This window comes from Brachybacterium sp. Z12, assembly GCF_014400405.1.
In the GTDB taxonomy this organism is placed as follows: Bacteria; Actinomycetota; Actinomycetes; order Actinomycetales; family Dermabacteraceae; genus Brachybacterium.
In genome coordinates this window covers 3,349,537-3,405,122 of sequence record NZ_CP060496.1, presented here as the reverse complement: position 1 = coordinate 3,405,122, position 55,586 = coordinate 3,349,537, and the positions used below count along the sequence as shown (strand labels likewise).

Sequence of the window (55,586 nt, the reverse complement as noted above, 5' to 3'; positions counted from 1 at the left end):
CCGCGGAGAACTCCGCCGCCCACCTGCTGCCCCATCTGCACCGCGGGATGCGCCTGCTGGACGTGGGCAGCGGGGCGGGGACGATCACCGCGGACCTGGCCCGGATCGTGGGCGCCGAGCAGGTGATCGCGCTCGAGGTGGGGGAGGACTCCGCAGCGATCACGCGCGCGGAGCTCGAACGTCAGGGCCTCGGGGACGTCGAGGTGAGGGTCGGTGATGCGCAGGCGCTGCCCTTCGAGGACGGTTCCTTCGATGTGGTCCACGCCCACCAGGTCCTCCAGCATCTCCCCGATCCGGTGCGCGCTCTGAGCCAGTTCCGCTGCGTCACCCGCCCGGGAGGGATCGTCGCGGTGCGCGACAGCGACGACGAGGGCTTCCGCTGGTGGCCGGAGCAGCCCTCCGTCGACCGCTGGCTCGCCCTCTACCTGCGGGCGGCCCGCGCCAACGGCGGCACCCCGGATGCCGGGCGGCGCCTGCTGGCCTGGGCCCACGAGGCCGGCTTCGACGACGTCGCTCCGAGCGCCTCCACGTGGCTGCACGCCACCTCCGATACCCGTCGGGCCTGGGCCGCGACCTGTGCGGAACGCCTGGTCGTCGGGCCCTTCGCCGAGCAGCTCGAGCACGAGGGATGGGCCGACGCCGCCGAGCGCGAGGCGCTTGCCGAGGGCTACCGCGACTGGGCCGAGGACCGCGACGCCTGGTTCGCGCTGCTGCACGGCGAGATCATCGCGCGCGCCTGAGCCGCAGCTCCCGGCGCCGCGGGCGCGCTCACAGCGCGATCAGCACGATCCCGGACAGCACGATCCCCGCGCCCAGCAGCCGGCGCCACAGATCCGGCTCCTTGAACAGCCACCAGGCCAGCAGCGAGCCCACCACGATGCTCGACTCCCGGGCCGGGGCCACGAGCGAGACGGGCGCGGTGCGCATCGCGGTCAGGACCAGCACATAGGCCAGCGGCGACAGCACTGCGACCAGGGCGATCTCGCGCCAATGCCGCCGGAGCACCGGCCGCACGCCGTGGCGATGGCGGCGCAGCAGCCGGGGCGTCAGCAGCACCACCTGCCACAGGCAGCTGATCACGAAGTACGGGACCGGCGGCGCTTCGAGCACGGTGACGGAGTAGCTGTCCCACAGCGTGTACGCCGCGATCGCGAGTCCGGTCGCCGCTCCCCAGGCCACCCCGGCGCGCGCCCCGTGACGGCCGGACACCGAGCGGCCGGTGGCGACGACCACGATCCCGCCCACCACCACGAGCGCTCCCGCGGCGGCGAGCCAGCCGGGCCGTTCGCCGAGCACGAGGATCGCGACGATCATGCTCAGCACCGGGCCCACCCCGCGGGCGACGGGATAGACGACTCCCAGATCGGCCCGGGCGTAGCCGGTCTGGAGGGTCAGCTGGTAGGCGATGTGGAGCACCCCGGAGACGGCGGTGGCCAGCAGCAGCGTCGGGGACAGCCCGATCCCGGAGGCCACCAGCACACCGACGGCGAGCGGCGCCCACAGCGCCACCGAGGCGAGGTCGTAGAGCCACACGAAGGCGTAGCCTCCCTCGCCCACCCGCTTCGCCGCGAGGTTCCAGATCGCGTGGCAGAGCGCGGCCAGCAGCACCATGGCCAGGGCGATCGTGCTCATCGCGGTCCGGCGGGGGAGGAGGTCATCGTCCCAGTCTCGTGCCTGCGCGCAGGCGGGGGTCGACAGTGCCGCCCCACGGACGTATGGTTGAAAATGAAACAGAGTTCTCCTGGATGGATCCCTATGTCCCTCAGCACCGCCGTCCTGCGCGCCGTCCCCGGCGCCTTCATCCTCAACTCCGGCATCGGCAAGCTCGGCATGGACGAGCAGACCGCCGCGCATCTCCAGGCGATGGCCGTCAACGGCATCCCCGCGGTCGAGACGCTCTCCCCGAAGCAGTTCGGGCGGCTCGTCGCGTTCGGCGAGATCGCCGTGGGCTCCTCCCTGCTGCTGCCCTTCGTGCCCACCAAGGTCGCGGGCCTCGCGCTCGCCGGGTTCTCCGGCTCGATGCTCTCGATGTACTTCCGCACCCCGGAGATGACCGAGGCCGATGGCGTGCGTCCCTCGCAGTCCGGGACCCCGCTGGCCAAGGATTCCTGGATGGCGGCGATCGCCCTCGCCCTGATCATCGGCGCCGGCAGCGGCTCCCGCGAGGCGAAGAGGGCCGCCAAGCAGGCCGAGAAGCGCGCCGTGAAGCTCGAGCGCGCCCTCGAGAAGCAGGCCGACTGACCCCGGCCCCGGCCGGGCCCCCGCCCCGCGCCGGCCGGGCCCCCGCCCCGCACCCGCCGGTTGTGCCCGCTGTGCTTCCGTTCCTGGAAGCACAGCGGGCACAACGTTGAGATGGCGAGGGCGCGGGAGAGCGTGAGGTGAGGTGAGGTGAGGTGAGGGGAGGTGGAGGGGGATGCTCTGCGGTCGACCCGACGCGGAGGTCCTCCGGAACCCGGAGTGCAAGATCTTGCATCGCGGTGGCGTCAGATGTCCGCCGTCGCCGGATTCTTGTCCACGCTTCTGACCTGCATGAACAATCGGAAATCGGGCAGGTTTGACGGAACCCCTCGACGGCACGAGCTGAACTCGCTACGCTCCTTCGCAAGCGTACGCGTTCCTTCGCAAGTTTTTGCATCCCCGATCCGGCTATGACGCCGGGGGTCGGCCCCAGTGGTCGGCCCATCCCCAGGAGAGAACCCATGCAGCACTCCCCCAGCGGCACAGCGGCCCCGCGCCCGCTGATCCGCCTCGCCGTAGCCCTCGCCCTTGCGCTCCTCCTCACCGTCGCCGGCTCCCCGGCCACCTCCCCACCCGCACAGGGCTCGCCCCCGTGCCCAGCGGCGGTGCCACCTCGGAGAACGGTCGTGGCGACGCCATCCTCAACCTCTTCCAGTGGACCTGGGACTCCGTGGCCGCGGAGTGCACGAGCACCATCGGCCCCGCGGGCTTCGGCTACGTCCAGGTCTCCCCGCCGCAGGAGACGATCCAGGGCACGGCCTGGTGGACCTCCTACCAGCCCGTGAGCTACAAGATCGAGGGCAAGCTCGGCACCCGCGCCGAGTTCGCCGCCATGGTCGAGACCTGCGACGCCGCCGGCGTCGAGGTCATCGTCGACGCCGTCATCAACCACACCACCGGGGCCGACGGCGGCTCCGGCACCGGCACCGCCGGAACCCCTACGGCATCGACGACTTCCCCGGCATCTACGGCGCCGCCGACTTCAACGACTGCCGCACGGACATCAGCAGCTACCAGGATCGGTACCAGGTGCAGAACTGCCGCCTGGTGTCCCTGCAGGACCTCCGCACCGGCTCCGAGTACGTGCAGAACACCCTCGCCGGATATATGAACGACCTGCTCTCGCTCGGCGTCGCCGGCTTCCGCATCGACGCCGCGAAGCACATCCCCGCGAGCGACCTGGCGGCGATCAAGGCGAAGCTCAGCGACCCGAACGCCTACTGGGTGCAGGAGGTCATCGGCGCGGCCGGCGAGCCGATCCAGGCGTCCGAGTACACGGGCACCGGTGACGTGCACGAGTTCGACTACGCCCGCCAGCTGAAGTCCGACTTCGACGGCTCGATCGCGAACCTGCAGCACATCTCGAACGGCAAGCTCCCCTCCGCCCAGGCCGGGGTGTTCGTCGACAACCACGACACCGAGCGCAACGGCGAGACCATGAACGAGACCTGGGGTGCGAAGTACGCCCTGGCCAACACGTTCATGCTCGCCTACCCCTACGGGTCCCCCTCGGTGTACTCCGGCTACACCTTCACCGACTTTGATGAGGGCGCCCCGGCGCCACCGCGACCTCCGTGCCCGACGCGAACTGCGACTCCGACGCGTGGACCTGCACCCAGCGCTGGACCGAGATCCAGGGCATGGTCGGCTTCTACAACACCGTCGCCGGCACCGCGCTGACGAACTGGTGGGACGACGGCGGCAACCAGATCGCCTTCGGCCGCGGCGACAAGGGATTCGTGGCCATCAACAACACCGACTCCGCGACCACCCGCACCTACAGCAGCTCGCTGCCTGCGGGCACGTACTGCGACGTGGTCGCCGCGAGCGACTGCTCCGAGACGATCACCGTCGCGGCCGACGGCACCTTCTCGGCGACCCTCCCCGCCTACGGGGCGCTCGCCCTGCACGTGGAGAAGACCTCCGGCGGCACCACGCCGGATCCCGACCCGGGCACCGATCCCGTCGCCGGGAAGGTCTCCGCGAGCGTGCACGCGAGCACGGTCTGGGGCCAGGAGGTGCGGATCGTCGGCTCGGTGCCTGAGCTGGGCGGCTGGCAGCCCGCCTCCGGCGTCGCCCTGGACGCCTCGAGCTACCCGAGCTGGACGGGCGGCGTGGACCTGCCGGCCGGCACGAGCTTCGAGTACAAGTACGTGAAGGTCGACGACTCGGGCGCCGCCGTCTGGGAGTCGGGCGCGAACCGCACGGCGACCGTCGGCGCCGACGGGACGCTCGCTCTCACGGACTCCTGGAGGTAGGCCGCCGCCGCCGAGCCGCCGGGGCCGACGGGATCGCCCGTCGGCCCCGGTCGGCGCCCGCGCCGCTCAGTAGACGCGGAGGCTCGCGATCATCGCATCCAGATCCGCGACCTGCTGCTCGTGGCCGAGCGCGGCGCCGCCCTCGAAGACCGCGGGGCCGTCCGGTGTGTCGACGACGATGACCACGTTCCGCCAGGCGTCCGTGGTGCGCATCAGTGCGAGCTCGGAGACCTGCAGGTCGCCCGAGACGATCCAGCCGGGATGGCCGTCGACCTCGATCGCCTCGTCGCGGTAGGCGGCGGCCTGCGCCGGCTCGCCGTACAGCTCCTTCGCCTCGTCGCGGGTGTTCGAGCACTGGAAGATCGCGCGGGCCGTCGCCTCCGCGCCGGGGTAGCCGCCCTCCTCCTCGGGCCACTCGACGGCGCCGACGGAGGCGACGGAGTACCAGCCCGCCTCGACCGGCTGATCGGCCGAGTGGACGTCGGTCATGTACATCGCGCTGCGGCCCCAGTTGGAGCCGGTGTTCCAGCCGGCCAGCACCGCGAACTCGAGGCCGCCGCCGCGCACGGACCCGTCGACCTGCTCGGTGGTCTGCCGGTTGCCGGGAGAGGTGCACTCCACGGTGGGCGCCTCGATGGTGGTCAGCGACGGGTCCTCGCTCGGCTCGGACTCCGTGGTGGGGACGACCTCCGACGGGGTCGCGTCCTCCGACGGGTCCGGCTCGGTGCTCGCGGGCTCGGAGGTCACCGTCGGGTCCTCGCGGTCGGGGGAGAGGACGGTCTGCGAGAGGATCAGCGCGCCGATCGCGAGGACGGCCACGAGGACCATGCCGCCACCGACGAGCAGCGCGATCAGCGGCCCCTTCCCGCGCCCGGAGCCGGGCTCGCGGGGGCCGGTCAGGCCGGGGTCGCCGCCGAACGGATCGCCGGGGCCGCCGGAGGATCCGCCGCTCCCGCCGGAGGATCCACCACTCGCGGACACGCCGCCGGAGAAGTCGGGCAGGCGCGGGGCGCCGCCCCCGCCGCTCCCGCCGCCGGAGAAATCGGGCAGCTGCGGTCCGTTGCCGTCGGTCATGGGTCCCCCTCGGATCCGTGCGCGCACCCGCCCCTGCTCCCCGGGTGCCGGGACCACCCTAGCGGCGCGCCGGGCCCGCCGTCCGATGGGGTATGAGACGAGGGTCACTGTCCAGTCCGTGGAATAAAGCAAGTCTGAAGTGGCGAAATAGCGGGAGGTGAGGCTAGCCTTAACTCGTCCCCGCCGGCGGGGAGCCCATCCCTTCCCTCACGACGACAGAGGTCCCTATGACTCCGCTGCCCTCGCTCAGCCGACGCACGCTCGGCGCCGCCTCCCTGGCCGGCGCCTTCGGCCTGTTCCTCACCGCCTGCGGCGGCTCCACCCAGGCCGCCGACGGCTCCGCCGCGAGCGACGCGGGCGGCGCGCCGGCCGGGACGGTCGAGGTCGAGGACAACAACGGCCCGCAGCGCGTCGAGATCCCGCCGGCCTCCGTGGTCGCCACGGACAACCGCACCTTCGAGACCCTCGCGGACTGGGGCGTCACCCTCACCGCCGCCGCCCGCACGCTGATGCCGTCGACCAACCCCCTCAAGGACGACGAGTCGATCATCGACCTGGGCAGCCACCGCGAGCCCGACCTCGAGGCCGTCGTCGCCGCCGAGCCCACCCTGATCATCAACGGCCAGCGCTTCGCCGAGTACCACGACGACTTCGTGAAGTACGCGCCCGACGCGACCATCCTCGAGCTGGATCCACGCGATGACCAGCCCTTCGCCGACGAGCTCAAGCGCCAGGTCTCCGTGCTCGGCCAGATCTTCGGCAAGGAGACCGAGGCCGAGACCCTCGGTGCGGACCTCGATGCCGCCATGGAGCGCGTCTCCGCCGCCTACAACGGCACCGACACCGTCATGGCCGTCAACACCTCCGGCGGCGAGATCGGGTACATCGCCCCGGGCCTGGGTCGCGCGCTCGGCTGGACCTTCGACGCCTTCGAGCTCGCCCCCGCGCTCGAGGTCGAGGGGTCGAGCGACGATCACCAGGGCGATGACATCTCCGTCGAGGCGATCGCCGACTCGAACCCGGACTGGATCCTGGTGATGGACCGCGACGCGGCCGTCTCCGCCGACGACCCGGAGTACACCCCGGCCAACGAGGTTCTCGACTCCTCCGAGGCGCTCGCCGGGGTGACCGCCGTGGCCGAGGGCAACATCGTCTACATGCCCGCGGACACCTACACCAACGAGTCCATCCAGACCTACACCGAGTTCTTCAACTCGCTCGCCGACGCGCTCGAGGCGAAGGCCTGAGCCACGTCCCGCGCTGAGCTCCGCACGGCGGGCAGGATCCCGGAGGTCCCGCCCGCCGTGCAGTGCGTCCGCGTATCGTCACCGGAGGCGCCGGGACCGCGACGCGATCGGCCCGCCCTCTTCCCCCTCCAGGAGAACCGATGTCCTCTCCCACGCTGACCGCCGCGCCGCCCCTGGCGCGGCGCGGTCGGGAAAAGCTGATCGACGGCAAGCTCGTGATCGGCATCGTGGCGGTCGCGCTGCTGCTGGTCGCTTCCCTGTTCACCGGTGTCTACGACATCTTCGGCGCCGAGGACGGCGCCGAGATGTTCGCCATCACCCGCATCCCCCGCACCATCGCCCTGGTGCTCGCCGGCGCCGCGATGGCGATGTCCGGGCTGATCATGCAGCTGATGACGCAGAACCGCTTCGTGGAGCCCTCGACCACCGGCACCACCGAATGGGCGGGGCTGGGCCTGATCCTGGTGATGATCTTCGTGCCGGGGGCGGCCCTGCTGACCCGGATGACCGTCGCGATCATCTTCTCCTTCGTGGGGACGATGGTGTTCTTCCTGTTCCTGCGCAAGGTCACCCTGCGCAGCTCCCTGATCGTGCCGATCATCGGCATCATGCTCGGCGCCGTCGTCGGCTCCGTCTCCACCTTCGTCGCGCTCCAGTTCGACGCCCTGCAGAACCTCGGGGTGTGGTTCGCCGGCTCCTTCACCTCCGTGCTGCGCGGCAGCTACGAAGTGCTGTGGATCGTGCTGCTGGTGGGTGTGGCCGTGTTCATCGTGGCCGACCGCCTCACCGTCGCCGGGCTCGGCGAGGACATCGCCACCAACGTCGGCGTGAACTACCAGCGGGTGCTGCTGCTGGGCACCGGCCTGGTCGCGATCGCCACCGGAGTGGTCACCGTGGTGGTCGGGAACCTGCCGTTCCTGGGACTGATCGTGCCCAACGTGGTCTCCCTGATCCGAGGCGACGACCTGCGCTCGAACCTGCCGTGGGTATGCCTGCTCGGCATCGCGATCGTCACCGTCTGCGACCTCATCGGCCGCACCATCATCATGCCTTCGAGGTGCCGGTCTCCCTGATCCTCGGGATCGTGGGCGCGGTCGTCTTCATCGCCCTGCTGATGAGGCAGCGCCGTCATGGTTGAGCGCACCCCCATCAGCCACCGCCCGGCAGCACTGCACGGCGAGCGCCGCCTCGGCGCCGGCGGCACCGAGACCACGGGCTTGGAGATCAGCACCTCCCCTGCGGACCTCGTGGGTGACCTCGAGGTGATCGGCGCGCCGCGCAGCACCCGCAGCAGCTCCGGTTCCTTCCCTGACGCGAAGTCCCGCCGACGCTACTGGATCGTCCTCACCGGCCTCGCCCTGCTCGCGGCCGGCTTCGCGCTGGGCCTGCTCGCGATCGGCAATCCCATGCCCGTCGGCTCCCGCGGCTTCTGGCTGATCGCCGAGATGCGCGGAACCTCCCTGATCGTGATGGCGGTGGTCGCGTTCTGCCAGGCGATCGCCACGATCACCTTCCAGACCGTCACCAACAACCGCATCATCACCCCCTCGATCATGGGGTTCGAATCCCTCTACACCGTGATCCAGACCGCCGCCGTGTACACCCTCGGCGTGGCCGGGGTGGTCGCCCTCCAGGGCACCGGGCAGTTCCTGGTCCAGGTCGCGCTGATGGTGGGGCTGTCGGTGCTGCTGTACGGCTGGCTGCTGCGCGGCAAGTACGCGAACATCCAGGTGATGCTGCTGGTGGGCATCATCATCGGCGGTGGCATGGGCGCGGTCTCCACCTTCATGCAGCGCCTGCTGAGCCCGAGCGAGTTCGACGTCCTCACCGCGCGACTGTTCGGCTCGGTGACCAACGCCAGCGTCGAGTACCTGCCCTTCGCGATCCCCATGATCGTGGTGGCAGGCCTGCTGATCTGGCTGAACGCCCGCAAGCTCAACGTCATCTCGCTGGGGCGCGATGTGTGCATCAACGTGGGCGTCGACCACGGCCGCCAGACGATCTACATGCTGGTGCTGGTCTCGGTCCTGATGGCGGTCTCCACCGCCCTGGTGGGGCCGATGACCTTCTTCGGCTTCCTGGTCGCCACCCTCACCTACCAGCTGGCGGGCACCCACGACCACCGCCTGCTGTTCCCGATCGGGGCGCTGACCGCCTTCGTGGTCCTCGCCGGCGCGTACTTCGTGATGAACCACGTGTTCTACGCGCAGGGCGTCGTGTCCATCATCATCGAGCTCGTCGGAGGAACCGTGTTCCTCATCGTCATCATGCGGAAGGGGCGCCTGTGATCACCATCGACGCAGTGCAGAAGCGCTACACCTCGAACACCGAGACCGTCACCATCGGCCCGGTCACCACCCAGATCCCCTCCGGCGGGGTCACCGCCCTGGTGGGCCCCAACGGTGCGGGCAAGTCGACCCTGCTGACCATGGTGGGGCGCCTCCTGGGCATCGACGAGGGCGCGATCGAGGTGGCCGGCTACGACATCGCCGCGACCGCCTCGAAGGACCTCGCCAAGATCCTCTCGGTGCTGCGCCAGGAGAACCACTTCATCACCCGCCTCACCGTGCGCCAGCTCGTGGGCTTCGGCCGCTTCCCCTACTCCAAGGGCCGGCTGACGAAGCTGGACGAGCACAAGATCTCCGAGGCGATCGACTTCCTCAACCTCGACGAGCTCGAGGATCGCTACCTCGACCAGCTCTCCGGCGGGCAGCGCCAGCGCGCCTACGTCGCGATGGTGCTGGCGCAGGACACCGAGTACGTGCTGCTGGACGAGCCCCTGAACAACCTCGACATGCGCCACAGCGTGCAGATGATGGGACGGCTGCGGGACGCTGCCCGCGAGCTGGACCGCACCATCGTGGTGGTGCTGCACGACATCAACTTCGCCGCCCACTACGCGGACCACATCATCGCCATGAAGAACGGCGGCGTGGTCGAGGCGGGACCGGTGGACGAGATCATGAGCGGCGACGTCCTCACCCGCGTGTTCGACACCCCGGTGCAGGTCATCGACGGGCCGACGGGGCCGCTCGCCGTCTACTACTGAGCGCGGCGCTGCGGCCGACGGCCCGCAGCGCCGCAGCCGACAGCCCGCTGACGAACCACATTTGCGGCAGATCCGGTTCGCCAGCGGGCTGTTGACTTCGGGCGACGAAGGCGGGCGCCCGAGGCGGACGGGGCGCGGCTCAGACCGGCACGGCGCTGCTCGGCCCACCGGGCGCTGCGCAGCACGTTTCCGCCCGCGAACAGCCCACTGACGACCCACTTTTGCGGCAGATCCGGTTCGCCAGCGGGCTGTTGACGTCGACGGGCCGGGCCGAGGGGCCGGGCGGGCGCAGCCGCCCCGGGCTCAGCTCACTTGACGGCCGGGTCGGTGCCTCCGCGGCCGTCCTCGCGGTCGAGCGCGTCGATCGCGGCGACCTCGTCGGCGCTGAGCTCCACCTGCGCGGCGGCGAGGTTCTCCACGATGCGGGAGGGCGTGACGGACTTCGGGATGGTCACGAAGCCGTGGGCGAGGTGCCAGGCCAGCACCGCCTGCGCGGGCGTGATGCCGTGGGCCGCGGCGATCGAGGTTATCGTCTCGTTCTCGAGCAGATCGGACTTGCCCTGGCCGAGCGGCCCCCAGCCCTGGGTGAGGATGCCGTGCTCGGCGTGCAGCGCGCGCAGGTCCCGCTGCTGGAAGTAGGGGTGCAGCTCGATCTGGTGGATCGCGGGGACCACGCCGGTCGCCTCGATGATCTCCTCGAGCTGCGGGCGGGGATGGTTGGAGACGCCGATCGAGCGCACCAGCCCGCGCTCCTGCAGCGTGATCAGCGCCTTCCACGCCTCGACGTACTGCCCCTGCGCGGGCACGGCCCAGTGCACCAGGTACAGGTCGAGGTAGTCGAGGCCGAGCCGCTCGAGCGAGGCCTCGCAGGCCGCGATCGCGTCGTCGTAGGCGTGGGAGTCGTTCCACAGCTTGGTGGTGATGAACAGGTCCTCGCGGGCGATCCCGGACTCGGCGACGGCGCGGCCCACGCCCTCCTCGTTGTCGTACGCCCGGGCGGTGTCGATGTGGCGGTACCCGGCGGTCAGGGCCTGCGCGGTGACGTCGGCCGCGATGTCCGGATCGACCTTGAACACGCCGTAGCCGAGCTGGGGGATGGAGCGGCCGTCGTGGAACGGCAGCGAGGCGATGGACATGGGTTCCTCCTGGGAAGTCGCGGACCGCTCAACCTTACGATGGGCCCATGAGCTCGTGGAGCACGGGGACCGCCCCGTGGACGCCGACGCGGACCGGTGCGCCCCGATGACCCCGGCGCGCGCCTCACGCCTGATCCCGCTGGACCGTCCGGTCCCGCGGGAGCGCCCCGTCTACGACCATCCGCGCGGGCACACCCCGGCCGGTCCCCGGTTCGAGCTGTACGCGCTGCTGGACAACCTGTTCATCGCCGCGGGCGTGGTGGTGTCCCTCTGGCTGGCGCTGCTGTACCTGGTCGAGGGCGTCTCCCTGACCCCGGTGCGGCTGCTGTACCTGCTGGGGTTCTGGGTGCTGCTGACCTACATCACGCTGCCGCGCCTGCATCAGCTGATGACCTGGATCTACCTGCCGGACTATTTCTTCGGCCGCACCCGCACCACCGAGGGGGTGCTCTCGGATCCGATCAATCTGGCCTTCGACGGCTCCGAGCGGGACCTGCACGTGGCGATGCGCCGGGCAGGCTGGGTGCTCGCCGAGGAGCGGACCCTCTCCTCGGCCTGGTCGATGGTGCGCTCGACGCTGCTGCGCCGCTCCTATCCGGCCGCGCCCGTCTCGGACCTGTACCTGATGGGCCGGCGCCACGACTTCACGTATCAGCAGGAGGTGGGCGGCACCACCACGAAGCGCCATCACGTGCGCTTCTGGCGGATGCCGAAGGACTTCGTGCTGCCGGGCGGATACCGCGCGGACTGGCTCGCCGCGGGCACCTATGACCGCGCCGTCGGCTTCTCCTTCTTCACCCTGCAGATCACCCACCGCATCGACGAGAACATCGACGTCGAGCGCGACTACGTCATCGACACGGTGCGCTACGCGGACCCGCAGATCGAGGTGGAGGTGATCGAGGAGTTCTCCGCCGCCTACCACCACCGCAACGGCCAGGGGGACCGGATCCGCACCGACGGCGACCTGCCGGTGCTCGACGTGGAGGGCGCGGCAGCGCGCTCCGACGGGGCGAGCGCCATGATGCTGGCCCGCCACCGCCCCACCGGCACCTCGGTGATGAAGTCCCGTGCCCGCGCCGCGACCCAGTCGGCTCTGACCGCGGCCCGCCTGGGGGCACCGGCGGGCAGGCGCACCGACGTCGCCGACGAGCTGACCGCCCAGTGGCAGGAGACGGTCGATGACTTCCACGAGGTGATCGCCCGCGCCTCCGATCACCATCTGCCGCCGCCCACCGTGGTCTTCACCGGTCTGCTGGTGCTGCTGCAGGCGGTGCTGGTGGGGGTGCAGTGGGTGTCGATGCTCACCGGCACGGATCTGCCGGCCCTGTTCCCGGACCTGGCGCTGGTGCTGCCGGCCCCGGAGGAGATCGCCCTCGCCACCGCCTTCGCAGCCGGCCTGCTGGTGCTCCAGATCGGGGTGCTGCGCCGCAGCCGCTGGGCACGCATCGCGCTGATGGCCCTGTTCACCGCCGATGCCTTCGCGCGTCTGGCCGTGGCCACGTCGATGAGCGGCGAGGTCTCCCACGCGCTGCTGGTGGGGGCGGGAGCCTCCGCCCTGGGCGTGATGGCGATCAGCTCCGACGCCTCGCGCCAGTGGGTGCAGACCCTGCGCCTGGACTCCCACAGCTCCGAGGCCGATGAGGCCGACGAGGAGACCGACGAGAGGACGTCGGAGACGCTGGTCGGCGCCGGCGACCCTCCGGCTGTGAGCACGGTCACCGAGGAGTAGAGTGCCTGCACCGTTGTGCGGGGTTCCCCGTCCGGGCCATCCGTCGGCCCCGGGCGTCCCCGCCGCCGGCTCCGCACTCTCCCCTGGAGGACCCCATGAGCGAGTCGACCCCGACCGCCCCCGAGCCGGCCGCCGACGCCGGCGGCCCGAGCATCGACCAGCCGGAGCTGAAGAAGGCGATCACGCCCAAGCTGCTGCTGCTGTTCATCGTCGGCGACATCCTCGGCACCGGCGTGTACGCACTGACCGGCAAGGTCGCGGGCGAGGTCGGCGGCGCCGGCTGGCTGCCGATCATCATCGCCTTCGCCGTCGCGATGGTCTCGGCGCTGTCCTACGTCGAGATGGTCACCAAGTACCCGCAGGCGGCCGGGGCGGCGCTGTACGTGCACAAGGCCTTCGGCATCCACTTCGTCACCTTCATGGTGACCTTCGCGGTGCTCTCCTCGGGCATCACCTCGGCGTCGACCAGCTCCATCTTCCTGGCAGAGAACGTGCTGAAGGCCTTCCAGCTGGAGGAGAGCCTGGGCGATGCCTCCTTCGGGACGGCCACGATCATCGCGCTGGTGTTCCTGGCCCTGGTCGCCTGCATCAACATGTACGGCGTCTCGGAGTCGGTGAAGGCCAACGTGGTGCTCACCCTCATCGAGCTGACCGGTCTGATGCTCGTGGTGCTGGTGGGATTCTTCGCGATCGGCCAGGGCAAGGCGGACTTCTCCCGCGTGATCCTGTTCGAGACGGCGGGGGACAAGAGCCTGTTCATGGCGATCATCGGCGCGACGGCGCTCGCGTTCTTCTCGATGGTGGGCTTCGAGGACTCGGTGAACATGGCTGAGGAGACCGTCGATCCGGTGAAGAACTTCCCGAAGGCCCTGATCGGCGGCCTCTCCATCACCGGGCTGGTCTACGTGCTGATCTCCGTGATCGCCGTGGCCGTGGTCCCGATCGGTCAGCTCACCGAGGCGAGCACCCCGCTGCTGACGGTGGTCGAGGTGGGTGCCCCCGGCATACCGATCGACACGATCTTCGCGTTCATCTCGATCTTCGCGGTCGCCAACACCGTGCTGATCAACATGATGATGGCCTCGCGCCTGCTGTACGGCATGTCCAAGCAGGGCGTGCTGCCCGGCTTCCTGCGCGGGGTGCTGCGCGAGCGCCGCACCCCGTGGGCGGGCGTCGTGTTCTCCACGGTGCTGGCCTTCGCGCTCGTGCTCAGCGTCCGCTTCGTCCTCGCTGAGCAGACCATCGGCGCGCTCGGTGGCACCACCGCGCTGCTGCTGCTGGCAGTGTTCGGTCTGGTGAACATCTCGGTGCTGATGCTGCGCCGCGACAAGGTCGATGTACGGCACTTCCGCACCCCGACGGTGCTGCCGGTGATCGGCGCGATCACCTCCTTCGCGCTGGTCACCCCGCTCGCTCAGCCCATGGAGAACTACGCGATCGCAGGTGGTCTGCTCGCGATCGGCCTGCTGCTGTACGTGATCACCTGGTTCTACAACAGCGCCATCAAGGCCCGTCGCACCCGGTTCCGCCACCCCGACGACCTCGGCCGGCCCTGAGCTCGGCCGCTCCTCATCCGATCCCGCTCCATCGAGGGAGACCCCATGACCACCATCCTGCTGGCCTACGTCCCCAGCGCCACCAGCGAGGCGGCGTTCGACTTCGCGGTCGCCGAGGCGCGGCGCCGCGGCTCCTCGCTGCTGGTGCTCGCGTCCGAGCGCGCCCCCGATCCCCGAAAGGCGCGCGGAGTGACCGATCTTCGTCCGCTCGACGAGCGCCTCGCGGAGACGGGGCTGGCCCATGAGCTGCGCACCGTCCCCAAGCGCGATGATCCGGCCGACGACATCCTCGACGCGGTCGAGCACGACGACGTCTGCCTCGTGGTGCTCGGCATACGCAAGCGCACCCCGCTGGGGAAGATCCTGCTGGGCTCCACCTCCCAGCGCGTCGCGATCGAGGCGCCGGTGCCGGTGGTGCTGGTCAAGCCCGAGGGCTTCGTCGCGCCGACGCGCTTTTGAGGAGGCCCTGCGTCCGGACGCGCGTCCGGGCATCCCGGGGAATCCTGCTAGTCTGCACCGACGGCGGTCCGGCTCCCGGATCTGTCGACGGTGCGCCGGGAAGTCTGGTCGGCAGAGGCTAGAACTCTGCCCACCCGACCAGCCGACAACGGAGTGACGCGATGACCGGACCGACACCTCTGGCCCCACGAAGGCACACCGACGCGATGAGGGCGGGCCTCCCTGCACGAGCGGAGTGTGCATGAGCCTCGTGCTGGCCGTCGCCTCCGCCTGGATCCTGGTGCCGCTCGCTCCGGTCCTCGTGCGACTCTTCGGCCGCTACGCCGGGTGGCCGCTCGCCCTGGGCATGCTGTTCCCGCTGGGCATCCTGGTGGGACTGCGCCTCGATGCCGGCGACGTGAGCCAGACGGTCCCGTGGATCCCCGTTCTGGACGTGGCGCTGAGGCTGAGGATGGATGGACTCGCCTTCCTGTTCGTCCTGCTGATCCTCGTCATCGGCGCGGTCGTGCTGATCTACTCGAGCTCGTACCTCAGAGCGCCCCGCTCGCCGGGCTTCTACCTGCTGATGACGGCCTTCGCCGCCGCCATGCTCACCCTGGTGCTCGCTGACGACCTCCTGCTGCTCTACGTGGCCTGGGAGCTCACCACGCTGTGCTCCTACCTGCTGATCCTGCGCTCCGGTCCGCATGCGGGTCCGGCGGCCACCCGTACATTGCTGGTCACCGTCGCGGGCGGACTGTGCCTGCTCGGCGCCGTGTGCTTGATCATCGTGCGCACCGGGACGGTGCAGCTCAGCGCCGCGCTCGCCGACCCCGCCTGGTCCTCGGATGCCGGGTTCGCCACGGCCGTCGCCGCGCTGGTCGCGGTGGCGGCGATGACCAAGTCGGCGCAGTTCCCGTTCCACAGCTGGCTGCCTGACGCGATGGTCGCCCCGGCCCCGGTCAGCGCCTATCTCCACGCCGCAGCGATGGTGAAGGCCGGCATCTACCTGCTGATGCTGTTCTCGCCCGCCGCCTCGCATGCGGCGATATGGCCCGCGTTGCTGGTCTCGATCGGTCTGCTGACCGCCGCCCTGGGCGCCGTGCTGGCCGTGACCCGGCGTGACCTGAAGTCCCTGCTCGCCTACTCGACCGTGAGCCAGCTGGGGCTGCTGGTCGCGGCGATCGGCGTAGGCACCGAGGTGGCGATGCTCGCGGCCTCGGTCCATGTCATCGCACATGCGCTGTTCAAGTCCTCCCTGTTCATGGGCGTGGGCCTGATCGAGAAGCGCACCGGCACCCGTGACCTCCACGAGCTGAGCGGGCTGTGGCGCGTGCTGCGCTGGGATGCGGTCATGCTGGTGCTGGCCGCCGCGAGCATGGCCGGGATCGTCCCCCTGGTCGGGTTCGTGAGCAAGGAGCTGATCTTCGAGTCGCTGCTGCATTCGCCGTGGGGGAGCGGATGGCTGCTGGCGCTGCTCGCCGCCGCCGCGACGGTGTTCACCGTCGCGTACAGCGCTCGCCTCGTCCTGCCCACCCTGCCCGGCCCGGCGATGGACGGGGTCAAGCCCTGGCGCTATGCCGCCGCGATGTCCGTGGCCGTCAGCGCCACGGCCCTCACCGGTCTGGTGCTCGGTCCGATCGTGGGGATCCTCGACCCCGTCGCGGTTCCCGCAGCGGCTGTCGCGGCGGGCGTCGCGCCGACGGAGGTCGGTCACCTGGCCCTGTGGCACGGCGTGAACATCCCGCTCGTGCTCTCGATCCTCGCGATCGCCGCCGGTCTGGCGATCGCCGTGCTGATGGGTCGTCGCGACAGAGCCCGCTCAGCGTCCGGAGCCCAGGCGCCGGCCGAGTGGGTCGCCCCGGTGACCGGCGTCGGCGTGGTCCAGGGGATCCACGACAGGATCATCTCGTTCGGCCACCGGGTCGGAGACCTGACCCGGTTCGACTCCACCGCGGGACAGCTCGCGATCCCCTTCGTGATCATCGGCGCCGCCGCCCTGACCACGCCGCTGCTGTGGCAGGGCGTGGGAGAGTACAGCTCCTCGACCTTCCTCGACGGGATCCTGCTGGTGCTCGTCGTGGCGGGCGTGGTCGCCATCGTCCGCTCCCGCACCCGGCTGGGCGGTGTGATCGCCAGCGGCATCGTCGGGTTCACCGTGGTGCTCACGTTCTTCACTCTCGGCGCCTCCGACGTCGCGCTGACCCAGCTGCTGGTCGAGGTGCTCACCGTCGTGGTGATGGTGCTGGTGCTGCGCCGGATGTCCTGGAGGTTCCCGAAGGAGGACGCCCGACGGCGCCTCGCTGCGGTGGTCGCGGCGGTGTTCACCGGGGCCGCTGCGACGGCGGCGACCCTCGTGTTCACCGGTCACCGGGGGCTGTCGGACGTCGGCGAGTACATGATGGGCAGTGCCGAGGAGCTCACCGGCGGCACGAACATCGTCAACGTGATCCTGGTCGACTTCCGTGCCCTGGACACGCTCGGCGAGCTGGTGGTGCTCGCGATCGGCTCGGTGGCCGTCGCGGCACTGCTGGACGCCCGCCCGCTCGTCGAGCGGAAGCGGCCGGCGCCCGCCTCGCCCGCACTCGCCAACCCCTTCGGCAATGCCGACTATCTGCGGCTGCTCGGTCGCGTGCTGGTGCCGGTGATGATCGTCGCCTCCCTGTTCATGCTGCTGCGGGGGCACACCGCCCCCGGCGGCGGCTTCATCGCGGCGCTGCTCGGCGCCGGCGCGGTGGTGCTCTCCTACCTGTCCGCGCCGACCGATGACGTCCCGCGCGTCCAGCGTCCCTACCTGGCGATCGCGGGGCTGGGCATGGTCGTCGCCGCGGGTACGGGCCTGATCGGTCTGTTCGACGGCTCGTTCCTGCGTGCTCTGCACGTCGACATCCTCGGATACCACTTCACCACGGCGCTGGTCTTCGACCTCGGCGTGTACTTCGCGGTGCTCGGGGTCATCCTCGCCGCGATCAACCGCCTGGGCGTCTCCACCCCGGACGACGGGACGGGCCGCAGACCGCGGCCCGAGGACGATCCTCCGCCGGCGGGGAGCACGGCGCCGGAGGACAGCGTCACCGCCGCAGAGAACGTTCAGGAAGCATCGATCGCGACAGAAGGAGGTGGAACGCGATGATCCTCGCCCTAGTGATCGGTGTCCTGTTCGGCGGCTCCGTCTACCTCATGCTCCAGCGCGACCGACTGCGCGTGATCCTCGGCTTCGTGCTGCTCGGTCATGCCTGCAACCTGCTGCTCTTCAGCGCCGGCGGCACCCTCCGCCGTGACGAGCCGCTCGGATCGGATCTCGACCCCTCCGTGACCGCCGACCCCCTGCCTCAGGCGTTCGTGCTCACGGCGATCGTGATCGCCTTCGCGATCACCATCTACCTGCTGGTCCTCGCGGTGACCGGGCCGAAGGACGAGGACGCCCCGGAGGAGGGGACCGACGAGAGCGCCGCTCCCGTCGGCACCCTCGAGGATCGCTACGGCGAGTTCGGCGTCCCGGTAGGGGACACCGACCCCTATTCCGCGGACGAGCGTCAGGGGGCTGACCGATGACGCTCGATGCCGCGCTCCCCTGTTCGTCGCGATCCCGATCCTCGCCGCCGGCATCACCGCCTTCGCACGCACACGCCGGCCCTGGACCGTCGTCGTGCTGCTGCTGGTGCAGACCGCGCAGCTGGTCGCGGCGACCCTGCTCGTGATCGAGACCGCCGACGGCAGCGTGCATGCACACCAGGTGGGCGGATGGATCCCCGGGATCGCGATCCCGTTCGCGGTCGACGCCTTCTCCGCCTTGATGCTCACTGTCGCCGGCGGACTCATCCTCGTGTGCACGCTGTTCGCGCTGCAGGTCGATGCAGGCCGTCACCGCTTCTACGCGCCGCTCGTGATGGTGCTCCAGGCGGGCGTCGTCGGTACCCTGCTGACCGCAGATGTGTTCAACATGTTCGTGTTCATCGAGGTCATGCTGCTGCCGACCTATGGTCTGCTGGTCCTGGCCGCACGCGGGCGCGGGACGCGCGCCTCGGTGGTCGGTTCGCGCCTGTACGTCACGTTCAACCTGTTCGTCTCGACCCTGTTCCTGGCCGGTGTCGCGATGATCTACGGCACGGCCGGCACCGTGAACCTCGGAGAGCTCGCGGGAGCGGCGAGCGAGGATCCGCTGGTGGCCGCCGCCGCCGGGGTGAGTCTCTTCGCCCTGTCGATGAAGGCCGCGGTGGTGCCCGTGCACGGCTGGCTGGCACGGGCCTACCCCTCGACGTCCCCAGCCATCACAGCGCTGATCTCCGGCCTGCACACCAAGGTCGCGATCTACGCCATCTACCGGCTCTACGCGGTGATCTTCGAGGGGGACGAGCGGTTCCTGTGGATCGGGATCCTGCTGTTCAGCGCCACCATGCTGATCGGTGTGCTGGGAGCCGTGGGCGAGGATCGGATGCGGTCGATCCTGGCATTCCACATGGTCAGCCAGATCGGCTACATCCTGCTGGGCGTCGCCCTGTTCACCCCGTTCGGCCTCACGGCCGGCATCGCCTACCTGCTGCACCACATGATCGTGAAGGCCTCCCTGTTCCTGTCCACCGGCGCGATCGAGGAGCGGTTCGGCACCGACAAGCTCTCGGAGCTCAAGGGCCGGATCGGTAAGGAGCCGTTGCTCGCGGTCGCCTTCGGCGCCGCCGCGATGTCCCTCGCGGGCCTGCCGCCCTTCTCCGGCTTCATCGCGAAGTTCTCCTCATCACCGCCACCTTCGAGGCGGGACAGATCGCTGCTGCGGTGGTCGCGCTGCTCGTCTCGCTGATCACTCTGCAGTCGATGCTGAAGATCTTCAACGGCGTCTTCTCGCCGACGATCAAGGGCCACCCCGCGCCCGCGGAGCCGTCGGCGACGGCGGTCCTGCCGCGTGCGACGCCTCTGGCCCTCACCGCTCCCGCCCTCGCCCTCGCCGCCGTCACCCTGACCCTCGGCCTCGGCGCCCAGGGCTTGCTGTCCCTGTCGGAGGTCGCTGCGGCGGGTCTGTACGACACCTCCGCGTACGTCGAGGCGGTGCTGCCGTGAACGCATCCCTGCTCACCCTCCCGTTCCGCCTGATCGGCTTCGCGCTGTGGTTCGCGAAGGAGATCGTGGTGTCCTCGCTCGCCGTGGTGCGCGATTCGCTCACCCCCGGGCACGCCTCCACTCCTCGGGTGGTCCGGATGGAGCTGGGCGAGGTCAGCGATCTGCACGTGGTGATGATCAGCATCCTCATCACGCTCACCCCGGGCACGCTGACGCTCGGGCAGCTCGGTGGAGGGACCGGGTTCCGCGAGATCCTGGTCCACTCGATGTACCACGAGGACGACGAGAGCGCCCTGGCGGATCTGCACGACATGGATCAGCGGATGACCCGCTCGATCACGATCGGAGGTCGCTCATGACTCCTCTCGACATCGCCATCGTGTGCATCGCCGCCGTGCTGCTGGCCTCGGTGTACCGGATCGTCGCGGGACCGACCGCCGCCGATCGCGCCGTCGCCGCGGATCTGCTCACCTTCAGTGTGGTGGGGATCCTGGTGCTCATCGGAGCGCGGTGGGAGCGCCTCGGCACGTTCGATCTCGTCCTGATCGCCACGCTGGTCTCGTTCCTCGCGGCCGTCTCCGCGCGGGGACTGATGGGAGGTCGACGATGAGTGTGCTGACCGTCATCGCGTATGTCCTGATCCTCGCCGGCGTGGTCGTCTTCGCCGGAGCCGGGGTGGGACTGCTGAAGTTCCGTGACACCTATATGCGTGCCTCCGCCGTCGGGACGGCTGCCGGCCTGGGCATCGCCCTGGTCACCATCGGGGCCGTGCTCACCATGCCCACCACCGCCAACCTGGTGAAAGCGGCCGTGGCCGTCGTGCTGCAGCTGGCCACCGCGGCGGTGGGCTCGACGATCATCGCGAGGGCGGCGGTGAACTCCGGTCACGCCTTCGCCCCCGGCACCAGCCTGATCGATCTGGACGAGGCCGATGCCAAGCTCGCCGGGATGCCGCTGACGGAGGAGAGCGGTCCGAGACCGAGCGGCGAGACGTCCGAGGGCTCGTCCGTCTAACGGACCGGTGGGGCGCTCAGCGTCGGTGCTTCGCGGCGGGGTGGTCCTCGCGCACGCGACGTTCGCCGACGCCGTGGAGCCGCTCGCGCACGGTGGTCGAGGCGTCGTAGTCCTCCCAATACCGGCCCCGGGCCTGCAGCTCGGGCACGACGTGCTCGATGAAGTCCTCGAAGGTGCCGGGGGTGATCGCGTAGGCGAGGTTGAAGCCGTCGATGTCGGCCTCCTCCATCCAATCCTCCAGCTGGTCGGAGACCGTCGCGGGGCCGCCCACGATCACCGGGCCCATCGCGCCGATGCCCACGAACCGGGCGACTTCGTGAGGGGTCCAGGTGCGCGTGGGGTCGGCCTTGGAGAAGATCTCCAGCGCGAAACGGGCGGAGTCGGTGTCGACGTACTCGAGCGGTTCGTGAGGATCGAGCTCGGAGAGGTCGATCCCGGTGATCCCTGCGTAGAACGCGAGCGCGCCTTCGTGATCGGTGTACTCGAGGTACTCGGCGTGCTTCGCCTCAGCCTCCGCATCGGTGGCGGCGGTGATGATCGTGATCTCGGTGAAGATCCTCAGGCTGCGGGGGTCGCGGCCGTTCTGCGCCGCCGAGTCGCGGATGTCGTCCACGTAACGGCGCAGGATCTGGGGGTGGGCGCCACCGTGAAGACTGCTTCCGCGTGCTTCGCGGCGAAGGCGCGGCCGCGACCGGAGGTGCCCGCCTGCCAGATCACCGGGGTGCGCTGGGGAGACGGCTCGGCGAGATGGATGCCCGGTACGGAGAAGTATTTGCCCTGGTGGCCGATGGGGTGCACCTTCTCGGGATCCGCGTAGACCTTGTTCTCCCGGTCCTCGATCACGGCGTCCTCCTCCCAGGACCCTTCCCAGAGCTGGTAGCAGACGTCGACGACCTCGTCGGCGAGGTCGTATCGCTCGTCGTGCGAGATCTGCGAGGCGAGTCCGAGATTGCGGGCCGCGCCGTCGAGATAGCTGGTGACGATGTTCCAGGCGATCCTTCCCTCGGTGAGGTGATCCAGGGCGCTGAAGCGTCGTGCGAGGGCATAGGGCTGTTCGTAGGTGGCGGAGACGGTGATCCCGAATCCGAGCTTCTCGGTCGCGGCGGCCATCGCCGATACCTGCATGAGCGGGTCATGGACGGGAACCTGCATGGCCCGGCGCACCGAGGCATCCGCCGAACCCTGGTAGGTGTCGTAGACGCCGAGCACGTCGGCGATGAAGAGGCCGTCGAACTTCCCCGCTCGAGCAGCTGGGCCAGGTCGGTCCAGTAGCTCAGCTTCTTGTAGTCCACCGAGCGGTCCTCGGGATGGGTCCACAGACCGGGCGACTGGTGCATGACGCAGGTCATGTCGAACGCGTTGAAGGCGATGCGCTGGCGGGACATGAGGCTCCTCGAATCGAAGGGAAGGTCCTGCGTCACGCTAGGGGCGGGCGCGCCGCAGGGCACGGGTGATGGCGGAGTATGACGCTGCGTGATCTCGCCGGTGCACGGCAGGATGACTCCATGCCGACACCCCCGCGCCGCCGCTTCGCCCAGCTCGACGTCTTCTCGGGCCGCCCCCACCGAGGCAATCCGCTCGCCGTGGTGCTTGAGGCCGACGGGCTCGACGACCAGGACATGCAGCGGATCGCCGCCTGGACGAACCTCTCCGAGACCACCTTCCTGCTGCCGCCGACGCAGCCCGGCGCCGACTACCGGGTGCGGATCTTCACCCCCCGAGGAGCTGCCCTTCGCCGGCCATCCCACGCTCGGCACGGCCCGGGCCTGGCTCGAGGCCGGCGGGGAGAGCGCGGGGGAGCGGATCGTGCAGGAGTGCGCGGCAGGGCTGATCCAGGTGCGGCGCGACGGGGACCGGCTGGCCTTCGCCGCCCCGCTGCTGCGACGCAGCGGAGCGCTCGAGGAGGCCGACGTGGAGGCGATCGCCGTCGCGCTCGGCATCGCACGGGCCGACGTGCTCGGACACTCCTGGGCCGACAACGGCCCGGGCTGGCAGGTGGTCGAGCTGGGCTCGGCCGGGCAGGTGCTCGCCCTGCGACCCGATGCCGCGGCGCTCGGGGCGCGGAAGGTCGGAGTGATGGGCCGGCATGAGGGGGCCGACGGCCCGCGATACGAGGTGCGGGCCTTCGCACCCGCGGGCGTCGAGGATCCGGTCACCGGCAGCCTGAACGCCGGGATCGCCCAATGGCTGACTGCGCGCGACGAGGCGCCGGAGCGGTGGACCGCCGCTCAGGGCACGGTGCTCGGGCGCGAGGGACGGATCCACCTGGAGCGCGAGGCGGACGGGACGATCTGGGTGGGCGGGGACACGGTGGTGACGATCGAGGGGACGATCCTGGTGTGACGGGTGGGGAGCGCCGCGCCGGCGGCGGCTGTCCACAGAGCTCCCGCCAGCGCTGCATCCCACATACGCTGGCCTCATGGTGACCACACTCCCGTACGGCTCCTGGCCCTCGCCCATCACCGCTGAGCTCCTCGCGACCGGCGGCACGCAGCTGGGCGGTCCGCGCCTGGTCGGCGACTCCGTGTGGTGGACGGAGGGCATCGCCACCGAGGGCGGGCGGCAGGCGATCGTCCGCACCGCCGGCCCGGTCCCGCTCCCGCAGCCCTGGGACGGCACCGCCCTCGACGGCACGGACGCGCACGCCCCCGCCGATCCGGTCACGGTGCTGCCCGCCCCCTTCAACGCCCGTTCGCGCGTGCACGAATACGGCGGTGCGAGCTGGACCGTGGTGACCGGCGCCGACGAGGCCCCGGCCGGAACCCCGCTGGTGGTCTTCGTGAACTTCGAGGACCAGCGGGTCTACGCCCTGGTCGAGGGGAGCAGCCGCGCGTTCTGACCCCCGTCGGCCCTGAGATCGACTCCGCCCAGGGCCCGTCGCTCCGCTGGGCCGATCCCACGCCGGTCACCCTCCCGGGTGGCAGGACCGAGATCTGGTGGATCTGCGAGGACCACACCCGCGCAGCGCCGGGGACCGACGACGCCGACGGTGCCCCGCACATCGAGCGGTACGTCGCCGCGGTGCCGCTGGACGGCTCCGCCGCCGAGGATCCTTCTGCCCTGCGCCGGGTCACCCCGTCGGCCCGATTCGTCGCCCACCCGCGCGTCAGCCCGCGCGGCGACCTGCTGGCCTGGATCAGCTGGGAGCATCCGCAGATGCCGTGGGACGGCACCGAGCTGCACCTCGCCCCGCTGCTGGACGGCAGCGCCGGGGAGGGCGAGATCATCGCCGGCAGCACCGACACCTCGGTGCTGCAGCCCGAATGGCTCGACGATCAGCGCTTCATGTTCCTCTCTGATGCCTCCGGCTGGTGGAACCCGTGGGTGTTCTCGGCCGACGGCGGCACCCGCCAGGTGCTCGAGCTGGACCAGGAGTTCGCCGGCGCGATGTGGGCGCTCGGCACCACCTGGTACCAGGTGCTCGACGCCGACCGCGCCCTGGTGCAGCACGGACGGGCCGCGACCTCCCTGTCCGTGCTGCAGCTCAGCACCGGGGAGCTGACCGGGCTCGACTGCCCGCTCACCCAGATCTCCGCCGCCGAGCTGCGGGCCGACGGGCTGCTCGTGCTCGCCGGCGCCTCCCCGACCCGGTTCGCGGCGATCCACACAGCTCACCTCGACCTCGGTGCCACGGGCTCGTCGGACGCCGCGCCGTCCCTCTCGCCGCTGTCCCCGCTGCGCTCCTCGCGCAGCGACGCCCCCGACCCCGGGCTGCTGCCCGAGGCGGAGAGCATCGAGGTGCCGCTGCCGGGCGGCGGCGTGGTCCACGCGATCGTCCACCGTCCCCGCCAGACGGGCATCGCCGGCCGGGAAGGTGACCTGCCGCCCTTCATCGCGCAGGTCCACGGCGGACCCACCGCGCACGTCCCGCCGGTGCTGTCGCTGCCGATCGCGTATTACACCTCCCGCGGCCTCGGTGTGGTGGTCGTCAACTACGGAGGCTCCACCGGCTACGGCCGCGAATACCGCGACCGCCTGCGCGGGCAGTGGGGCGTGGTCGACGTGCAGGACACGGTCGCCGTGATGGAGCACCTGGTCGCCGAGGGCATCGCCGACGGGCAGCGCCTGGCGATCGAGGGCGGCAGTGCCGGAGGTTGGACCACGCTCGCCTGCCTGACCCGCACCGATGCCTTCGCCGCGGGCGTCTCCAGCTACGGCGTGGCCGAGCTCGAGCAGTTCCGGCTGGACACCCACGATTTCGAATCCCGCTACATCGACGGGCTCGTCGGCCCCTATCCGGAGCGACGCGACCTCTACGTCGAGCGGGCCCCGCTCAGCCATGTGGACGAGCTCGAGGTGCCGGTGCTCCTGCTCCAGGGCGAGGAGGACAGGATCGTCCCGCCCAGCCAGTCGGAGCTGTTCCGTGATGCGCTCGCCGCCAAGGGCATCCCCCATGCCTACCTCCTGTTCGAGGGGAGCAGCACGGCTTCCGCCGGGCGGAGTCCATCGTCCGCGCCACCGAGGCGTCGCTATCGTTCTACGGCCAGGTGCTCGGCTTCAGCCCCGCCTGCGTCCCGGTGCTCGAGCTGCAGCGGGGCGCGGATCCTCGATGAACACGGCGGCGAAGGCACGGTGCACCCCGCAGATCAGCCGCTCAAGCCCGCGGTCGCGCTGGTGAGCACCTCGCTGCTGATGGTGCTCGCGCTGGGCGGCACCTACCTGCTGTCGCTCCTGGCCGCCGAGGTCGCCGACGATCCGCTGACGGCCGGTCAGATCGCGCCGCAGCTGCTGGTGACGGCCGTGCTCGCGCTCGCGCTCGTGGTGGCCATGCTCGGCCTCGCGTCCTTCGTGCTCGCCGTCGTGGTGCTGGCCAAGGGAGGCGGGAAGCTCCGCCTCGGCGCCGCGCTGATGGTCGCCGCGGCCCTCCTCGGGTTCGTCTTCTCCTTCAGCGTCTCCGGGAACGTCTCACAGATGCCTGATGCGGCCGTCGCCGTGTCCAACGTCTTCTCGGTCCTCGAGGTGGTCCTCGAGGTGTTCCGCGCCATCGTGATGATCGCCGGGATCGTGCTCCTGGTGCTCGGGATCCGTCAGGTGCGCCGGGAGCGGGCGGAACTCGCACCGGGCTGACGCCGCGGTGTGACGCTTGCCACAGCGGGGTCGGCTCGTTACGGTGGTCCGCGGCGCTGGTCGCCACCGAAGCGAAGGAGCCTCATGGATCCCCGAATCACCCGTCGGACCGGACTGACCGCGACAGCGCTCGCCGCCGCAGGCGCCGTCGGCCTCCCCGCCGCCGCGCACGCGCAGGGCGACCCCGCGCCGCGCAAGGCCCGCCCCTCCTCCCTCTCGGCCCGCTCCGCCCCGAGCTGGCGACCCGGAGGCCCGCACCGTCACCCCTGGGACCGACGCGGCTCCGGCAGGACGCTGGAGGAGAAGCCGCCGGGCGCCGTGGGCCTCGATGCCGAGATGCTCGACGAGCTGCCGGGCATCCTCCGTGCGGGACTCGACTTCGACCCGCCCCGCTTCTCCGGCGCCTCGCTGCTGGTCGCCTCGCAGGCGGGGATCGCTTACGAGCACGCCGACGGCCATGCGCTGCGCTGGCAGGACGCCTCCACCGAGCTGCCCGAGGACCAGTGGATCCCCGCGCGCGCCGACACGATCTACGACCTCGCCTCGATCTCGAAGATCTTCACCGCGACGGCGGTGATGCAGCTCGTCGAACAGGGAGCGCTGGGGCTCGAGGATCTCGTGGCCGATCATCTGCCGCGCTTCGCCGAGAACGGCAAGGGCGAGGTCACCGTCCAGCACCTGCTCACCCACGTCGGCGGGCTCCCGCCCTTCATCAACCTCTATTCCGCCCATCCGGACATTCCCTCTCGCCTTGATGCCGTGCTCACGGTCGAGCCGGTCACGCCTCCGGGCACCGAGTACGTGTACTCCGACCTGGGGCTGATCACGCTCGGGCTGATCGTCGAGAAGCTCTCCGGGCTGGGCCTGGACGAGTACGTGCGCGAGCACATCACCGCCCCGCTGGGGATGACCGAGACGATGTACAACCCGCCCGCGGAGCTGAAGGACCGGATCGCCGCGACCGAGTACGTGGACTATTACGGGTACCTCGTGCACGGCCACGTCCACGACGAGAACGCCTACTCGCTCGGCGGGGTGGCTGGGCATGCGGGAGTGTTCTCCACCGCCCGGGACCTCGCGGTCTTCGCCCAGATGTTCCTGGGCGGCGGCCGCTACGGCGAGGCACGGATCCTCCAGGCCGGCACCGTCGAGGATATGTTCACCGATCGCATCGCCGAGGTGACCGGGGTGGGCGGCGCTCGCCGTGGGCTCGGTCCGGAGCTCGAGGCCTGGTACTACCATTCCGGGCTGACCAGCCCCTACAGCGGCACCCACACCGGCTTCACCGGCACCTCGCTGGTCATCGACCCGCTCACCGACACGATCGTCATCATGCTCACGAACTCGGTGCACCCCACCCGCGAGTGGTCCACCACCTCGGTCACCCGGCGCGAGGTCTCCACCTGCGTGGCCCATGCGCTCGGCCTCGTCCCGAAGGAGCTCCGGGACGGCTGGTACGCGGGCGGCGAGGACGAGACCACGGCGACGCTCGGCGTGGCGATCGACCTCGACGGGCGCGGTGCTCCGGAGCTGCGTGTGGATCTTTTCGCCCACCTCGAGACCGCCTACGACGTGCTCACGATCGAGGCCTCCGCCGACCAGGGGGAGACCTGGTCCCCGCTCGCCGGCCACCTCGAGGCGAAGCACCAGGAGCCGGTGGAGATTCCCGAGGGGCAGATCACCGGTTGGGGGCGCAGGGTGGCCTGGACCGGCGTGTTCGCTCTGATGGACGGGGACGAGGCGCTAGAGGGTGAGGTGCAGATCCGGCTCGCGTTGACCACGGACGCCGCGACCCGGGGGCTCGGCGCCTGGGTGGGGCGGATCCGGGTGCTGGAGGGCCGACGGGAGCTCTTCGACACCGACCGCGACGCGGACCGCGAGCAGGTCCTCGCCGAGGGCTGGAGCCGCGAGGGCTGAGCCCCCAGCGCGCTGAGTCCTCAGCGCTGCGCTGCGAGCGCCGCCTCGATCTCGTCGGCGAGCTCTGACGGCTCGGTCTGCGGGGCGAAGCGGCGCAGCACGGTGCCGTCGCGGCCCAGCAGGAACTTCGCGAAGTTCCACTCGATCGGGCCGGCGGGGATCTCCTCGCCGTGGGCACCGGTGAGCCACTGGAACAGCGGGTGTGCGTCCTCGCCGTTGACCTCCACCTTCGAGAACATCGGGAAGGTGACCCCGTAGTTCACCTGGCAGAACTCGGCGATCTCGGCCTCGGTGCCGGGCTCCTGGTGCATGAACTGGTCGCAGGGGAAGCCGAGCACGGCCAGGCCCTGGGTACCGAAGCGCTCATGAAGTGCCTGCAGGCCCGCGTACTGCGGAGTGAGTCCGCACTTGCTGGCGGTGTTGACCACGAGGACCACGGAGCCGAGGTGCTCGGAGAGCTGCTGCTCCTGGCCGGCAAGGGTGGTGGCGGAGAAGTCGGCGAGTGTCGTCATGGCCCCATTGTGGCGCGGCGCAGCTGATCGGGGGCGACCGTTCCTCCACAGCGCCGGCAGATCCACATTCCCGGACTCTCTCTTTTCATCATTCCCACCTGCGGGAACGATGGAGACATGACCACCGCGCCGCACGTGCAGGAGCCTGGGGGAGTGTTCTCCCCGCAGGAGTACCTGGCTGCGCTCCGACAAGCCGGCCCGGCCGCCGTCGCCGAGGCGCTGGGAGAGCTCGGGCACCTGCTCCAGGAGATCGCCGGGGATCCAGGCACCGCCTTCGATCTCGAAGGTGCGGCGCGAGGCGACTTCTCGGCCCTGCTGGGGAACCTGCGCACCTGCTGCGCGGCGCTGGACTCGCTGGAAGCGCACGCCGTGATCGCGCTGCGGGATGCCACCCGCCGCGACCGCCACGCAGCCGCTCGCGACAGAGCCGCCCACGAGCGCGCCGCGGAGCCGTCCCGCTCCAGGACTGACGAGGAGGCCGACAGCGCGACCACTGCGGACATCTCCCTCATCACGCGCCGTTCCCCGCACCTGGCCGGCCGCACCCTGGCCTCCGCCCAGCGTCTGCTCGACGTCCTGCCGCGGATGATGGAGGCGCTCCGCACCGGCCGGATCAGCAGCGATGTCGCCTACGCCGTGGCCGGTGCGGTCTCGGTGCTCGATCCGGACCTCGCCCGCGCGGTGGATCGCGAGCTCGACGCGAGGCTCCCGGAGCTCGACGGCGCAGGCACCCGACGCTGGCGGGACGCCGTGGCCAGCCTCGCAGGCGAGCTCGATCCCGAGGGTGCCACCCTCCGGCACCGCCGCGCTCTGCGGGAACGCCATGTCACCCTCATTCCTGGGCAGAACGGGATGGCCACTGTCTCCGCGCGGCTCGGCGCGATCGATGCCCGCCGGATCCACAAACGGCTCTCGCTCGAGGCGGAGCGCCAACGTGCCGCAGGAGCCCGCGAGGGCCACGGCGCCGCGATGGCCGACGCCTTCGTGGGCACCCTGCTCGGGCCGGGCGACGGGACCGCCGAGCCGGGCACTCTCGACATCGGCCTGATCATCACCGACCGCGCCCTGTTCCGGCCTGACTCCGGGGACACCGCGCATCTCGAGGGATACGGCCCCGTCCCCGTCGAGGCGGTGCGCTCACAGCTGCGCGCCGCCCTCGCCGAGCCCGAGGACCCGGCCGCTGATCCCTACGGGCCTGAGGGCCCTGCGGTGCGGGCGACGATCCGCCGCCTCTACGCCCATCCCACCGTCGGCGAGCTGGTCGCGATGGACTCGACCGCTCGTGAGTTCCCGCCGGCCATGAAACGGTTCCTCAGCTGGCGCGACACCACGTGCCGCGGACCGTACTGCAACGCCGCTGTACGGCAGAGCGACCACATCCTCCCCGTCTCGCGCGGCGGGCCCACCAGCCTCGACAACGGCGAGGGCCTGTGTGCGCACTGCAATAAGAAGGAGATATCGACCGCGAGCGTCGAGAGGGTCGACGAACCGGGGCTGCCCGGGCACCATGTGCGGTGGACTGGCCACTCGGGAGTCAGCCGGGTCACGAGCCCCACGCCGCTCGTCTGGACTCAGCGGCCCGGGGGCGAGGATGACGCTGGCGACGAGCCCACCGTCGAGCCCACTGACGAGCCCACCGGCGAGCCCACCGACGAGCCTGCGGAGCCTCAGCGGCTCACGCGACCCCGGCGTCGGACAGCTTCCGCGCCGCCTCGGCCGCGCCGTCGAGCACTCCGGCCTCCTGGACGCAGCGAGCCAGCAGCCACTGACGCAGCCGCTGCGGATCGAGACCGGCGAGCTCTGCCATCCGGTCGGCGAACGCCACGGGCTGAGCCCGCAGACGATCCGGATCATTGAACATGTGCTGCAGCAGGTCATAGTGCGGGTCGCCCACGTACGGCTTCGGATCGATGAGCACCCAGCGCCGTCCGTCCGGGCTCCCGAACGCGCCCTCGGCGGCGAGCACGTTGCCCGGATGGAGATCGGTCGCCAGCAGCACCGCCTCACCGTCCCACTGCCGCGGAAGCTCACGGAACAGCTGCAGACCATGCGTCACCAGGTCCGGGGGCAGCGGGGAGAGTCCGGTCTCGGCACGCTCCTGCGCCGAGTCGGCCCACCACGCGCACATCTGCGAGAGCGGACGGAACTCCTCGGCCGCCTCGGCACCCGCCAGCTCGCGGGGCGGAGCCCACAGCCTGCGTGCTACGGCGGCGACGACTGCATCCCGCTCCGGCCAGCTCAGCAGCTCCGCAAGGGGCGTCCCGGGCCGCACCCGATCCAGTAACAGCGCAGTGGTCTCGCCGCGCCGCTGGCTGCGATGGACCCGTGCCGCACCACGCCCCTGCCACGCCGTCATCCCCGCAGCCTCGTCACGCGCCTCGTCATGGGACCACGCGACCTTCAGCACCCGCTCTCCGCCGCCGGCATCGCGCACCGGCGCTACCCAGGCGCAGGAACCGCCGGGTTCGAACGGTGCCGAAGCCTCCAGCTCCCAGCGCTCGAGCAGCTCCTCCACCAGCGCGGGCAGCTCCTGGAGCCAGGCCCTCACCCCGGCGTCGTCGCTGCCTGCCAGCAGCGACGGCAGCGGATACCCGGCGACCAGGCCGTTCATGAGACCGCCTCCGAGTGCGGGGCGGAGCGCGGACCAGACGGCTGGCCGGAGGGCGAGCCAGAGCGCGGACCGGGGCCGGAGCGCGCGCCGGGATCCGCAGCCGCTGCAGCACCGCCGGGTCCTCGCAGCGCAGCGCGCCCTTGCCGCATGAGTTGCACAGGGGCATTGTGCCAGCGCATTGAGGGAACGCACGGGCGGCCGCTGTGGTCCGGCCTCGCCATGCGGAGCGACGTCGGCGCACCCACACCGGCCACAGCTGGGCAGGAACGCTCGGGCAGGGCCGTTAGCATCACCCTCGTGAAACCGTTCGTGCAGATCGCCACCCGCCCCGAGGACGACGTCGCCGCCACCGAGCGCGCCGCCGTGCTCGACTTCACCGGACTCGCTGAGGACGAGCTGATCTGGGCGCGCCTGGATCGCGACCCTTTCCCCGACCTGCGGGCCGAGGACATCTCCGGGATCATCCTGTGCGGCAGCCCCTTCACGGTCTCCGATCCGGTCCCGGACAAGTCCGCGGAGCAGGTGCGTGCCGAGAAGGAGATCTTCCGGGTCCTCGACCAGGTGGTCGAGCACGACATCCCCTTCCTCGGCGCCTGCTACGGCATCGGCACCCTCGGCACCCATCAGGGCGCCCTGATCGACAAGGTCTACGGGGAGCCGCTGGGCGCCGTGGAGATCACCCTCACCGAGGCTGGGCAGCAGGACCCGCTGACCCGCGAGGCGCAGCTGCCGCAGACCTTCACCGGACTGGTCGGGCACAAGGAAGCGGTGAACACCCTGCCTTCGCACGCGACGGTGCTCGCCTCCGGGAAGAGCTCGCCGGTGCAGATGTTCCGCGTCGGCACCCGTCAGTACGCCACCCAGTTCCATCCCGAGCTGGACGTCCCCTCGATCATCGAGCGGGCCCGCGCCTACCGCGACCACGGCTACTTCTCCCCGGACGAGATGGAGGACGTGTTCGCCGCGCTGGAGCACGAGGTCGCCGATCAGCCGCCCCGGCTGCTGCGCGCCTTCGCCACCCTGTTCGCCCGCTGAGCCGTGCAGCACCCGATCTGGGCCCGTCACTCCCGGAACGGCACGTCATCCCACCTCTGAGGGGCCTCCTCCGGTACCGTCCGCACCGTGCCCCGATTCACACCTGAGCAGGTCCGACGCCGTCAGCTCGTCGCAGGCGCGCTCGCGCTCGTCCTGCTCCTGGTGATCGGAGGTTGCACCGCCTCGCTCATCGGGGCCCTGCGCGGAGGCGATGACCAGCAGTCCCTGACCGATCCCGCCCCGTTCCGGGCCGATGACGCCGCGATGAGCGCGAGCAGCACCCCGGAAGGCGCCGCAGCCCTGGCGAACCTCCCCGAGGGGGTCGAGCTCACCCCGGATGAGGTGATGGGCATCGATGTCTCCAGTTATCAGAAGGACATCGACTGGGAGCAGGTCGCCGGCGACGGCTACGGCTTCGCCTACATCAAAGCCACCGAGGGCTCCGGGTTCGCCGACACCCACTTCCGGCAGAACTGGGACGGGGCCCGGGCCGCGGGCCTGACCCCGGGCGCCTACCACTACTTCACCCTGTGCTCACCCGGTGAGGATCAGGCCGCGGATTTCCTCGCAGCCGCCCCGCCGGAGGACTCCGCACTGCCTCCGGCGCTCGACCTCGAGTTCGACGGCGCCTGCGAGGACCGACCCGAGGCCGACCACGCGCAGGCCGAGATCGACGCCTTCACCGCTGCGGTGGAGGAGGCATGGGGCCGTCGGGTGGCCGTCTACTCGTCCTCCGAATGGCGCGAGCACTACGGGCTGCCGGTCTCGGACGGTCGCCCGGACTGGCTGTTCTCCCAGGGGAAGCGGCCGGTGCAGGAGGACTGGGCGGTGTGGCAGCTGCGTTTCGACGGCACCGTCTCGGGCATCTCCGGCGGGGTCGACATCGACGTCGCCCGGATCGAGGTGCTGCGCGAGCATGCCGAGATCGCGGAGGGCGAGGGCGCGATCACGCACGCCGCCGCCGAGGGCTGAGCAGGGCTCAGCCGGGGATGTCCTGCGGCCTGTCGCCCTCCCTCGCGTAGGCCTGGACCAGAGCGTCCAGCACCGCGTCCCAGTGCTCGATCAGCGCCTGCCGCTCGGCGGCGCCCAGCAGCCGTTCCTGATGGAGCTCGATCAGGGTGCATCCCGGCGCGGCATCGGGCGGATCCTGCAGCGTCACCTGGAAGACGGTCTCGTGGTCGAGGGCCAGCGGAGTCCAACGCACCCGAACCCGTCGGCCCACGTGACAGCCGATCACCCGCCCACGCACCCGGTCCTGGCCGCGCAGCGGCGCCCCGACCATCTGCGGCACTGACTCCACCCCGAGCCACTGGGGGAGCCATTCGGCGAGCAGGCGGCGCCAGACGTCCTCGGTGGAGGCGGGCAGGGTGCGGTGGAGCGCGAGCTCCCACCCGGCATCGTGGGTGAGGCCGACGGGGGACTGCCAGGTCTCGGTGCGCATAGGGCCACCGTAGGCTCGGATCCGGGGCGTGCCGAGGGGATCCCCGAGCTGTCCTCAGGTGTTCTCCGCGGCGTCGCCGACTGGCCACCCAGGCACGCTCAGGCCTCCTCGATCGCCTGCTTCAAGGTGCCGGACCTGCCCATGTCCCCGGTGAACGGCTGACCGTCGATCAGCACCGCCGGGGTGCCCGAGACGGCCTCCCGCGCCTCCGGCTCGACGACCTCCTGGAGCCAGGCGTGGTACTCGCCGTCGGTGAAGCAGTCGCCGATATCGAGCCCCGTCGCCTCGCTGACGATGTAGATGATCTCGTGATCGGGCAGCCCCTCGTCCCCGGGCTGCTTCTCGAACAGCGCGATCTCCGCTGGGAACCACTTCTCCGGGTTCTCGGCGTAGGCGCAGACCGCGGCGTTCGCCGCCCGGCTCGAGTACCCGGGCGGGGTGGAGGTGTCGTCCAGCATGGGCCGCGGATGCACCCCAAAGGTGATCTTGTTCTGGAGCGCCAGCCCGACGAGGTCATCGCCGTGGACGCGCTGGAAGTCCTTGCAGGGCGGGCAGAGGAAGTCGCGGTACACGTCCACCACCGGGCCGTCCTCGCTCGAGCTCAGCTCGAGGTAGGGCTGGCCCTCGGCGACGCCGGGAGGCAGGACCAGCTCCCCGGAGGGCGGATCGTCCTCGGTCGGGGTGGCGGTGGCGGGATCGGTCTCGATGGGATCCGTCTCGACAGGATCAGTCTCGACTGGATCTGCCTCGACGGGGCCGGCGGTCCGGGTCGGGCCCGATCCGCCGTCGCGGTACACCAGGACGCCGACGGTCACGGAGATCACCAGCAGGACCACCAGCGCCAGACAGGCCACAGCGCCACCGATGACCAGCATCAACGGGGTACGGGAGCTGCGTGCGTTCATGGCCACCTCGGGGCAGGAGCAGCGACGGATCCGCGACCACGCCTCGGCCCCGGGAGATCTGAGCATACCGACGTGCTCCCGCAGGGCATGCTGGGGCCATGGCAGAGAATGGCAGCACGCCGCGAGGCCCCTGGAGCACCCGCGCAGAACAGCCGGGTGACGCGGCTCCGATCGGGGAGGTGCTCCTGGCCGCCTTCCCCACCGCGCGGCGAGATCGTCTGCCCGCCTGCCTTCGGGGTGTGAGCCCCCGATGAGTCGCGACGTCTTCAACGGACCGCTGCTGCCGCTGCGTTCCGTGCGCGAGCACCCGCTCGCCCCGGCGGACAGGACAGCCTGGCCCGCTGCCCTCCCGCCGGTGCGCGAGCTCCTGGATGACGGGCTTGAGCTCGGCCAGGTCACCGTGCTGACCGGGGACAACGGCGCCGGGAAGTCGACCCTGGTGGAGGCGATCGCCGGTGCCTTCGGCCTGAACCCCGAGGGCGGCGGGACCGGGGCGATGCACTCCACCCGCTCCACCGAGTCACCGCTCGGCGAGCACCTGCAGCTGGTGCGCGGCGCGGGGGCCCCGAAGTCCGGCTTCTTCCTGCGCGCTGAGACCATGCACTCGCTGTTCACCTACTACGAACAGATCGGGGTGGGCGGGATGATGCACGAGCGCAGCCACGGGGAGTCCTTCCTCGAGCTCGTCGCCGAACGCTCCCGCATCCGTGGCCTGTGGGTGCTGGATGAGCCCGAGTCAGCGCTCTCGCTGTCCGGCTGCCTGGCGCTGCTGGGCCTGCTGGGGGAGCTGGTGGAGAACGGATCCCAGATCATCCTGTCCACCCACTCCCCGGTGCTCGCCGCGCTGCCGGGCGCGGATCTGTACGAGGTGGGGGAGTGGGGCCTGCGGCGCACCGACTACGACGACCTCACGCTGGTGCGCACCTGGCGCAGCTTCCTCGACGCTCCGCAGCGCTTCCTCCGGCACCTGGACTGAGCGCACCGGCCAGCAGAGCTCAGGGTTGGAGCCGGTGCCGCTTCCAGGTGCCGTCGGCCGCCGGGGTGTAGAGGATCCGATCGTGGTAGCGGTGCGCACGGCCCTGCCAGAATTCGATCCGCTCCGGGCGCACCCGCAGTCCGCCCCAGAACTCCGGGCGCGGCACCGGCGCGCCGTCGAAACGCTCCTCGACCTCGGCGTACTGCGCCTCGAGCGCCTCCCGGGAGGTGATCTCGCGGGACTGGTGCGAGGCCCAGGCCCCCAGCTGGGAGCCGCGCGGTCGCTGGGCCCAGTAGGCGTCGGCCTCCGTGGCCGGGACCTGCTCCACCGTGCCCTCGATCCGCACCTGCCGCTGCAGCGGGTACCAGGGCAGCAGCAGCGCCGCACGGGGAGCTGACTCCACCTCCTGGCCCTTGGCCGAGCCCAGGTTCGTGTAGACAACGAACCCCTCGCGGTCATGCCCCTTCAGCAGCACGGTGCGTGAGCGCGGCCAGGGCGTGCCCGCGGCGTCGAGCGACACGGTCGAGAGCACCACCGCCGACGGCTCCGGCAGGTCGCCGTGCTCCTCACGACGGGCGAAGGCCTCGCTCAGCCACACCTCGAACAGGGCGAGCGGATCTGCGGGGGCGTCATCGGGCAGCGAGCCGGCGAGGTAGTCGGTGCGCTCGCCGGCGAGACGGCGGGAGATGGGCGCGTCGGTCATGGTCGCGATCCTAGGCCTCATCACTGGTCGGCGCGCGGCTCAGCCCGGGAAGCCCGGGAGCACCGGGTCGCCCTCGGCGATCGCCCGCAGCGCGGCCAGATGGGAGTCGAGGGCGGCGTGCCCCTCCACGGTGAGCGAGACCCAGGTCAGCCGGCGCGCGTCGTCGCGCACCGGGGAGAACTCCTTGCGCAGTCGCACCAGTCCGGCATCGGCGAGCTGCTTGAGGTTCTTCGAGAGGTTCGCGTCCTTCAGCTGCAGGGTGTCGCGCAGCACCGCGAACTCCATCTCGTCCATCGGGCGGAGCATCCCGCAGATCCGCAGGCGGACCGGGGCGTGGATGAGGTCATGGAAGGCCGGGGCCGGTTCGTGGCCGGCGCGCGGGGCAGAGGATCTGCTCATCGGCGTCCCGCCGGGTCGGAGATCTCGGCGCGCAGCACGGCGTCATACCGGCGCCCCAGTCCCACGGTCGCGAGGAAGCCCAGCGCGGCGGGCACCAGCACCCACCACGACACGAGCGAGTTGAGCTTCAGCAGCACCACGGAGCCCATCAGCGCCGCCAGCACCGCGAGGATCAGCAGCAGCATGCGCCGACTGCGGGGACCGGCGGGCTGGGTCATGGAGATCCGGTAGCGGCTGGTGTACGCCTTCATCAGGAAGGGGATCCAGATGATGATCAGGACGATCGCCACCGTGGAAGAGGCCCCCGGCAGGGCCTGGGCCCCGATGGCCGCCGCCACCATCGCTCCGAGCGTGAGGTGATACCACCACGGGGTCACGAGGCGTTCGGCGAGCTGCGAGGCATCGACGTCCATCGCGTCGAGGGCCGCGCGGGCCTCGAGGGCCGTGGGGCGGCCGGGCGGGGTGCTGCACTCACCGGACGGACCGGACGGATCGTTTTCCATGCAGGAAAGTCTATGAATGACTTCACTCTTCGTCAAGTGATTCGGTAATTCGGTGATTCCGGGATCAGGCGGTTGCGAGGCTCTCGCGGCCGTCACGCCGGCGGCGAGGCACGCCCGGCTCCCGCAGCAGCGACGAGAGCAGACCCCGACCTCCGGCGCGCCGTGCCGGGGCCCGATGACTGGGTCGGGCCGGCACCGTCCGCAGCTCGAGCGTGCTGGGGTCCAGGCCGCGGTCGGCGGCGCGGGCCTTCGCGGCGCGTAACGCCTGCAGGGACTCGCGGTCGCCGAAGGATTCCGGGAGCGGGCGGTAATCGATGAGGTGGTCGGTGGTGGCTCGCGTGCGGCTGGTGGAGATGGTCGCGTTTCTCATGCCTCCTACGGTCGCCCGGGAGCTGGCCTCTGCGCGTCCGACGGGGAGCGCGGAGACGTCATCCCGCAGAAGGATCTTCTGCCGGCGCGTGTGGGGACCGCGGTCGCAGTGGCTGAACCGCTCTTCGCGGCCCGACATCCTCGCTGGTGCCGGCGGCGAGCTACGTAGATTCGTCGCCGAGCGGGTCAGGATCCTGCGCGGCGGAGCGGTGCTCCGTGGCGAGAGCCCAGCTCACTTCGATGAGGTCCTGCGGCTCATGCAGATCCGCGCCGGTCAGCTCCTGGAACCGCTTGAGCCGGTAGCGCAGCGTGTTCACGTGCACCGGGATCGACGCCGCCGCGCGGGGGATGCTCATCCCGTGATCGAGGTAGGCGCGCACCGTCTCGAGCAGGAACTGCCCGAACTCGCCCTCGCCCCGCAGGGGTGTGAGGTGCCGGCGCCGCAGCAGCTCCGTCGTCTCGGGGCTCGCGGTGATCCCCATCCGCCAGGAGAGGGTCTCGAGATCGGCGACTCCCCGATGGCCCACCTGGACTGCGGTCGCCCGCACCCGGCTCGCCCCCGCGAAGGGCTCCGGCAGGTGCTCGAGCGTGCCCGCCGGGCCGAGCGCGATGGTCAGCCCCTCGGGCCGCGCGCCGGGATCCGGGTCGCCGATCACGAGGCCGACGACGGCGGTCTTATGGGGCGTGGTCAGTGCCGTCACCCCGGCGCGCGCCGCCCAGTCCTGGATCCGGCGGCCGATGTCGACGCGCTGATCATGTCGGCTGACGGTGAGCGCCCGCACCGGCCGGTCGTCGCCGACGCCATAGGCCGCCGCCCCGCCGAGCAGCTCGGTGCGCGGCAGGCCCGTCATCACGGCGTCGACGATCCAGCGGGAGCCGGCGGTCCGCATCGGCGACGGCCTGGGCGATGCTGCCCTCCTGATGGGCCACGACCGCACGGGTGGAGAAGGCGTCCCCGAGGGCCCACAGCAGGGTGGCGACGCCGAGCACCTCCTCGGCGCGCAGCCCGTGCACGGCTGCGCGCCGCTGCAGCTTCCTGAGGATCACCGTCATGCACAGGCGGAAGCCGGCCAGGACGCTGCCCAGCGGCACCCCTGCTCCATCCGCTCGAGTGCGAGCTCCTCCGCCTCCCCGATGTGCTCGGCCTCGGGCGCCCGACCCTCCCGGATCGTGCGGATGCTCAGGGCGAGATTGCGGCGGATCGACGCCTCGAGCGAGTCCCCGAGCACCTCCCCGTAGCCGGGCAGCGCCTCACGGATCGCCTGCGAGGTCTCGGGGACCAGGGTCGTATCGGCCTCGAGGGCGTCCAGCATCCGGCGCAGGATCTCGTGAGCGGTGGACGGGGTGAACATCGGTCTCCTCGCCTCCGGGTCCGGGCGGGCCGGGACGGGACCTGGCACGCGCGGCTCCACGATACTCGCGCGTCGCCTCACCGCGGTGGGGCCGGAGGTCGCGCTCTGCATGGGCGGGCCGCTGGCCGCTCGTCGATGACGGCGGACGACAGCTGTGCGGGCCCGGAGCGCACCTCGTGGCACCATATGTCATGCTGATGAAGCCCATAAGCAAAGCTTCGGCGATGTTGATCCCGGAGCAGACGATGAAAGGTGTCCCATGCCGCTGTTCCTCCTCGAGATCGAGCCCAGCACCGTCACCCGCGAGGGCAGCCAGGCCGTCATCGATGCCCTGCTCGCCCAGGACGGCGCCCCTGCGGAGCTGATCGAGTCCCAGGTCGCCGCCGACCATTCCCGTCTGTTCACGATCCTCGAGGCCGCCTCGGCCGAGGCGGCCGGCCAGGTCGTCGCCGAGCTCCGTGAGATCGCCGGTGGCGTCCAGGGACCCGACGAGGTGCGCCTGGTGGGCGCTGAGCTCGACGACATCAAGGCGCTGCGCCGCGGTGCCGGGTACCTCGTCGAATGGGACATCCCCGCCGAGATCACGATGGACCAGTACCTGGCTCGCAAGAAGGCCAACGCTCCCAAGTACGCGCAGGTCCCGGAGACCTCCTTCCTGCGCACCTACGTGCGCGAGGACACCGCGAAGTGCCTGTGCTTCTACGACGCCCCCGACGAGGACGCCGTGGTGCGAGCCCGCGAGGCCGTCTCCACACCGATCGACCGCATCTGGGCTCGGCGCGATCGACCTGGGCACGACGAGCTCCTGATGGCCGCCGTCCTCACCGAGGAGCGCGCAGGTCTCGGCCTCGCCGTGCTCCCCGCCGCAGCCGGTCCCGTGCTCACGGCCGTGGGAGAGCGGGCCGAAGCCGTCGACCGGGGTGAGGCCGACCTCTGGGACGGGCTGCGCGACCTCGGAGCCCTGGATCTCCTCACCGCCCCGCTGCCGGTCGCGGTCGAGCTGACCCACGCCCTCGCCCGGCGCTGCACCCCCACCGCCTTCTCGCTGTGGGGGCACCGCTCGTCCATCACCTACCACGAGGTGACGGGAACCCAGCTCCCGCTCGGTGCGGCCGACGGGACAGTGCCCCTCGCCTCGGGGATGGCCCCCGCGTACAAGGAGGAGGCCGGGCTCGGCGAGATCCAGCTCGTGGCCACCGACCTCCCGGGCGGAGCCATCACGGTGAGCGGGGTCCTGCCCTGGTGCTCGAACCTCGGCCCCGGCGCGCTGATCGTGACGCCCGTGCGCTGGGAGGACGGCCGCCGCGCCGTCATCCGCTTCCCCCGCGATGCCGGCGGCGTCCGGGTGACACCGCTGACCGGCCTCACCGCGCTCGATGGGACCTCCTCGGGGGTGCTGCTCCTCGAGGAGGCGCGGGTCCCCGACGAGGACGTGCTCACGCGTGACCTCCCTCAGTTCCGCGACCGGGCCCGTGCCCCGTTCCTGCTGATCCAGACCGCCATGTGCCTGGGCCTGGCCGGGGCGGCGCTCGACGCCGCGGAGGCCACGGTGGACGACGCCTCCCGTCAGGTCCTCGCCGAGGAGTTCTTCCAGGCCGCAGCGGATTGGACGGCACTGCGCGCCGAGCTCGTGCACTGCGTGGAGAGTGCCGGGAGGGTCCGGCCGGTCGAGCTGGTCGCTGCGCGTCTGGAGTCCGCGCTGCTGGCCGGCCGTGCCACCCGTCTCGAGCAGAAGGTCGTCGGCGGCCGTGGCTACGCGCTCGCCTCAAGCACCTCGCGCCGCGCGCGGGAGGCCGCGTTCCTGCCGGTCCAGTCGCCGACCGAGACCCATCTGCGCCATCTGCTGGATCGGTCCACTCGCCCCGGGGTGAGCCGAGCATGACCCGGCTCGCGCTGCGCGGTGTGACCCGGCACTATCCGGGCGGTGCCGCCCCGTGCTGCAGGAGCTGGATCTCGAGGTCCAGGAGCACGAGACGCTGTGCGTGCTCGGAGCCTCCGGCGCCGGCAAGTCGACCCTGGTGCGGCTGCTCGCGGATCTCGATGCGCCGCAGAGCGGACACATCGATCGCGGGGAGGATCCGCGCCGCCCCGCCCTGGTCCCCCAGTCCCCGGACCTGTTCCCCTGGCTCACCGTCGCTGAGAACATCGGACTCGGCGGGCGATACCAGGCCAACGGGGGACACTTCCGGCCCGAGCGCGTGCGGGAGCTGCTCGTAGATCTCGGCATCGCCGAGCTCGCCGGCGCGATGCCCGCCGAGCTCTCCGGCGGTCAGGCCCAGCGCGTCGCCCTCGGCCGAGCGCTGGCCGTCGACCCCGGCGTGGTCCTGCTCGACGAGCCCTTCTCCGCACTCGATCCGGCAATCCGTGCTGACCTGCAGGTCTGGTTGCGAGATGTGCTCACCCGGGTGAGGATCTCTGCCGTCCTGGTCACCCACGACGTCGACGAGGCGCTCACCGTCGCCGACCGCATCGTCTACCTCGACGGCCCTCGCGGGATCACCGCGCAGTGGTGCCCGCGCGAGGACGGGACCTCCCGGGACGAGGTGCTCGCCCACTATCGGGTGGGCACCGTCGGAGCCGGCCTGTGACCGTCGGACGGCCCTCGAGCCGTCGGGCGCTGCCGAGCCGTCGGGCACTGCTGGGCGGCGGGGAGCGCTGGCGCTGTCCGGGGCCCTCGGCGCCGGGATCGGCCTCGGCGCACGCCGCGGGGAGGCCGCCCCGCCGGACCCGGACCGTCCGCTGCGCATCGCCTACCTGCCCATCACCGATGCCGCCCCGCTGCTGATCGCCCACGCTCGCGGGTACTTCCAGCAGGCCGGCATCGAGGTCGCCGAACCGGTGCGGCTGCGGTCCTGGGCGACGATGGGGGAGGCACTGCTGGCTGGCAGCGTGGACCTCGTCCACCTGCTCTTCCCCATGGCCCTGCAGATGCGCCTCGACCTCGGCGCCGACGTCACCGTGCTCGGCGCGAACCATGTCGACGGCTCGGCGCTCACGCTCGGACGGGACGTGCCCGACGCCGGCGCGCTCGCCGGGCGCACGCTCGCGATCCCCGGCTGGTACTCGATCCACAACGTGATCGTCCAGCAGATGCTCCGCGCCGACGGGCTGACCCCGGTCGTGCGCCGCACCCCTCCCGCTCTCGGGGTGAGGTCACACTGGTGCCGATGGCTCCTGCGGACATGATCCCGGCGCTGGATGCCGGATCCATCGGCGGCTACACCGTCGCCGATCCGTTCAACGCGATGGCCGAGATGAAGCAGGTGGGCACCATCGGTCGTTACCTCGGCGACGTATGGCGCTCCCACCCGTGCTGCGTCACCGTCGGCTCCGGAGGGCTCATGCAGCGACCCCGGAGCAGATCCAGGCGGTCGCCGCGGCGCTCGTGCGCGCCCAGATCGACTGCCGGGAGGACCGCGAAGGGGTCGCCGCCGAACTCGCCGGCACCTACCTCCCGCAGCCGCCGCCCGCGATCGCCGCGGCCATGCACCGCCCCGACGCCGGGCACGCCCATGTCGAACACCCCGACTGGCACGGCGAGACGATCGACTTCACCCCCGTCCTGCGGCCCGGCTTCACCGCGCAGCTGGTCCGCGAGATGCGCACCACCCTGCTCGACGCACCGCTGGGCGCTCTTGCCGAGATCGACCCCGCCGACGCCCATGGCCTGGTCGTCGACGACTCCGCCCTGCGGGACGCCACCCGCCGCCTGGACCCCACTTCCCTGTCCGGGCTCGACGATCCCGAGGTGATCGACCCATGAGCGTCGCTCCTGCCGACCTCGAGCCCGCCGGGAGCTCGGCGGGCGCAGATCCCGGCACCCGGCACCCCCGCCGCAGCCGGGAAGGGGGACGCGCCCTCGCTCGTCCTCTTGCCTGGGCCCTCCTCGGCGGTGTCGCCGTCCTCCTCGCCTGGTGGGCGGTCACCGCCGTCGGCGGTCCCGGCAGCCCCATGCTCGCCGCCCTCTCCCCTGGGGCGTCCCCTCCGCGCTGCTCTCCCTGCTCTCCACGGGCGTGCTGCTGCAGGACCTCCTCACCAGCACGATGCGGCTCCTGCTGGGCCTGCTGATCGCCGCCGCGCTGGGCATCCCCGCTGGGGTGCTGATCGGGATGCATCGCCCCACCCGCTGGGCCACCGCCCTGCCGGTCCAGTTCGTGCGGATGATCTCGCCGCTGTCCTGGGCGCCGGTGGCCGTGGCCCTGCTCGGCGTGGGCTCCGCGCCGGTCGTGTTCCTGGTCGCGGCGGCTGCTCTCTGGCCGATCCTGCTGGGCACCTCCGCCGCGGTCGCTGCGATCGACCAACGCTTCATCGCCGTCGCCCACACCCTCGGCGCGAGTCGCTGGGAGATGATCCGCACGGTCCTGATCCCGTCCGTGCAGCCGGCAGTCCTGCAATCCGTGCGCCTGGCCCTCGGCATCGCCTGGGTGGTGCTGGTGCCGGCGGAGATGCTGGGCGTCACCAGCGGGCTGGGCTACGAGATCCTCAACGCCCGTGACCGCCTCGCCTACGACGAGATGCTGGTCGTGATCCTGGTGATCGGCGTGCTGGGCACCGTGATCGACCAGCTGGCGAGGATGGTGCTGAGCCCGCGCCGACGCTGAGAACGGCACCGCCGGGCCGCCCGGCTCCCCGCGGCACGACTTCCCCTGAGGTATCTGCAACCCGTAGTATCAGTAAAGCGCGGTGACCCGACGGGCCCGCGCACCCCGCAGACATCGCCGTCCCAGGAGGATCACGTGCCCGAAGCCGTCATCGTCGCAGCCGCCCGCTCACCGATCGGCCGTGCCCGCAAAGGCTCGCTCAAGGACGTCCGGCCGGACGACCTCGCCGCCCAGATGATCCGCGCGGCCCTGGACCAGGTCCCAGAGCTGGACCCCACTACGATCGACGATCTCCAGCTCGGCTGCGCGATCCCCGAGGGCCACCAGGGCGGCAACCTCGCCCGCACCGTCGCGGTCCGGCTCGGCCTGGACACGGTGCCCGGCGCGACCGTCACCCGCTTCTGCGCCTCCTCGATCGAGACCACCCGCGGCGCCTTCCACGCGATCGTCTCCGGTGAGGCGCGGGCCGTGATCTCCGCCGGCGTCGAATCGATCTCGATGAGCAGCGGCAAGCTGATGGAGGAGGGCTCCCGGGACCCGATCTTCCAGGCCGCCTGGGAGCGCACCGAGAAGCGCGCCACCCGCGAGATCCCCGCCCCTGGCACGATCCGCGCGAGGACGGCGAGCTGCCCGACGCCTACATCCAGATGGGCCAGACCGCCGAGAACGTCGCCGAGCTGCGCGGCGTGAGCAGGCAGGCGCAGGACGAGTACGCCGTCCGCTCCCAGAACCGCGCCGAGGCCGCGATAGCCTCCGGCTTCTTCGAGCGCGACATCACCCCCGTCACCCTGCCCGATGGCACCGTGATCAGCGCCGACGACTCCCCGCGCGCCGGCGTGACCCTCAAGGCCGCCGGCGGGCTCGACCCCGTCTTCCGCCCGGACGGCACCGTCACCGCCGGCAACTGCTGCCCGCTGAACGACGGCGCCGCGGCGCTCGTGATCATGGAAGCAACGTATGCGAAGGAACTGGGCATCACCCCGCTCGCCCGCGTCGTCGCCACCGGCGTCTCCGGGCTCAGCCCCGAGATCATGGGCCTCGGCCCGGTCGAGGCGACCCGCAAGGCGCTCGCGCTCGCCGACATGACCATCGAGGACATCGACCTGGTCGAGTTCAATGAGGCCTTCGCCGCACAGGTGCTGCCCTCCGCCGAAGATCTCGGCATCGACCACGACAAGCTCAACGTCCACGGCGGGGCCATCGCGCTCGGCCATCCCTGGGGCTCCACCGGTGCCCGTATGACCACCACTCTGCTCAACGGCCTGCGCGAGCGCGAGGGCCGCTTCGGCCTGGCCACCCTGTGCGTCGGCGGCGGGCAGGGCATGGCACTCATCATCGAGAGGATGAACTGATGACCACCAGCAACGAACCCGGGCACATCTCCCTTGGAGGCAGCGTCGACCCCGCCAGCGAGGAGCGCCGCGAGTCCGTGGTGACGGACCGCGCCGTGGTCTCCGCGCCCGCTGCCTCCGCCGCCACCGCGGCCGAGCTGCTGCCCGTGACCGCCGACCACTTCTCCCTGTTCCAGGATGTCGCCGGAGAGGACCTCGAGGCCTGGGCCGCGGCCCGCTCGCTCGCCGACGAGGTGCTGCCGCAGATCAACGACTGGTGGGACCGCGGTGAATACCCGATCGAGCTGATCGGTCGCCTCGGCGAGCTCGACCTGCTCACCGACGGCCTCGACGTGCCCGGCCACCGCACCCTCTCGCCGCTCGCCACCGGCCTGGTGAACATGGAGCTCTCCCGGATCGACGGGAGCGTGGGCACGATGGTCGGCGTCCAGGGTGGGCTCGCTTTGCGCTCGATCATGCTGCTGGGCTCCGAGGAGCAGCAGCAGCGCTGGGCCGAGCCGCTCGCGAGCGGGACGGAGTACGCCGCCTTCGCGCTGACCGAGCCCGATCACGGCTCCGACTCCGTCTCCCTGGAGACCGTCGCCCGCCGCGAGGGGGACTCCTGGGTGCTCTCGGGAGAGAAGCGCTGGATCGGCAACGGCGCCGGCTGCCACCTGTCGGTGGTGTGGGCGAGGGTCGACGACGAGTCGCAGCCCGAGCTGCACGGACAGGTCTCCGGCTTCCTGGTCGACCAGTCGCTGCCCGGCTACGAGGCCGAGGTGATCCGCGGCAAGGTCGCGCTGCGCGCCATCCACCAGGCCCACATCACCCTCACCGAGGTGAGCATCCCGCTGGATGCGCGCCTGCCCGGGGCCCGTTCCTTCAAGGACACCTCGAAGGTCCTGTTCGCCACCCGCGCCGGCGTGGCCTGGGGAGCGCTCGGGCACGCCACCGCTTGCTACGAAGCGGCGCTCGAGCACGCCCAGAAGCGCATCCAGTTCGGCCGCCCCCTGGCCAAGGCTCAGCACGTGCAGGTGCGTCTGGCCTCGATGCTGCAGGCCCTCACCTCGATGCAGCTGTACTGCCTGCGGCTCGCCCAGCTCGAGGAGGCGGGCACGATCCGTCCCGAGCAGGCCTCGCTCGCGAAGGTGCACAACACTCGCACCGCGCGCGAGATCGCCTCCGATGCCCGCGACCTGCTCGGAGGATCCGGGATCCTGCTGGAGAACCGCGTGGTGCGCCACCGCAGCGATATCGAAGCCCTGCACACCTACGAGGGCACCGACACCATGCAGTCGCTCATCGTGGGCCGGTCGATCACGGGGTCAGCGCCTTCACGTGAGCGGGGGCAGCGCATCTCCCTGGCGCGGATAGCTTGGCTGGGCCCCGGCCCCGGTCGTCGCATAGGCGCCGACCTGGGAGGCGAGCCGTGCCGCCTGCGCGAGCGATTCTCCGCGGGCGAGCCCCAGTGCCAGTGCCCCGATGAACGCATCGCCCGCGCCGGTGGTGTCCACCGCCTCGACGGCCGCCGGCGGGATGCGGTGGGTGCCCTGCGCGTCGGCGACGAGAGATCCCTGCGCTCCGAGCGTCAGCACGACGGAGCGGATCCCGGCCCCGCGCAGCGCCCGGACCGTCTCCTCTTCGTCCCGCGCCCCAGCGCCGGCGCCGAGCTGGGCGAGCACGAGGGTGGCCTCATGCTCGTTGACGACCAGCGGATCGGAGGCGCGCAGCACCTCGGGGGCCAGCTCCATCACCGGCGCCGGATTGTGCAGGAACCTCCCGCGGGTCAGCCGGGGCAGCGCCTCGATCCCGTCCCGCGGGATCTCGCCCTGGCAGATCACGATCGCGGCCTCGAGGAGCTCCGCATGCTGCTCCACGTACTGCGCATCGACTGCGGCATTCGCGCCGGCGATCACCACGATCGAGTTCTCACCGTCCTCCGCGACAGTCACGATCGCCAGGCCCGTCGGCCCCTCGACCTCCGTCACGGCGGCGGTGTCGACCGCGCTCGCGCGCAGGGCGGAAAGTGCCACCTCGGACTGGGGATCCGAGCCGACGGCGCCGACCATCCGCACGCGGGCGCCGAGCTGCCCGGCGGCGACGGCCTGATTGGCGCCCTTGCCGCCGGGGCTCATCCGGCCGCCCGTCCCGTGGAGGGTCTCGCCCGGGAGCGGGTGGCGACGCACGTTCGCCGTGAGGTCCACGTTGATCGACCCCACCACGACGATGGTGCCGTCCGTGCTGGGGTTCTCGGTCATGCGGGGGCACCTCTGTGCTCGAAGGGCGGCGGCCGGCCGCCGCGATGTCAGCTCGGAGGTTATCTCGGGCCGACGGCGGTGTCGACGAGCTCAGGCCCCGGGGCGCGAGTCCTCATCCCACCCGGTCTGCGGAGACTCGCAGGTCTCCCGGAAGACGAACTGGGAGGGCAGCTTCCGTTCGCGGCTGGACCAGTCGATCGCCGGCCGGCGCGAGTTCTCAGGGAGGTAGCCGAGGCGGTAGACCGCCATCAGCTCGAGCTCATCGGGCACCCGCAGAAGTCCGGTGATGCGGCTCCAGTTCTCCGGCACCTCCATCGGGAAGGAGACGAACTGGATGCCCATCCCGAGCTGGGTGGTGGTCAGCCAGAGGTTCTCCATCGCCGCGCCCATGCTGAACACCGAGTAGAAGCCGGACAGCGCCTCGGGGCGGTACTCCCCGCGCTCGAGCATCACCCCGATCAGCAGCGGTGAACCCGCCACCAGCTTCCGGTTCTCCTCGCCGAGCTTGCGCGGCACGCGCAGCCGGTTCATCAGCTTCTGGCCTGAACTGGTGAACACCTGGCCGGTGAACGGGCGCAGGGGCGCGGGGAGGCGGTCGAACAACATGCCGCTGCGCGTCTCATCCATCTCCCTCTGGGAGAAGCGGAAATACTTGCGATAGCGATGGAAGAACGTCCCCTCGCTCATCACCTGCGTCATGCTCTCGCCGCTGATCCGAGCGATCCCCTCGATCGTGGTCGGGTCCTCGATCAGCACGAATCGCCACGGCTGGCTGTTGAACTGGGAGGGTGCTGCGGCGGCGGCACGGATCAGCAGCTGCTGATGCTCGGGGCTTACGGGATCGGGCCGGAAGGGTCCGTTGGTGGTGCGGCGGCTGAAGACGGCGTCGAGGAGTTCCATGGTCACCTTCGGGTCAGGAGGAGGGCGGCGACGTAGCAGGGTGCGGCGGCGGCCGCAGTGCGGGCGTGACGCGGCAGCGGGTGCGCGCCCCGGAGCGGGAGGAGCAGGAGCGGGATCGCGGCCGGGGCCAGTGCCACGGCCGCGCTCTCGCGGTGGGCCGCGCTCAGCCCGAGGGCGACCGCGGTGGTGGAGGCGGTGGCGATGAACAGCGCATGATGCGCCCAGCGCCCGCGCGAGGTGTCGAGCAGCCCACCGGCCACGGAGATGCCGAGAGCCGCGCTCGTGGCGTAGCAGGCTGCGGCGAGGTGCACCGCGGCGGGGACGAGCTGCCGCGTGCTCCGGGTCATCGGTGCCTCAGCGGCAGCATCGATTCGAGCGCCTCGCGCCACGGCCCCAGCTCCCAGCCCTGCGCCGCGACCCAGTCGTCGTCGAAGTAGGTGTCGGTGTAGCGATCGCCCGGATCGCACAGCAGGGTCAGCACCGAGCCGCTCTCTCCGCGCTCGCGCATCTGGCTGATCAGCTGCGCGGAGGCCATCAGGTTCGTCCCGGTCGAGGCGCCGACGCGCCGCCCCAGGTGCTCCGAGAGGTAGCGGGCTGCAGCGACCGAGGCGGCGTCGGGCACCCGGATCATCCGGTCCACGACTCCGGGCACGAAGCTCGGCTCGACCTGCGGGCGCGGCCGATCCCCTCGATGCGAGAGCCGTGATCGGTGGTGAGCGTTGGATCCTGCTGCACCCAGCCCTCGAAGAACGCCGAGTTCTCCACGTCGGCGACGCACAGCGAGGTGGGCAGGCTGCGATAGCGCAGCAGGCGGCCGAAGGTCGCGCTGGTCCCGCCGGTCCCGGCGCCCACCACGATCCAGCGCGGCACCGGATGCGGTTCGAGCTCGAGCTGCGCCAGGGCGCTGACGGCGATCGAGTTGTTGCCCCGCCAGTCGGTGGCCCGCTCGGCGTGGGTGAACTGATCCAGGAACAGCCCGCCCCGCTCGTCGGCCAGACGCTGCGCCTCCCGGCTCATCGACTCCGCGCTCTCGACCACATGGCAGTGCCCGCCCGCCGCTTCGATGAGCGCGATCTTGCGGGTGCTGGTGCCGCGGGGGATCACCGCGATGAAGGGGATGTCCAGCATCCGCGCCACATGCGCCTCGCTCACCGCGGTGGAGCCCGAGGACGCCTCGATCACTGGCATCCCGGGCCGCAGCTGACCGTTGACCAGGGCGAACAGGAACAGTGAGCGGGCCAGCCGGTGCTTCAGGCTGCCCGAGGCATGGGTGGACTCGTCCTTGAGGTACAGGTGGATGTCCCAGCTCGCGGGCAGGTCCACGGCCACCAGGTGGGTGTCGGCGCTGCGGCGCCCGTCGGCCTCGAGCCGGTGGATCCGCTCCGCCACCCAGGCGCGCAGCCCATCGTCGCTGCGGTCCACGTCTTTGAGCCGCTCCGGCCACGTCACCCTGTCATCCATGGGACGACCGTAGCGGGTGCGCAGCTCTATGCCGCAGGCTTCGAGGTCGCCCGGGCGGTGAGCTCGGCGTCCTCGAGACGGAACACGGCGTAGAGGACGGTGCCCAGCAGCAGCGAGAGGAGCACGGACACGCTCGCCGGTGTCGCCTCCGGCAGCAGCACGTGGAACAGGAGCGGGCCAGCGGCCATCCATGCGCTGAGCAGGGAACGGGGCCCGCCGATGGCAGGGAGGGAGGAGGCGCGTCCGTGATGCCGGATCTGGGCACGGGAGACGATGATCGTGCCGATCGCCAGGAGCAGGACCCCCAGCCCCAGCCCCAGATCGCTCAGGGGAGGAGGAAGACCCCCGAGCATCCCGCAGGTCCCGACGGTGTAGAACGCGGCGCCGAGCAGGTGGGTCCTCCAGGACACGCTATGTGCCGGGTGGGCAGGGTGGCCGGCCTCCGTGCTCGTCGGGGCGGCTGCTTCGGTGTGCATCGCGTCCTCCTCGTTGCTTCGACCACCGTACGGCCCCTGCGGCGGACTGTCACGGAGTGCGGATCGCACCGAACGAGAGCCGGCGCCGCAGCGCGAACCCCAGCTTCTCGTAGCCGCTGATCGCGGTGGTGTTCGCGGCGGAGGCATGCAGCAGTGCGCGGTCGCCGCGCTGCTGGATGCGGAAGGCGACGTCGAGGACCAGGCGCGAGGCGAGGCCCTGGCGGCGGTGCGCCTCGTCCACGGCGACCGCACTGATCTCGGTCCAGCCCTCGGGGTGCAGGCGCTCCCCGGCCATCGCGATCAGGCGGCCCTTGCGGCGGATGCCCACGTAGCGGCCCATCTCATGGGTGCGGGCATGGAAGGGGCCGGGCCGGGTGCGCTCCACCAGGGCGAGCATCTCGGTACTGTCCGGGGCGCCCAGCTCGACCGCCTCCGGATCGGGGCGCGGGGCGAGGCGGTCGGTCTGGACCAGCTGCACCCCGGGGATCGAGAACTCCTGCGCCCAGCCCGCGGGCAGCAGCGGATCGGCGTGGGAGACGCTCACGGTGGCGCCGTGCCCGAACACCTCGAGGATCGCGTCCCATACGTCCGGGTGCTCCCAGTCCCGCACCCCCACGAAGGGAGAGACGTCGCCCGGGTATCGCAGCACGAGCTCGTTCCCCTCCGCGAGGTGCCGGTGCCGGCCGGTCAGCGAGGACCAGACCGGAGCATCCAGCACCGAGTGCTCCTGGGCGGTGGGGGTCCGGGAGGGTCATGTGAGGGAACGCTACTCCTGCCGGCCGCCCCCAGCAGGCGCGTCCGATAGCGTGACCTCGCCCGTTCGCGTCGGCGGGCCAGCATCGCCGTCGAAAGGAACCCGGCCACCGCGCCGAACCCTCATGAGCCAGCCTCCCCGCTCTCCCGATCCTCAGGATCCACAGCCTCCCGCCGAGGGCCCCGCACCCCGCTCTGCCCCGTCGCGCGCGCTCGTGGTCTGCGTCCTGCTGGTGCTCGTGCTGGTGTTCGCCCTCATCGGATTCTTCGGTGCCCCGCTCTTCATGGCCGAGGCTGCGGGCGGCGGCGAGCAGAGCTCCGCGCCCTATGCTCAGGGGTATGGCACAGGGACGGGACTCTCCCACCGGCTATGACTGGGAGGGCTCCGCCGTCCCGTCGGAGCCGGAGCCCCTCATGCTGCCCGAACCCGCGGACGGGACCCCGCACGGGGCGCCGTCCTTCACCTACGACGCGCAGGGTCCCGCCGACGAGAGCCGTCGGCGTCGTGGCGCCCTGCCTGCCTGGGCGATCGTCGCCATCGTCGTCGTGCAGGCGTCCGCGCTGGTCGCCACAGTCGGGCTCGTGATGGGCGGCCTGCAGCGGTTCGGCGGCGAGGAGCCCGCACCGCCCGCCGCGACGGCTCCCACGGAGGAGCCCGCCCAGAACGAGACCCCCTCGGAGGACCGGAAGCCCGGCACGGTCACCGATTCGGCCGGCCGCAAGGTGACCGACGGCACCGGCGGCTACGACGATCCGGCCACGATCGGCGAGCACACCGTCAGCTGGACCACCTGGACCGACGGGACTCTCGCCGTCACCGCACGCGAGGTCGATCTCGCGGCGACCGCCCCGGAGCCGACGGCCAGGACATCGTCCAGGACGGCTACCGCCTGGTCCTGGCGACCTACGAGGTGCACTACGACGGGCCCGGCCAGCTCGCACCCGCCGAGGAGCTGTGGCTCACCGGCGAATCGGACCGCACCTACTTCCCGGACATCGGCGAGGGCCTCGTCTCCGACCCGATGAAGCGGATCAGCCCGCTCGCCAGCGGCGAGAGTGCGACCTTCCACAGCGCCTTCCTGGTCCCGGAGAGCGAGATCGATTCCTTCCGCCTGGGAGTGGAGACCTTCAGCGGGGAGATCCTGTACTTCGCGACGTGAAGGCGCATGGGGCCTGTGCGCTAGCGTGACCGAGGGGCCGTGGATCGCGGCCCTGATCCGTTCGCCGAGAAGGGGGCCGTCGCGCCGCGGACCACAGCTCCGCTCCCGTGCCACGCATCGCCATGCACCAGTCACCCCCGCACCTCCCGCCGCACCGCACCGCGCCCACCGAGCAGCTGCCGGAGCGGTCGCCGCGCACCTCGTTCTACATGACCGTCGGCTGCCTGTCCGTGATCGTCGGTCTCCTGCTCGGCGTGGGCGGATTCTTCGGCGTGCGCGCACTGCAGGACGACGGAGAGGCCACGCCCGGCCAGGAGCAGGGAGGCGGCGGCGGGGCGGTGGAGGAGCCGGAACCGCAGGTCCTCGACGAGACCCCGGTGGGGCCGGACGCCGCGGTGCCCTCCGGGAGCACCTTCCCCTCCGCTCCGACGCCCTGGAAGGCGCTGTGGAGGTGGTCTCCATCGCCGTGGACTGGGATGCGACCTCCGAGATCCTGGAGACGAACTCCTTCACGAAGGAGCCGCAGCAGGGCAGCAGGTACGTGCTGCTGTCGATGGAGGGGATCTACCAGGAGACGCGCGGCGTGAGGCCTCCGGCCGGGCCTGGATCGAGGCCAGCTATGTGACGGAGGACGGAACCCGGTACTCCCGCACCTTCCTTGTCACCCCGAACCACAGCGACCTGGTCGAGCACGAGGGCGTCGATGCCGGGGGACCCTCCTGTCGGAGCATGCCTTCGAGCTCCCGGAGGAGATCGAGGGAGGCGGGCACTTCGTGCTCCATGAGAGCGGCCAGGAGCTCGACGAGGGCGTCTGGATCATCGCCCCCTGAGCATGACGGCGCCGAGCAGCGCTCGCGCGGCGGTGCAGCCCGCCCGCGGTGGACACCCTGCGCGGACATGAGGCATGATCTACCTGAAACCCGCAGTATCAGACAATCCTGCGGGCGCCGCCTGCCCTCGACGAAGAGATCGCGAAAGGTCACTGATGAGCAGCTACACCGAGCACGTCACCCGAGTCCTCACTGAGGACCGCGAACATCCCGGACTGGGCACGGTGGCCGTGCTGACCTTCGCCCCGCCGGAAGGGGAGGAGCGCCGCCCCGCGACCCTCGGCCCCCGCTCGATCGACGCTGTCACCGGCGCGATCGGAGCCGCACTGGACCGTGCGGAGACCGGGGAGATCCAGGCGATCGCGATGACCGGCAGCGGCCGTGTCTTCCTCGCCGGCGCCGACCTGTCGATGTTCGCCGATCCCTGCGGCCGCGAACGTCGAAGGAATGACGCGCGCCGCCCACGATCTGCAGATCCGCGTTCGCGCCAGCTCGGTCCCGGTGCTCGCCCACCTCAACGGCGTCGCCCTGGGCGGCGGGCTCGAGGTGGCGCTGATGGCCGACGTCCGCACGGCTACCCCCGCGGTGCGGGGCCTGGGCCTGCCCGAGACCAGCCTGGGCATCCTGCCCGGCTGGGGAGGCACCACCCTGCTGCAATCTGTCGTCGGCGCCGAGACCGCGGTGCGGATGATCCTCGAGGACCCGGCCCGGGACAAGCAGCTGAACGCCGAGCAGGCCCTGGAGATCGGACTGGTCGACGAGCTCGCCGAGGACCTCGACGAGGCGCTCGACGAGTTCGCAGCCCTGGTCGCCGCCCATGTCGACCTCGATGAGTCCGACGCCGACGTGGTCGACCCCGCGCTCGCCGAGTCCGCCCCGGACGGCGCCCTCGCGGCCGACGGCGCCTGGGGCGGGCGCACCGCGCCGGTGCCCGCCGCCGACACCCCGAGGCGGAGGCGCTGCTCGACGCGCTCGACGCCGCCCATGGGCACGCCGAGACCCGCCGCACCTGGGCGACCCGCCTCGAGGCGCAGGGAGCCCCCGCTGTCGGCCGCGCCCTCGCCCTGCTGCAGGAGCTGCCCGGCTCGACCCTCTCCGAGGCGCTCGCCCGCGAGGCCGCTGCGCTCGAGGAGCTCGTGCGCAGCGACGGCGCCGCCGCCTCGATGTACTCCGCCGAGATGCTGCGCCGCGGACGGCCCGGCCGCACCCCCGTCGACGGCGCCCGTGAGATCCGCCGGGTGGGCGTCGCCGGCGCCGGCCTGATGGCCTCGCAGATCGCCGCCCAGCTGGCGCTGGGCCTGCAGGTCCCCGTGGTGATGCGCGACCTCGATGCGGAGACCGCGGCCAAGGGCCTGGCCGCCGCCCGGGACGTGATCGCCCAGGCCGCCGTGCGCGGCCAGCTCGACGAGGCCACCGCCACGGCCGTCGCCGGGAACCTCTCCGCGACCGCGGACCTGCAGGACCTCGCCGGCTGCGACCTCGTGCTCGAGGCTGTGCCCGAGGTGCTCGCGATCAAGAAGTCGGTGTTCGCCGAGCTCGAGAGCGTCCTGGCCGAGGATGCCCTGCTGGTCACCAACACCTCCTCGCTCGCGGTGACGAAGATGGCTGAGGAGCTCGCCCATCCAGAGCGCGTCGTGGGCCTGCACTTCTTCAACCCCGTCGCCAAGATGCCGCTGGTCGAGGTGATCCACACCGAGGCGACCGACGAGACCACCCTCGCCACCGGCCTCGAGGTGGTCCGGAAGCTGCGGAAGTTCGCCGTGCGCAGCGCCGACGCCCCCGGCTTCATCGTCAACCGGCTGCTGTTCCGCGTGCTCGGAGCGGTCCTGGCCTCGGTGGACGCCGACGCGGATCCGGCGGAGGTCGATGCCTCCCTCGACCCGCTGGGCCTGCCGATGCGACCGTTCGCGCTGCTCGACCTCGTGGGCCTCGCCGTCGCCGACCACGTGGGCACGGTGCTCGTCGAGGAGCTCGGCGACCGCTTCCACGCCTCGCCGGGGCTGAGCGCGATGGCGGAGAAGAATGCCCAGTTCACCGAGCGCAGCAAGACCGCCGTGCACCCGCCGGTCTCACCCACCGTCGCCGAGGTCTTCGGCACCGGGACGGCCGGCGGCGCCGAGGCGCCCGTCGGCGAGGCGCTGCTCGAGAAGGTCCAGGACGGCCTGGCCGAGGAGATCGCCCTGATGCTCGAGGCCGGCGTGGTCGAGCGGCCCGAGCAGGTGGACCTCGCACTGATCCTCGGCGCCGGATTCCCCCGACACCGCGGCGGCGTCACCCCCTACCTCGACGCCTCCGGCGCCTCGCAGCGGGCGACCGGGCACACCTTCCACGGCGAGAAGTTCACCTCCCGCGGCTGACCCAGCGCGATGCCCCCGGCCCCTGGCATCTGCCGGAGGGCCGGGGGCGTCGTGTTTCGTGACCGGAAAGGGATCTGGTGCACCCTGAACGGGACCTGAACGCGCCGTACCATGTGGCGCACGGGCCCAGGGGCTCGACCGATGAAGGTCGTGTCAGCAGAGAGGGGTCGGTGCCGGCGCCGGCACCGGAAGAGACCATGTCGCAGCCACCGCAGAACGGATGGGGCCCGCCCCAGTCCGGAGATCCCTATGGTCAGTCCTCCCCGGATGGGGGCTATGGACAGGGCCAGCCTCCGCAGGACTACGGGCAGGGCCAGCCCGCTTACGGTAAGGATCAGGGCTACGGCCAGCCCGGCTACGGCCAGCCCTCAGCCAGCGGCGGGTACGGGCAAGACGCCGCGTTCGCCCCGAGCTTCGGGGACGGGGAGCGCAGGGCGTCGCGCCGCAGGGTGCTGTGCCGAAGAAGTCGAACAAGGTCCCGATCCTGATCTGCGCGGGTTGCGCGGTGCTCGCGCTGCTGCTGATCAGCGTGGGCGCCGGGATCTTCCTGTTCACCCGCGACGGCGGTGAGCCCGTCGGCGACGGCCCCGAGACCATCACGACCGAGCCGGACGAGCCCGAGACCGACGACCCGGAGACGGACGAGCCCACCACCGATGAGCCGACCACCGAGGAGCCCACCACCGACGAGCCGACCACGGACGAGCCGACGGACGAGCCGTCCGCCGGCAAGGGCTCCCAGGACGCCCCGTACGCCGTCGGTCAGACGTTCACCATCGACGACGAGGCCGGCGGCACCCTCGACATCACCGTCGGGGAGATCGACTGGGACGCCACCGAGGCGGTGATGGGCAGGAGCGCGGAGAATCCCG

The 55,586-nt window shown here is 71.3% G+C and carries 54 protein-coding genes and 8 pseudogenes (2 of these 62 only partly in view); 41 read left to right on the top strand and 21 right to left on the bottom strand.

What is annotated here, in order from left to right; all coding sequences use genetic code 11:
* On the top strand, positions 1-740 hold the 3' portion of the coding sequence (locus H3H54_RS17885; protein WP_262424920.1) for a methyltransferase domain-containing protein. It extends 88 nt beyond the left edge of the window; the window shows 740 of its 828 coding nt (coding positions 89-828); its start codon lies beyond the left edge, outside the window; the stop codon is at positions 738-740.
* 28 nt (positions 741-768) lie between these two features.
* Here H3H54_RS17885 and H3H54_RS17880 read toward each other — a convergent pair whose 3' ends face one another.
* Positions 769-1,632: a DMT family transporter gene (locus H3H54_RS17880; protein ID WP_262424919.1), complete on the bottom strand. Its 864-nt coding sequence runs from the start codon at positions 1,630-1,632 to the stop codon at positions 769-771.
* 123 nt (positions 1,633-1,755) lie between these two features.
* Between H3H54_RS17880 and H3H54_RS17875 the strand changes: the two genes are divergently transcribed.
* The 4 genes from H3H54_RS17875 (at position 1,756) to H3H54_RS17860 (ending at position 4,496) form a co-directional block, all read left to right on the top strand.
* Positions 1,756-2,241 carry a DoxX family membrane protein gene (locus H3H54_RS17875; RefSeq protein ID WP_262424918.1) on the top strand — a complete coding sequence of 162 codons (486 nt, stop codon included), beginning with the start codon at positions 1,756-1,758 and terminating at the stop codon, positions 2,239-2,241.
* A gap of 589 nt (positions 2,242-2,830) precedes the next feature.
* Positions 2,831-3,349 carry an alpha-amylase family glycosyl hydrolase gene (locus H3H54_RS17870; RefSeq protein ID WP_262424917.1) on the top strand — a complete coding sequence of 173 codons (519 nt, stop codon included), beginning with the start codon at positions 2,831-2,833 and terminating at the stop codon, positions 3,347-3,349.
* Positions 3,286-3,918, top strand: coding sequence for an alpha-amylase family glycosyl hydrolase (locus tag H3H54_RS17865; RefSeq protein WP_262424916.1), 633 nt, complete (start codon positions 3,286-3,288; stop codon positions 3,916-3,918). Before H3H54_RS17870 ends, H3H54_RS17865 begins: the two co-directional genes overlap by 64 nt.
* A complete protein-coding gene (locus H3H54_RS17860) occupies positions 3,879-4,496 on the top strand; it encodes a carbohydrate-binding module family 20 domain-containing protein (RefSeq protein WP_262424915.1) in 618 nt (205 codons plus the stop codon). The genes H3H54_RS17865 and H3H54_RS17860 overlap by 40 nt, the downstream gene beginning before the upstream one ends.
* A 66-nt stretch (positions 4,497-4,562) precedes the next feature.
* Here H3H54_RS17860 and H3H54_RS17855 read toward each other — a convergent pair whose 3' ends face one another.
* A complete protein-coding gene (locus tag H3H54_RS17855; RefSeq protein WP_262424914.1) occupies positions 4,563-5,570 on the bottom strand; it encodes a hypothetical protein in 1,008 nt (335 codons plus the stop codon).
* A 227-nt stretch (positions 5,571-5,797) separates the two neighbouring features.
* Here H3H54_RS17855 and H3H54_RS17850 point away from each other — a divergent pair, with 227 nt between their 5' ends.
* The 4 genes and pseudogenes from H3H54_RS17850 (at position 5,798) to H3H54_RS17835 (ending at position 9,866) form a co-directional block, all read left to right on the top strand.
* Entirely contained in the window at positions 5,798-6,817 is a 1,020-nt protein-coding gene (locus H3H54_RS17850; protein ID WP_395963059.1) for a siderophore ABC transporter substrate-binding protein, read from the top strand.
* A 140-nt stretch (positions 6,818-6,957) separates the two neighbouring features.
* Positions 6,958-7,955: pseudogene (locus H3H54_RS17845) on the top strand (ABC transporter permease).
* On the top strand, positions 7,948-9,105 hold the full coding sequence (locus H3H54_RS17840) for an iron chelate uptake ABC transporter family permease subunit (protein WP_262424913.1): 1,158 nt from the start codon (positions 7,948-7,950) through the stop codon (positions 9,103-9,105). The pseudogene H3H54_RS17845 and the gene H3H54_RS17840 overlap by 8 nt, the downstream one beginning before the upstream one ends.
* A complete protein-coding gene (locus tag H3H54_RS17835) occupies positions 9,102-9,866 on the top strand; it encodes an ABC transporter ATP-binding protein (RefSeq protein ID WP_262424912.1) in 765 nt (254 codons plus the stop codon). Before H3H54_RS17840 ends, H3H54_RS17835 begins: the two co-directional genes overlap by 4 nt.
* Positions 9,867-10,174: 308 nt before the next feature.
* Here the strand turns inward: H3H54_RS17835 and H3H54_RS17830 are convergent, their stop codons facing one another.
* A complete protein-coding gene (locus H3H54_RS17830; protein ID WP_262424911.1) occupies positions 10,175-11,002 on the bottom strand; it encodes an aldo/keto reductase in 828 nt (275 codons plus the stop codon).
* Positions 11,003-11,057: 55 nt separating this feature from the next.
* Here H3H54_RS17830 and H3H54_RS17825 point away from each other — a divergent pair, with 55 nt between their 5' ends.
* The 10 genes from H3H54_RS17825 (at position 11,058) to H3H54_RS17785 (ending at position 20,797) form a co-directional block, all read left to right on the top strand.
* On the top strand, positions 11,058-12,734 hold the full coding sequence (locus tag H3H54_RS17825; protein WP_262424910.1) for an LssY C-terminal domain-containing protein: 1,677 nt from the start codon (positions 11,058-11,060) through the stop codon (positions 12,732-12,734).
* 95 nt (positions 12,735-12,829) lie between these two features.
* Positions 12,830-14,290 carry an APC family permease gene (locus H3H54_RS17820; protein ID WP_262424909.1) on the top strand — a complete coding sequence of 487 codons (1,461 nt, stop codon included), beginning with the start codon at positions 12,830-12,832 and terminating at the stop codon, positions 14,288-14,290.
* A gap of 45 nt (positions 14,291-14,335) precedes the next feature.
* Positions 14,336-14,749 (top strand): universal stress protein, encoded by a 414-nt coding sequence (locus H3H54_RS17815; protein WP_262424908.1) that lies wholly within the window; start codon positions 14,336-14,338, stop codon positions 14,747-14,749.
* A 241-nt stretch (positions 14,750-14,990) separates the two neighbouring features.
* Positions 14,991-17,861: a hydrogen gas-evolving membrane-bound hydrogenase subunit E gene (gene mbhE / locus H3H54_RS17810; RefSeq protein ID WP_262424907.1), complete on the top strand. Its 2,871-nt coding sequence runs from the start codon at positions 14,991-14,993 to the stop codon at positions 17,859-17,861.
* Positions 17,858-18,283 (top strand): sodium:proton antiporter, encoded by a 426-nt coding sequence (locus tag H3H54_RS17805; RefSeq protein WP_262424906.1) that lies wholly within the window; start codon positions 17,858-17,860, stop codon positions 18,281-18,283. The genes mbhE and H3H54_RS17805 overlap by 4 nt, the downstream gene beginning before the upstream one ends.
* A gap of 94 nt (positions 18,284-18,377) precedes the next feature.
* Positions 18,378-19,526, top strand: coding sequence for a monovalent cation/H+ antiporter subunit D family protein (locus H3H54_RS17800; protein ID WP_316249081.1), 1,149 nt, complete (start codon positions 18,378-18,380; stop codon positions 19,524-19,526).
* Positions 19,502-19,783, top strand: coding sequence for a hypothetical protein (locus H3H54_RS19280; RefSeq protein WP_316249080.1), 282 nt, complete (start codon positions 19,502-19,504; stop codon positions 19,781-19,783). The genes H3H54_RS17800 and H3H54_RS19280 overlap by 25 nt, the downstream gene beginning before the upstream one ends.
* Complete coding sequence (locus tag H3H54_RS17795; RefSeq protein ID WP_262424905.1) at positions 19,780-20,142, top strand: Na+/H+ antiporter subunit E; 363 nt, start codon at positions 19,780-19,782, stop codon at positions 20,140-20,142. The genes H3H54_RS19280 and H3H54_RS17795 overlap by 4 nt, the downstream gene beginning before the upstream one ends.
* Positions 20,139-20,393, top strand: a complete 255-nt coding sequence (locus tag H3H54_RS17790; protein WP_262424904.1) for a monovalent cation/H+ antiporter complex subunit F — start codon at positions 20,139-20,141, stop codon at positions 20,391-20,393. Before H3H54_RS17795 ends, H3H54_RS17790 begins: the two co-directional genes overlap by 4 nt.
* On the top strand, positions 20,390-20,797 hold the full coding sequence (locus H3H54_RS17785; protein WP_262424903.1) for a monovalent cation/H(+) antiporter subunit G: 408 nt from the start codon (positions 20,390-20,392) through the stop codon (positions 20,795-20,797). Before H3H54_RS17790 ends, H3H54_RS17785 begins: the two co-directional genes overlap by 4 nt.
* Before the next feature lie 16 nt (positions 20,798-20,813).
* On the opposite strand, the pseudogene H3H54_RS17780 reads toward H3H54_RS17785, so the two are convergent.
* A pseudogene (locus H3H54_RS17780) lies at positions 20,814-22,182 on the bottom strand (LLM class flavin-dependent oxidoreductase).
* A 120-nt stretch (positions 22,183-22,302) separates the two neighbouring features.
* On the opposite strand from H3H54_RS17780, the pseudogene H3H54_RS17775 reads away from it, so the two are divergent.
* The 4 genes and pseudogenes from H3H54_RS17775 (at position 22,303) to H3H54_RS17760 (ending at position 27,781) form a co-directional block, all read left to right on the top strand.
* Positions 22,303-23,140, top strand: a pseudogene (locus H3H54_RS17775) (PhzF family phenazine biosynthesis protein).
* A 76-nt stretch (positions 23,141-23,216) separates the two neighbouring features.
* The gene (locus H3H54_RS17770) at positions 23,217-23,636 is read left to right on the top strand and encodes a hypothetical protein (RefSeq protein WP_262424902.1); all 420 of its coding nucleotides are present in this window, start codon (positions 23,217-23,219) and stop codon (positions 23,634-23,636) included.
* A 182-nt stretch (positions 23,637-23,818) separates the two neighbouring features.
* Positions 23,819-25,864, top strand: a complete 2,046-nt coding sequence (locus H3H54_RS17765; RefSeq protein ID WP_262424901.1) for a prolyl oligopeptidase family serine peptidase — start codon at positions 23,819-23,821, stop codon at positions 25,862-25,864.
* An 84-nt stretch (positions 25,865-25,948) separates the two neighbouring features.
* On the top strand, positions 25,949-27,781 hold the full coding sequence (locus H3H54_RS17760) for a serine hydrolase (protein ID WP_262424900.1): 1,833 nt from the start codon (positions 25,949-25,951) through the stop codon (positions 27,779-27,781).
* 20 nt (positions 27,782-27,801) lie between these two features.
* Here H3H54_RS17760 and H3H54_RS17755 read toward each other — a convergent pair whose 3' ends face one another.
* A complete protein-coding gene (locus H3H54_RS17755) occupies positions 27,802-28,293 on the bottom strand; it encodes a glutathione peroxidase (RefSeq protein ID WP_262424899.1) in 492 nt (163 codons plus the stop codon).
* Positions 28,294-28,410: 117 nt separating this feature from the next.
* On the opposite strand from H3H54_RS17755, the pseudogene H3H54_RS17750 reads away from it, so the two are divergent.
* Positions 28,411-29,697, top strand: a pseudogene (locus H3H54_RS17750) (DUF222 domain-containing protein); the annotation flags it as partial.
* A gap of 271 nt (positions 29,698-29,968) precedes the next feature.
* Here the strand turns inward: H3H54_RS17750 and H3H54_RS17745 are convergent.
* The gene (locus H3H54_RS17745; RefSeq protein WP_262424898.1) at positions 29,969-30,904 is read right to left on the bottom strand and encodes an aminoglycoside phosphotransferase family protein; all 936 of its coding nucleotides are present in this window, start codon (positions 30,902-30,904) and stop codon (positions 29,969-29,971) included.
* A gap of 297 nt (positions 30,905-31,201) precedes the next feature.
* Between H3H54_RS17745 and H3H54_RS17740 the strand changes: the two genes are divergently transcribed.
* Both H3H54_RS17740 and H3H54_RS17735 read left to right on the top strand, forming a co-directional pair.
* Positions 31,202-31,939, top strand: a complete 738-nt coding sequence (locus tag H3H54_RS17740) for a glutamine amidotransferase (protein ID WP_262424897.1) — start codon at positions 31,202-31,204, stop codon at positions 31,937-31,939.
* 87 nt (positions 31,940-32,026) lie between these two features.
* On the top strand, positions 32,027-32,911 hold the full coding sequence (locus tag H3H54_RS17735) for a GH25 family lysozyme (protein WP_262424896.1): 885 nt from the start codon (positions 32,027-32,029) through the stop codon (positions 32,909-32,911).
* Between the two features lie 7 nt (positions 32,912-32,918).
* Here H3H54_RS17735 and H3H54_RS17730 read toward each other — a convergent pair whose 3' ends face one another.
* Positions 32,919-33,380, bottom strand: a complete 462-nt coding sequence (locus H3H54_RS17730; RefSeq protein WP_262424895.1) for a hypothetical protein — start codon at positions 33,378-33,380, stop codon at positions 32,919-32,921.
* A gap of 98 nt (positions 33,381-33,478) precedes the next feature.
* Complete coding sequence (locus H3H54_RS17725; RefSeq protein WP_262424894.1) at positions 33,479-34,285, bottom strand: DsbA family protein; 807 nt, start codon at positions 34,283-34,285, stop codon at positions 33,479-33,481.
* Between the two features lie 250 nt (positions 34,286-34,535).
* Between H3H54_RS17725 and H3H54_RS17720 the strand changes: the two genes are divergently transcribed.
* The gene (locus tag H3H54_RS17720; protein WP_262424893.1) at positions 34,536-35,261 is read left to right on the top strand and encodes an AAA family ATPase; all 726 of its coding nucleotides are present in this window, start codon (positions 34,536-34,538) and stop codon (positions 35,259-35,261) included.
* 19 nt (positions 35,262-35,280) lie between these two features.
* Here the strand turns inward: H3H54_RS17720 and pdxH are convergent, their stop codons facing one another.
* The 7 genes from pdxH to H3H54_RS17685 all read right to left on the bottom strand — a co-directional run bounded on the left by pdxH (position 35,281) and on the right by H3H54_RS17685 (position 38,635).
* A complete protein-coding gene (pdxH, locus tag H3H54_RS17715; protein ID WP_262424892.1) occupies positions 35,281-35,964 on the bottom strand; it encodes a pyridoxamine 5'-phosphate oxidase in 684 nt (227 codons plus the stop codon).
* A gap of 39 nt (positions 35,965-36,003) precedes the next feature.
* Complete coding sequence (locus H3H54_RS17710) at positions 36,004-36,363, bottom strand: transcriptional regulator (protein ID WP_262424891.1); 360 nt, start codon at positions 36,361-36,363, stop codon at positions 36,004-36,006.
* On the bottom strand, positions 36,360-36,866 hold the full coding sequence (locus H3H54_RS17705) for a hypothetical protein (RefSeq protein WP_262424890.1): 507 nt from the start codon (positions 36,864-36,866) through the stop codon (positions 36,360-36,362). The genes H3H54_RS17710 and H3H54_RS17705 overlap by 4 nt, the downstream gene beginning before the upstream one ends.
* A 64-nt stretch (positions 36,867-36,930) precedes the next feature.
* The gene (locus H3H54_RS17700) at positions 36,931-37,236 is read right to left on the bottom strand and encodes a hypothetical protein (RefSeq protein ID WP_262424889.1); all 306 of its coding nucleotides are present in this window, start codon (positions 37,234-37,236) and stop codon (positions 36,931-36,933) included.
* Between the two features lie 160 nt (positions 37,237-37,396).
* Complete coding sequence (locus H3H54_RS17695) at positions 37,397-38,086, bottom strand: CdaR family transcriptional regulator (protein WP_262424888.1); 690 nt, start codon at positions 38,084-38,086, stop codon at positions 37,397-37,399.
* Positions 37,989-38,288, bottom strand: a complete 300-nt coding sequence (locus H3H54_RS17690) for a hypothetical protein (protein WP_262424887.1) — start codon at positions 38,286-38,288, stop codon at positions 37,989-37,991. The genes H3H54_RS17695 and H3H54_RS17690 overlap by 98 nt, the downstream gene beginning before the upstream one ends.
* Positions 38,285-38,635, bottom strand: a complete 351-nt coding sequence (locus H3H54_RS17685; protein ID WP_262424886.1) for a hypothetical protein — start codon at positions 38,633-38,635, stop codon at positions 38,285-38,287. The genes H3H54_RS17690 and H3H54_RS17685 overlap by 4 nt, the downstream gene beginning before the upstream one ends.
* A 211-nt stretch (positions 38,636-38,846) precedes the next feature.
* Between H3H54_RS17685 and H3H54_RS17680 the strand changes: the two genes are divergently transcribed.
* From H3H54_RS17680 to H3H54_RS17650, 8 genes and pseudogenes are all read left to right on the top strand, one after another.
* Positions 38,847-40,469, top strand: coding sequence for a nickel-binding protein (locus tag H3H54_RS17680; protein ID WP_262424885.1), 1,623 nt, complete (start codon positions 38,847-38,849; stop codon positions 40,467-40,469).
* Between the two features lie 52 nt (positions 40,470-40,521).
* A complete protein-coding gene (locus H3H54_RS17675; RefSeq protein WP_262424884.1) occupies positions 40,522-41,175 on the top strand; it encodes an ABC transporter ATP-binding protein in 654 nt (217 codons plus the stop codon).
* Complete coding sequence (locus tag H3H54_RS17670; protein WP_316249240.1) at positions 41,144-41,773, top strand: ABC transporter substrate-binding protein; 630 nt, start codon at positions 41,144-41,146, stop codon at positions 41,771-41,773. Before H3H54_RS17675 ends, H3H54_RS17670 begins: the two co-directional genes overlap by 32 nt.
* Positions 41,755-41,877, top strand: a pseudogene (locus tag H3H54_RS19835) (ABC transporter substrate-binding protein); the annotation flags it as partial. The gene H3H54_RS17670 and the pseudogene H3H54_RS19835, both read left to right, overlap by 19 nt.
* A 5-nt stretch (positions 41,878-41,882) precedes the next feature.
* Positions 41,883-42,350 (top strand): hypothetical protein, encoded by a 468-nt coding sequence (locus H3H54_RS17665; RefSeq protein WP_262424883.1) that lies wholly within the window; start codon positions 41,883-41,885, stop codon positions 42,348-42,350.
* Between the two features lie 151 nt (positions 42,351-42,501).
* Positions 42,502-43,188 carry an ABC transporter permease gene (locus tag H3H54_RS17660; RefSeq protein ID WP_262424882.1) on the top strand — a complete coding sequence of 229 codons (687 nt, stop codon included), beginning with the start codon at positions 42,502-42,504 and terminating at the stop codon, positions 43,186-43,188.
* A gap of 135 nt (positions 43,189-43,323) precedes the next feature.
* Positions 43,324-44,540, top strand: a pseudogene (locus tag H3H54_RS17655) (acetyl-CoA C-acetyltransferase).
* Positions 44,540-45,844: pseudogene (locus H3H54_RS17650) on the top strand (acyl-CoA dehydrogenase family protein); the annotation flags it as partial. The pseudogenes H3H54_RS17655 and H3H54_RS17650, both read left to right, overlap by 1 nt.
* 9 nt (positions 45,845-45,853) lie before the next feature.
* Here the strand turns inward: H3H54_RS17650 and H3H54_RS17645 are convergent.
* From H3H54_RS17645 to H3H54_RS17620, 6 genes and pseudogenes are all read right to left on the bottom strand, one after another.
* Positions 45,854-46,777, bottom strand: a complete 924-nt coding sequence (locus H3H54_RS17645) for a ribokinase (protein WP_262424881.1) — start codon at positions 46,775-46,777, stop codon at positions 45,854-45,856.
* 90 nt (positions 46,778-46,867) lie between these two features.
* The gene (locus H3H54_RS17640) at positions 46,868-47,677 is read right to left on the bottom strand and encodes a nitroreductase family protein (RefSeq protein WP_262424880.1); all 810 of its coding nucleotides are present in this window, start codon (positions 47,675-47,677) and stop codon (positions 46,868-46,870) included.
* A 2-nt stretch (positions 47,678-47,679) separates the two neighbouring features.
* Positions 47,680-48,024 carry a hypothetical protein gene (locus H3H54_RS17635; RefSeq protein ID WP_262424879.1) on the bottom strand — a complete coding sequence of 115 codons (345 nt, stop codon included), beginning with the start codon at positions 48,022-48,024 and terminating at the stop codon, positions 47,680-47,682.
* Positions 48,021-49,138 (bottom strand): annotated as a pseudogene (locus tag H3H54_RS17630) (PLP-dependent cysteine synthase family protein). The gene H3H54_RS17635 and the pseudogene H3H54_RS17630 overlap by 4 nt, the downstream one beginning before the upstream one ends.
* Positions 49,139-49,164: 26 nt before the next feature.
* Entirely contained in the window at positions 49,165-49,614 is a 450-nt protein-coding gene (locus H3H54_RS17625) for a hypothetical protein (RefSeq protein WP_262424878.1), read from the bottom strand.
* 49 nt (positions 49,615-49,663) lie between these two features.
* Positions 49,664-50,332 (bottom strand): GNAT family N-acetyltransferase, encoded by a 669-nt coding sequence (locus H3H54_RS17620; RefSeq protein ID WP_262424877.1) that lies wholly within the window; start codon positions 50,330-50,332, stop codon positions 49,664-49,666.
* Between the two features lie 374 nt (positions 50,333-50,706).
* Here H3H54_RS17620 and H3H54_RS17615 point away from each other — a divergent pair, with 374 nt between their 5' ends.
* From H3H54_RS17615 to H3H54_RS17590, 6 genes are all read left to right on the top strand, one after another.
* Positions 50,707-51,393, top strand: a complete 687-nt coding sequence (locus H3H54_RS17615; RefSeq protein WP_262424876.1) for a hypothetical protein — start codon at positions 50,707-50,709, stop codon at positions 51,391-51,393.
* Positions 51,390-51,527, top strand: a complete 138-nt coding sequence (locus H3H54_RS17610) for a hypothetical protein (RefSeq protein ID WP_262424875.1) — start codon at positions 51,390-51,392, stop codon at positions 51,525-51,527. Before H3H54_RS17615 ends, H3H54_RS17610 begins: the two co-directional genes overlap by 4 nt.
* Positions 51,528-51,634: 107 nt before the next feature.
* Entirely contained in the window at positions 51,635-52,114 is a 480-nt protein-coding gene (locus H3H54_RS17605; RefSeq protein ID WP_262424874.1) for a hypothetical protein, read from the top strand.
* Between the two features lie 690 nt (positions 52,115-52,804).
* Entirely contained in the window at positions 52,805-53,620 is an 816-nt protein-coding gene (locus H3H54_RS17600) for an enoyl-CoA hydratase-related protein (protein ID WP_262424873.1), read from the top strand.
* Positions 53,521-54,714, top strand: coding sequence for a 3-hydroxyacyl-CoA dehydrogenase family protein (locus tag H3H54_RS17595; RefSeq protein ID WP_316249239.1), 1,194 nt, complete (start codon positions 53,521-53,523; stop codon positions 54,712-54,714). The genes H3H54_RS17600 and H3H54_RS17595 overlap by 100 nt, the downstream gene beginning before the upstream one ends.
* A 454-nt stretch (positions 54,715-55,168) precedes the next feature.
* On the top strand, positions 55,169-55,586 hold the 5' portion of the coding sequence (locus H3H54_RS17590) for a hypothetical protein (RefSeq protein WP_262424872.1). 302 nt of this gene lie beyond the right edge of the window; only the first 418 of its 720 coding nucleotides appear in the window; its start codon is at positions 55,169-55,171; its stop codon lies off the right edge, out of view.

Coding starts and splice junctions, on each gene's coding strand:
- pdxH (WP_262424892.1), bottom strand. CDS start 35,964: ATGACCGACGCGCCCATCTCCCGCCGTCTCGCCGGCGAGCGCACCGAC.
- H3H54_RS17730 (WP_262424895.1), bottom strand. CDS start 33,380: ATGCGCACCGAGACCTGGCAGTCCCCCGTCGGCCTCACCCACGATGCC.
- H3H54_RS17875 (WP_262424918.1), top strand. CDS start 1,756: ATGTCCCTCAGCACCGCCGTCCTGCGCGCCGTCCCCGGCGCCTTCATC.
- H3H54_RS17695 (WP_262424888.1), bottom strand. CDS start 38,086: ATGACGGGCCTGCCGCGCACCGAGCTGCTCGGCGGGGCGGCGGCCTAT.
- H3H54_RS17880 (WP_262424919.1), bottom strand. CDS start 1,632: ATGAGCACGATCGCCCTGGCCATGGTGCTGCTGGCCGCGCTCTGCCAC.
- H3H54_RS17790 (WP_262424904.1), top strand. CDS start 20,139: ATGACTCCTCTCGACATCGCCATCGTGTGCATCGCCGCCGTGCTGCTG.
- H3H54_RS17625 (WP_262424878.1), bottom strand. CDS start 49,614: ATGCACACCGAAGCAGCCGCCCCGACGAGCACGGAGGCCGGCCACCCT.
- H3H54_RS17805 (WP_262424906.1), top strand. CDS start 17,858: ATGATCCTCGCCCTAGTGATCGGTGTCCTGTTCGGCGGCTCCGTCTAC.
- H3H54_RS17635 (WP_262424879.1), bottom strand. CDS start 48,024: ATGACCCGGAGCACGCGGCAGCTCGTCCCCGCCGCGGTGCACCTCGCC.
- H3H54_RS17610 (WP_262424875.1), top strand. CDS start 51,390: ATGAAGCGGATCAGCCCGCTCGCCAGCGGCGAGAGTGCGACCTTCCAC.
- H3H54_RS17640 (WP_262424880.1), bottom strand. CDS start 47,677: ATGGAACTCCTCGACGCCGTCTTCAGCCGCCGCACCACCAACGGACCC.
- H3H54_RS17700 (WP_262424889.1), bottom strand. CDS start 37,236: ATGAGAAACGCGACCATCTCCACCAGCCGCACGCGAGCCACCACCGAC.
- H3H54_RS17645 (WP_262424881.1), bottom strand. CDS start 46,777: ATGACCGAGAACCCCAGCACGGACGGCACCATCGTCGTGGTGGGGTCG.
- H3H54_RS17680 (WP_262424885.1), top strand. CDS start 38,847: ATGCCGCTGTTCCTCCTCGAGATCGAGCCCAGCACCGTCACCCGCGAG.
- H3H54_RS17600 (WP_262424873.1), top strand. CDS start 52,805: ATGACGCGCGCCGCCCACGATCTGCAGATCCGCGTTCGCGCCAGCTCG.
- H3H54_RS17745 (WP_262424898.1), bottom strand. CDS start 30,904: ATGAACGGCCTGGTCGCCGGGTATCCGCTGCCGTCGCTGCTGGCAGGC.
- H3H54_RS17760 (WP_262424900.1), top strand. CDS start 25,949: ATGGATCCCCGAATCACCCGTCGGACCGGACTGACCGCGACAGCGCTC.
- H3H54_RS17595 (WP_316249239.1), top strand. CDS start 53,521: ATGTACTCCGCCGAGATGCTGCGCCGCGGACGGCCCGGCCGCACCCCC.
- H3H54_RS17860 (WP_262424915.1), top strand. CDS start 3,879: ATGGTCGGCTTCTACAACACCGTCGCCGGCACCGCGCTGACGAACTGG.
- H3H54_RS17755 (WP_262424899.1), bottom strand. CDS start 28,293: ATGACGACACTCGCCGACTTCTCCGCCACCACCCTTGCCGGCCAGGAG.
- H3H54_RS17820 (WP_262424909.1), top strand. CDS start 12,830: ATGAGCGAGTCGACCCCGACCGCCCCCGAGCCGGCCGCCGACGCCGGC.
- H3H54_RS17720 (WP_262424893.1), top strand. CDS start 34,536: ATGAGTCGCGACGTCTTCAACGGACCGCTGCTGCCGCTGCGTTCCGTG.
- H3H54_RS17785 (WP_262424903.1), top strand. CDS start 20,390: ATGAGTGTGCTGACCGTCATCGCGTATGTCCTGATCCTCGCCGGCGTG.
- H3H54_RS17690 (WP_262424887.1), bottom strand. CDS start 38,288: ATGACGGTGATCCTCAGGAAGCTGCAGCGGCGCGCAGCCGTGCACGGG.
- H3H54_RS17815 (WP_262424908.1), top strand. CDS start 14,336: ATGACCACCATCCTGCTGGCCTACGTCCCCAGCGCCACCAGCGAGGCG.
- H3H54_RS17855 (WP_262424914.1), bottom strand. CDS start 5,570: ATGACCGACGGCAACGGACCGCAGCTGCCCGATTTCTCCGGCGGCGGG.
- H3H54_RS17725 (WP_262424894.1), bottom strand. CDS start 34,285: ATGAACGCACGCAGCTCCCGTACCCCGTTGATGCTGGTCATCGGTGGC.
- H3H54_RS17705 (WP_262424890.1), bottom strand. CDS start 36,866: ATGGAAAACGATCCGTCCGGTCCGTCCGGTGAGTGCAGCACCCCGCCC.
- H3H54_RS17840 (WP_262424913.1), top strand. CDS start 7,948: ATGGTTGAGCGCACCCCCATCAGCCACCGCCCGGCAGCACTGCACGGC.
- H3H54_RS17710 (WP_262424891.1), bottom strand. CDS start 36,363: ATGAGCAGATCCTCTGCCCCGCGCGCCGGCCACGAACCGGCCCCGGCC.
- H3H54_RS17770 (WP_262424902.1), top strand. CDS start 23,217: ATGGTGACCACACTCCCGTACGGCTCCTGGCCCTCGCCCATCACCGCT.
- H3H54_RS17830 (WP_262424911.1), bottom strand. CDS start 11,002: ATGTCCATCGCCTCGCTGCCGTTCCACGACGGCCGCTCCATCCCCCAG.
- H3H54_RS17665 (WP_262424883.1), top strand. CDS start 41,883: ATGGCGCTCCCACCCGTGCTGCGTCACCGTCGGCTCCGGAGGGCTCAT.
- H3H54_RS17850 (WP_395963059.1), top strand. CDS start 5,798: ATGACTCCGCTGCCCTCGCTCAGCCGACGCACGCTCGGCGCCGCCTCC.
- mbhE (WP_262424907.1), top strand. CDS start 14,991: ATGAGCCTCGTGCTGGCCGTCGCCTCCGCCTGGATCCTGGTGCCGCTC.
- H3H54_RS17615 (WP_262424876.1), top strand. CDS start 50,707: ATGGCACAGGGACGGGACTCTCCCACCGGCTATGACTGGGAGGGCTCC.